Annotated in this window: 53 protein-coding genes and 2 riboswitches (1 of these 55 running past the window's edge); of the genes, 28 read left to right on the top strand and 25 right to left on the bottom strand. The window is 72.8% G+C overall.

The window, feature by feature from the left end; genetic code table 11:
• Together Ani05nite_RS26825 and Ani05nite_RS26820 are read left to right on the top strand one after the other, a co-directional pair.
• On the top strand, positions 1–453 hold the 3' portion of the coding sequence (locus tag Ani05nite_RS26825) for an acyl-CoA dehydrogenase family protein (RefSeq protein WP_203772776.1). The gene continues 717 nt to the left of window position 1, outside the view; the window shows 453 of its 1,170 coding nt (coding positions 718–1,170); its start codon lies beyond the left edge, outside the window; the stop codon is at positions 451–453.
• A gap of 61 nt (positions 454–514) precedes the next feature.
• Positions 515–1,291, top strand: a complete 777-nt coding sequence (locus Ani05nite_RS26820) for a DUF4230 domain-containing protein (RefSeq protein ID WP_203772774.1) — start codon at positions 515–517, stop codon at positions 1,289–1,291.
• 51 nt (positions 1,292–1,342) lie between these two features.
• On the opposite strand, the gene Ani05nite_RS26815 is transcribed toward Ani05nite_RS26820, so the two are convergent.
• A complete protein-coding gene (locus Ani05nite_RS26815; RefSeq protein WP_203772772.1) occupies positions 1,343–1,525 on the bottom strand; it encodes a PspC domain-containing protein in 183 nt (60 codons plus the stop codon).
• A gap of 220 nt (positions 1,526–1,745) precedes the next feature.
• Here Ani05nite_RS26815 and Ani05nite_RS26810 point away from each other — a divergent pair, with 220 nt between their 5' ends.
• The 7 genes from Ani05nite_RS26810 to Ani05nite_RS26780 all read left to right on the top strand — a co-directional run bounded on the left by Ani05nite_RS26810 (position 1,746) and on the right by Ani05nite_RS26780 (position 12,248).
• A complete protein-coding gene (locus tag Ani05nite_RS26810) occupies positions 1,746–3,761 on the top strand; it encodes a DUF5941 domain-containing protein (RefSeq protein ID WP_203772770.1) in 2,016 nt (671 codons plus the stop codon).
• On the top strand, positions 3,758–5,932 hold the full coding sequence (locus Ani05nite_RS26805; RefSeq protein WP_203772768.1) for a bifunctional glycosyltransferase/CDP-glycerol:glycerophosphate glycerophosphotransferase: 2,175 nt from the start codon (positions 3,758–3,760) through the stop codon (positions 5,930–5,932). Before Ani05nite_RS26810 ends, Ani05nite_RS26805 begins: the two co-directional genes overlap by 4 nt.
• Positions 5,933–6,143: 211 nt before the next feature.
• A complete protein-coding gene (locus tag Ani05nite_RS26800; RefSeq protein WP_203772766.1) occupies positions 6,144–7,442 on the top strand; it encodes an ABC transporter ATP-binding protein in 1,299 nt (432 codons plus the stop codon).
• A 95-nt stretch (positions 7,443–7,537) separates the two neighbouring features.
• Positions 7,538–8,443, top strand: coding sequence for a hypothetical protein (locus tag Ani05nite_RS26795; protein ID WP_203772764.1), 906 nt, complete (start codon positions 7,538–7,540; stop codon positions 8,441–8,443).
• 57 nt (positions 8,444–8,500) lie between these two features.
• A complete protein-coding gene (locus Ani05nite_RS26790) occupies positions 8,501–9,019 on the top strand; it encodes an ATP-binding protein (protein WP_203772762.1) in 519 nt (172 codons plus the stop codon).
• 78 nt (positions 9,020–9,097) lie between these two features.
• Positions 9,098–9,835, top strand: coding sequence for a beta-phosphoglucomutase family hydrolase (locus tag Ani05nite_RS26785; protein WP_203772760.1), 738 nt, complete (start codon positions 9,098–9,100; stop codon positions 9,833–9,835).
• A gap of 46 nt (positions 9,836–9,881) precedes the next feature.
• The gene (locus Ani05nite_RS26780) at positions 9,882–12,248 is read left to right on the top strand and encodes a glycoside hydrolase family 65 protein (RefSeq protein WP_203772758.1); all 2,367 of its coding nucleotides are present in this window, start codon (positions 9,882–9,884) and stop codon (positions 12,246–12,248) included.
• Between the two features lie 71 nt (positions 12,249–12,319).
• On the opposite strand, the gene Ani05nite_RS26775 is transcribed toward Ani05nite_RS26780, so the two are convergent.
• Complete coding sequence (locus Ani05nite_RS26775) at positions 12,320–13,342, bottom strand: coiled-coil domain-containing protein (RefSeq protein ID WP_203772756.1); 1,023 nt, start codon at positions 13,340–13,342, stop codon at positions 12,320–12,322.
• 5 nt (positions 13,343–13,347) lie between these two features.
• A riboswitch (cyclic di-AMP (ydaO/yuaA leader) is annotated at positions 13,348–13,483 on the bottom strand.
• Positions 13,484–13,760: 277 nt separating this feature from the next.
• Positions 13,761–13,909: riboswitch (cyclic di-AMP (ydaO/yuaA leader) on the top strand.
• 3 nt (positions 13,910–13,912) lie between these two features.
• Here Ani05nite_RS26775 and Ani05nite_RS26770 point away from each other — a divergent pair.
• Positions 13,913–14,989: a coiled-coil domain-containing protein gene (locus Ani05nite_RS26770; protein WP_203772754.1), complete on the top strand. Its 1,077-nt coding sequence runs from the start codon at positions 13,913–13,915 to the stop codon at positions 14,987–14,989.
• Between the two features lie 21 nt (positions 14,990–15,010).
• Here Ani05nite_RS26770 and Ani05nite_RS26765 read toward each other — a convergent pair whose 3' ends face one another.
• Positions 15,011–15,787 carry an ABC transporter ATP-binding protein gene (locus Ani05nite_RS26765; RefSeq protein WP_203773173.1) on the bottom strand — a complete coding sequence of 259 codons (777 nt, stop codon included), beginning with the start codon at positions 15,785–15,787 and terminating at the stop codon, positions 15,011–15,013.
• A gap of 4 nt (positions 15,788–15,791) precedes the next feature.
• Complete coding sequence (locus Ani05nite_RS26760; protein ID WP_203772751.1) at positions 15,792–16,688, bottom strand: ABC transporter permease; 897 nt, start codon at positions 16,686–16,688, stop codon at positions 15,792–15,794.
• Positions 16,689–16,860: 172 nt separating this feature from the next.
• Between Ani05nite_RS26760 and Ani05nite_RS26755 the strand changes: the two genes are divergently transcribed.
• From Ani05nite_RS26755 to ygiD, 6 genes are all read left to right on the top strand, one after another.
• Positions 16,861–17,469, top strand: a complete 609-nt coding sequence (locus Ani05nite_RS26755) for a TetR/AcrR family transcriptional regulator (protein ID WP_203772749.1) — start codon at positions 16,861–16,863, stop codon at positions 17,467–17,469.
• A gap of 186 nt (positions 17,470–17,655) precedes the next feature.
• On the top strand, positions 17,656–18,003 hold the full coding sequence (locus Ani05nite_RS26750; protein ID WP_203772747.1) for an Atu4866 domain-containing protein: 348 nt from the start codon (positions 17,656–17,658) through the stop codon (positions 18,001–18,003).
• 31 nt (positions 18,004–18,034) lie between these two features.
• On the top strand, positions 18,035–18,658 hold the full coding sequence (gene pnuC / locus Ani05nite_RS26745) for a nicotinamide riboside transporter PnuC (protein WP_203772745.1): 624 nt from the start codon (positions 18,035–18,037) through the stop codon (positions 18,656–18,658).
• Entirely contained in the window at positions 18,655–19,746 is a 1,092-nt protein-coding gene (locus Ani05nite_RS26740; protein WP_203772743.1) for an AAA family ATPase, read from the top strand. The genes pnuC and Ani05nite_RS26740 overlap by 4 nt, the downstream gene beginning before the upstream one ends.
• A gap of 20 nt (positions 19,747–19,766) precedes the next feature.
• A complete protein-coding gene (locus tag Ani05nite_RS26735; RefSeq protein ID WP_203772741.1) occupies positions 19,767–20,333 on the top strand; it encodes a hypothetical protein in 567 nt (188 codons plus the stop codon).
• 18 nt (positions 20,334–20,351) lie between these two features.
• Positions 20,352–21,206 carry a 4,5-DOPA-extradiol-dioxygenase gene (gene ygiD, locus Ani05nite_RS26730; RefSeq protein ID WP_239130659.1) on the top strand — a complete coding sequence of 285 codons (855 nt, stop codon included), beginning with the start codon at positions 20,352–20,354 and terminating at the stop codon, positions 21,204–21,206.
• A gap of 49 nt (positions 21,207–21,255) precedes the next feature.
• Here the strand turns inward: ygiD and Ani05nite_RS26725 are convergent, their stop codons facing one another.
• Positions 21,256–22,815, bottom strand: a complete 1,560-nt coding sequence (locus Ani05nite_RS26725; protein ID WP_239130657.1) for a GGDEF domain-containing protein — start codon at positions 22,813–22,815, stop codon at positions 21,256–21,258.
• 139 nt (positions 22,816–22,954) lie between these two features.
• On the opposite strand from Ani05nite_RS26725, the gene Ani05nite_RS26720 reads away from it, so the two are divergent.
• Positions 22,955–23,881, top strand: a complete 927-nt coding sequence (locus Ani05nite_RS26720; protein WP_203772739.1) for a DUF1996 domain-containing protein — start codon at positions 22,955–22,957, stop codon at positions 23,879–23,881.
• Here the strand turns inward: Ani05nite_RS26720 and Ani05nite_RS26715 are convergent.
• Positions 23,875–24,672 (bottom strand): hypothetical protein, encoded by a 798-nt coding sequence (locus tag Ani05nite_RS26715; RefSeq protein ID WP_203772736.1) that lies wholly within the window; start codon positions 24,670–24,672, stop codon positions 23,875–23,877. The two genes, Ani05nite_RS26720 and Ani05nite_RS26715, sit on opposite strands and share 7 nt — an antisense overlap.
• A 249-nt stretch (positions 24,673–24,921) precedes the next feature.
• Here Ani05nite_RS26715 and Ani05nite_RS26710 point away from each other — a divergent pair, with 249 nt between their 5' ends.
• Both Ani05nite_RS26710 and Ani05nite_RS26705 read left to right on the top strand, forming a co-directional pair.
• On the top strand, positions 24,922–25,425 hold the full coding sequence (locus Ani05nite_RS26710; protein ID WP_239130683.1) for a sigma-70 family RNA polymerase sigma factor: 504 nt from the start codon (positions 24,922–24,924) through the stop codon (positions 25,423–25,425).
• Positions 25,422–26,126, top strand: a complete 705-nt coding sequence (locus tag Ani05nite_RS26705; RefSeq protein ID WP_239130656.1) for an anti-sigma factor family protein — start codon at positions 25,422–25,424, stop codon at positions 26,124–26,126. Before Ani05nite_RS26710 ends, Ani05nite_RS26705 begins: the two co-directional genes overlap by 4 nt.
• Positions 26,127–26,171: 45 nt before the next feature.
• On the opposite strand, the gene Ani05nite_RS26700 is transcribed toward Ani05nite_RS26705, so the two are convergent.
• On the bottom strand, positions 26,172–26,573 hold the full coding sequence (locus tag Ani05nite_RS26700) for a PPOX class F420-dependent oxidoreductase (protein ID WP_203772732.1): 402 nt from the start codon (positions 26,571–26,573) through the stop codon (positions 26,172–26,174).
• A gap of 48 nt (positions 26,574–26,621) precedes the next feature.
• Here Ani05nite_RS26700 and Ani05nite_RS26695 point away from each other — a divergent pair, with 48 nt between their 5' ends.
• A complete protein-coding gene (locus Ani05nite_RS26695; protein WP_203772730.1) occupies positions 26,622–27,275 on the top strand; it encodes a TetR/AcrR family transcriptional regulator in 654 nt (217 codons plus the stop codon).
• Here Ani05nite_RS26695 and Ani05nite_RS26690 read toward each other — a convergent pair.
• From Ani05nite_RS26690 to Ani05nite_RS26680, 3 genes are all read right to left on the bottom strand, one after another.
• The gene (locus Ani05nite_RS26690) at positions 27,238–27,663 is read right to left on the bottom strand and encodes a rhodanese-like domain-containing protein (protein ID WP_239130655.1); all 426 of its coding nucleotides are present in this window, start codon (positions 27,661–27,663) and stop codon (positions 27,238–27,240) included. The genes Ani05nite_RS26695 and Ani05nite_RS26690 overlap by 38 nt on opposite strands.
• Positions 27,660–28,133 (bottom strand): cysteine dioxygenase, encoded by a 474-nt coding sequence (locus Ani05nite_RS26685; protein WP_203772728.1) that lies wholly within the window; start codon positions 28,131–28,133, stop codon positions 27,660–27,662. Before Ani05nite_RS26685 ends, Ani05nite_RS26690 begins: the two co-directional genes overlap by 4 nt.
• A 285-nt stretch (positions 28,134–28,418) precedes the next feature.
• Entirely contained in the window at positions 28,419–29,960 is a 1,542-nt protein-coding gene (locus Ani05nite_RS26680; RefSeq protein ID WP_203772726.1) for a serine/threonine-protein kinase, read from the bottom strand.
• 70 nt (positions 29,961–30,030) lie between these two features.
• Here Ani05nite_RS26680 and Ani05nite_RS26675 point away from each other — a divergent pair, with 70 nt between their 5' ends.
• Positions 30,031–31,281 carry a glycosyltransferase family 4 protein gene (locus Ani05nite_RS26675; RefSeq protein WP_239130654.1) on the top strand — a complete coding sequence of 417 codons (1,251 nt, stop codon included), beginning with the start codon at positions 30,031–30,033 and terminating at the stop codon, positions 31,279–31,281.
• Here Ani05nite_RS26675 and Ani05nite_RS26670 read toward each other — a convergent pair.
• A complete protein-coding gene (locus Ani05nite_RS26670) occupies positions 31,207–32,097 on the bottom strand; it encodes a magnesium transporter CorA family protein (protein ID WP_239130653.1) in 891 nt (296 codons plus the stop codon). The genes Ani05nite_RS26675 and Ani05nite_RS26670 overlap by 75 nt on opposite strands.
• Before the next feature lie 382 nt (positions 32,098–32,479).
• On the opposite strand from Ani05nite_RS26670, the gene Ani05nite_RS26665 reads away from it, so the two are divergent.
• From Ani05nite_RS26665 to Ani05nite_RS26655, 3 genes are all read left to right on the top strand, one after another.
• Positions 32,480–33,691, top strand: a complete 1,212-nt coding sequence (locus tag Ani05nite_RS26665; protein ID WP_203772724.1) for a neprosin family prolyl endopeptidase — start codon at positions 32,480–32,482, stop codon at positions 33,689–33,691.
• Between the two features lie 128 nt (positions 33,692–33,819).
• Entirely contained in the window at positions 33,820–34,341 is a 522-nt protein-coding gene (locus Ani05nite_RS26660) for a sigma-70 family RNA polymerase sigma factor (RefSeq protein WP_203772722.1), read from the top strand.
• Complete coding sequence (locus Ani05nite_RS26655) at positions 34,338–35,039, top strand: zf-HC2 domain-containing protein (RefSeq protein WP_203772720.1); 702 nt, start codon at positions 34,338–34,340, stop codon at positions 35,037–35,039. The genes Ani05nite_RS26660 and Ani05nite_RS26655 overlap by 4 nt, the downstream gene beginning before the upstream one ends.
• Here the strand turns inward: Ani05nite_RS26655 and Ani05nite_RS26650 are convergent.
• From Ani05nite_RS26650 to Ani05nite_RS26615, 8 genes are all read right to left on the bottom strand, one after another.
• Complete coding sequence (locus Ani05nite_RS26650) at positions 35,036–35,434, bottom strand: thiol-disulfide oxidoreductase DCC family protein (protein ID WP_203772718.1); 399 nt, start codon at positions 35,432–35,434, stop codon at positions 35,036–35,038. The genes Ani05nite_RS26655 and Ani05nite_RS26650 overlap by 4 nt on opposite strands.
• Before the next feature lie 12 nt (positions 35,435–35,446).
• Positions 35,447–36,466 (bottom strand): ABC transporter permease, encoded by a 1,020-nt coding sequence (locus tag Ani05nite_RS26645; RefSeq protein WP_203772716.1) that lies wholly within the window; start codon positions 36,464–36,466, stop codon positions 35,447–35,449.
• Complete coding sequence (locus Ani05nite_RS26640) at positions 36,463–37,416, bottom strand: ABC transporter permease (protein WP_203772714.1); 954 nt, start codon at positions 37,414–37,416, stop codon at positions 36,463–36,465. Before Ani05nite_RS26640 ends, Ani05nite_RS26645 begins: the two co-directional genes overlap by 4 nt.
• The gene (locus Ani05nite_RS26635; RefSeq protein ID WP_203772712.1) at positions 37,406–38,941 is read right to left on the bottom strand and encodes a sugar ABC transporter ATP-binding protein; all 1,536 of its coding nucleotides are present in this window, start codon (positions 38,939–38,941) and stop codon (positions 37,406–37,408) included. The genes Ani05nite_RS26640 and Ani05nite_RS26635 overlap by 11 nt, the downstream gene beginning before the upstream one ends.
• Positions 38,942–38,965: 24 nt before the next feature.
• Complete coding sequence (locus Ani05nite_RS26630) at positions 38,966–41,719, bottom strand: AbfB domain-containing protein (RefSeq protein WP_203772710.1); 2,754 nt, start codon at positions 41,717–41,719, stop codon at positions 38,966–38,968.
• A 27-nt stretch (positions 41,720–41,746) separates the two neighbouring features.
• On the bottom strand, positions 41,747–42,844 hold the full coding sequence (locus Ani05nite_RS26625) for an ABC transporter substrate-binding protein (protein WP_203772708.1): 1,098 nt from the start codon (positions 42,842–42,844) through the stop codon (positions 41,747–41,749).
• Between the two features lie 226 nt (positions 42,845–43,070).
• Positions 43,071–46,550, bottom strand: a complete 3,480-nt coding sequence (locus Ani05nite_RS26620; RefSeq protein WP_203772706.1) for an ATP-binding protein — start codon at positions 46,548–46,550, stop codon at positions 43,071–43,073.
• A 60-nt stretch (positions 46,551–46,610) separates the two neighbouring features.
• Positions 46,611–48,953: an ATP-binding protein gene (locus Ani05nite_RS26615; RefSeq protein ID WP_203772704.1), complete on the bottom strand. Its 2,343-nt coding sequence runs from the start codon at positions 48,951–48,953 to the stop codon at positions 46,611–46,613.
• A 308-nt stretch (positions 48,954–49,261) separates the two neighbouring features.
• Here Ani05nite_RS26615 and Ani05nite_RS26610 point away from each other — a divergent pair, with 308 nt between their 5' ends.
• The 4 genes from Ani05nite_RS26610 to Ani05nite_RS26595 all read left to right on the top strand — a co-directional run bounded on the left by Ani05nite_RS26610 (position 49,262) and on the right by Ani05nite_RS26595 (position 51,361).
• Positions 49,262–49,618: a hypothetical protein gene (locus tag Ani05nite_RS26610; protein WP_203772702.1), complete on the top strand. Its 357-nt coding sequence runs from the start codon at positions 49,262–49,264 to the stop codon at positions 49,616–49,618.
• A 120-nt stretch (positions 49,619–49,738) separates the two neighbouring features.
• Positions 49,739–50,359, top strand: a complete 621-nt coding sequence (locus Ani05nite_RS26605; protein ID WP_203772700.1) for a helix-turn-helix transcriptional regulator — start codon at positions 49,739–49,741, stop codon at positions 50,357–50,359.
• 39 nt (positions 50,360–50,398) lie between these two features.
• Positions 50,399–50,668, top strand: coding sequence for a DUF6582 domain-containing protein (locus tag Ani05nite_RS26600; RefSeq protein WP_203772698.1), 270 nt, complete (start codon positions 50,399–50,401; stop codon positions 50,666–50,668).
• Between the two features lie 63 nt (positions 50,669–50,731).
• A complete protein-coding gene (locus Ani05nite_RS26595; RefSeq protein WP_203772696.1) occupies positions 50,732–51,361 on the top strand; it encodes a TetR/AcrR family transcriptional regulator in 630 nt (209 codons plus the stop codon).
• Here the strand turns inward: Ani05nite_RS26595 and Ani05nite_RS26590 are convergent.
• The 6 genes from Ani05nite_RS26590 to Ani05nite_RS26565 form a co-directional block, all read right to left on the bottom strand.
• Positions 51,345–52,388, bottom strand: a complete 1,044-nt coding sequence (locus Ani05nite_RS26590; RefSeq protein ID WP_239130652.1) for a S66 peptidase family protein — start codon at positions 52,386–52,388, stop codon at positions 51,345–51,347. The two genes, Ani05nite_RS26595 and Ani05nite_RS26590, sit on opposite strands and share 17 nt — an antisense overlap.
• Positions 52,389–52,766: 378 nt before the next feature.
• On the bottom strand, positions 52,767–54,305 hold the full coding sequence (locus Ani05nite_RS26585; RefSeq protein WP_203772692.1) for an MFS transporter: 1,539 nt from the start codon (positions 54,303–54,305) through the stop codon (positions 52,767–52,769).
• 66 nt (positions 54,306–54,371) lie between these two features.
• A complete protein-coding gene (locus Ani05nite_RS26580; RefSeq protein WP_203772690.1) occupies positions 54,372–54,854 on the bottom strand; it encodes a response regulator transcription factor in 483 nt (160 codons plus the stop codon).
• A gap of 311 nt (positions 54,855–55,165) precedes the next feature.
• Positions 55,166–55,525 (bottom strand): DUF4180 domain-containing protein, encoded by a 360-nt coding sequence (locus Ani05nite_RS26575; protein WP_203772688.1) that lies wholly within the window; start codon positions 55,523–55,525, stop codon positions 55,166–55,168.
• Positions 55,522–55,980 carry a helix-turn-helix domain-containing protein gene (locus Ani05nite_RS26570; protein ID WP_239130651.1) on the bottom strand — a complete coding sequence of 153 codons (459 nt, stop codon included), beginning with the start codon at positions 55,978–55,980 and terminating at the stop codon, positions 55,522–55,524. Before Ani05nite_RS26570 ends, Ani05nite_RS26575 begins: the two co-directional genes overlap by 4 nt.
• A partial coding sequence (locus tag Ani05nite_RS26565) for a hypothetical protein (protein WP_203772685.1) occupies positions 55,977–56,279 on the bottom strand: 303 nt, incomplete at its 5' end. The genes Ani05nite_RS26570 and Ani05nite_RS26565, both read right to left, overlap by 4 nt.

Genomic DNA, 56,279 nt, shown 5'->3' with positions numbered 1-56,279 from the left:
CTGTCCTGCCTGACCGAGGCGCGGTTCGGCATCGTCTGGGGCGCGCTGGGCGCGGCCCGCGACTGCCTGGAGACCGCGATCGCGTACGCGGTCAGCCGCGAGCAGTTCGGCCGCCCGATCGCCGGTTTCCAGCTGACCCAGGCGAAGCTGGCCGACATGACCCTGGAGCTGCAGAAGGGCTACCTGCTCGCGTTGCACCTCGGCCGCCGCCACGACGCGGTGGGCCTGCGCCCCGAGCAGGTCAGCGTGGGCAAGCTGAACAACGTCCGGGAGGCCATCAAGATCGCCCGGCAGTGCCGCACGATCCTCGGCGCCAACGGCATCAGCGGCGAGTATCCGGTCCTCCGGCACGCCAACAACCTCGAAAGTGTGCTCACGTACGAGGGAACCTCGGAGATCCACCAGCTGGTGATCGGCCAGAAATTGACGGATCTGAGCGCGTTTGCCGGCTGACCGGATGCGAGTGTCGTACCCCTTCCGTACCGTTGGCGGCAGAAGGAGGGGGTGAGCACCGATGGCAAGTTCGCGTGACGTCGACGAGCCGACCCGGGAGTATCCGCTCGGCGGCGATGGCGAGGAGCAGGTGGCGACCCGCCCCGCACCAGCAGTGGACGATCCGGCCCCGGCCGCGCCGGCCAAGCCGGGTCTCGGCGCGTTCGCCCGCGTCGTCATCTTCACCGGCGTGGTCTTCGCGCTGATCGTGGCCATGTGCCTCGGCCTGCGGGCGATCAACGTCCTGCCCAGCTTCGACAACCCGTTCTCCGACAAGACCACCGACCGCAGCCAGCCGGTGCTGCTGCAGTCGATGCGCGACCTGAGCCGCTACGTCGCGGCCGACGGCACCTTCCAGGTCATCGTCGACCTGCAGGAGAGCAAGGACAACATCCCCGACTTCCTGGTCAACAAGCGCACGCTGTTCGTGGGCTCGGGCACGGTCGAGGAGTACGTCGACTTCGGGACGCTCACCGAGGGCGCGATCAAGGTCAACAATGCCGACAAGTCGGTGCGGATCGAGCTGCCCGCCCCACAGCAGGGTCAGGCCGCGCTCGACATGCAGCGCAGTTACGTCGTCGCCGAGGAGCGCGGGCTGCTCAACCGCATCGGCGACGCGTTCAAGAGCAACCCCAACCAGCAGCAGCGGGTCTACCAGCTCGCCCAGCAGCGGATCACCGAGGCCGCGACGAACAGCGGGCTCGACCAGCGGGCCCGGGACAACACCGAGAAGATGCTCTCCGGCCTGCTCACCAGCCTGGGCTACACCTCGGTGACGGTCACCTTCGCCGCTCCCTGACGCAGGGCGGCGCCCCTTCCCGGATGGGGGAGGGGCGCCGCCGTGGTCAGGTCACTCGTTGGGCAGCAGCACCCAGAGGATGAGGTAGATCAGGAACTGCGGTCCGGGCAGCAGGCAGGAGACCACGAAGATCAGCCGCATCACTCCGGAGGAGACTCCGAACCGGCGTGCCAGGGCGGAACAAACGCCGGCGATCCATCGGTCGTCGCGGGGCCGGGCCAGTCGGCGGGTCACGTCACTCACTCCCCATCGGTGCTGGTGGCAGCCGAGCGCCGCCACCGCGTTCCACGGTATGCGCCGGTGCGGGCCCCGCCCTCGGTCCCGAGGTGGAGAACGTCCTTCACATTCCCGTAAGGGCTACCCGTACCCCTTGCCGGACCGCTGTTAACATCGGGGCGATTTCCGCCCCCCACGCACCGCGTGCCCGGCGGTCTGAGGTGGGAGGGATGTCGCGGTGACGCTCGCCGTGCTGTGCGGGAGCACCGGCAACGACCTCGATCCGGGTGCCGCCCGCCGGCTCGCCGACGAGCTGACCGCGGCGCTCGCCGCGGCCGGGGCCACCACCGTCACCCCGGTGGAGGGCCTCGAGGTGGCGGCCCAGCTGCGCGAGATCGCCCGGCTCGCGGCCGGGGCCGGGGAGCCACTGCTGCTCTGCGCGGACAACCTGGTCGCGCACCCGAGCCTGCTGCGGACGCTGGCCACCGAGCCGGCCGGCCGCAGCACCGCCCTGGTGGTCGCGCGGGACGGCGGCGACCTGCGCGAGGAGCGGGGCCGGCTGGTTCCCGCCACCGACGGGACGGCGCACTTCCTCGGCGCGCTCAGCATCGCCCCGGCCGACCTGCCGATCCTCGCGGCCGCCGCCGAGGAGGCGGCCACGCGTTCGGGGCGCGCGCCCGCCGCCGAAGCGACCGGTACGGCCACCGCGACCGCGCAGCGCGACGTCATCGACGTGTTGCTGGGCGCGCTGCTCGAGGCCGGTCTCGTGCCCATCGCCACCCGGGTCCGGCTGCTGCACGCCGAGCGGGTGCGCTCCGGCGCCCAGCTCACGGCCGCCCGGGCCGCGGTCGCCGCCGTGGACGAGGACGCCGCGCTGCTGCGGCTGGCGGTCAAGGAGAAGGACGACTTCTTCACGACGTACGCGGTGAGCACCTGGTCCCCGCTGGTCACCAAGCTGTGCGCCCGGCTGGGTCTGACCCCGAGTGGGGTCACCGCGATGTCCGTGCTCTTCGCCGTGGCCGCCGCGCTGGCCTTCTGGGCGGGTTCGCGGCCCGCGCTGGTCGCCGGCGCGGTCCTGCTCTACCTCGGCTTCGTGCTGGACTGCGTGGACGGCCAGCTGGCCCGCTACACCCGGCGGTTCGGCGCCTTCGGCGGCTGGCTCGACACGATGGCCGACCGGGCCAAGGAGTACGCCGTCTACGCCGGCCTCGCCGCCGGCGCCGAGCGCTCCGGCCTGCCGTACGCGTGGCCGCTGGCGATCACCGCCATCGTGCTGCAGACGGTCCGCCACATGACCGACACCTGGTACGGCGCCCTGCATGACGAGGCCGCGGCCCGCCAGTCCGTCGGCACCGCGGGCAACACCGACGCGGGCGGCGGCGTGGGGGCGCGGCTGAGCCGGGCCTCGAACCGGGTCCAGGCGGACACCGGGTCGGCCGCGTACTGGCTCAAGCGGATCGTGGTCTTCCCGATCGGCGAGCGCTGGGCGCTGATCGCCGTCCTGGCCGCGCTGGGCAACGGGCGGGTGGCGCTGGCCGCCGTGGTCGGGTGGGGGCTGCTCGCCGCCGCGTACACCCTGGGGTTGCGCTCGTTGCGCTCGCTCTCGATGCGCGTCGGCGTGCTCGACACGGTCGACACGTCGCGCCACCGCGACGACGGCCCGCTGGTCCGCACGGTCCTGAGCGCCGCGAAGGTCCGGGCCCCGCTGCTCGGCGCCGTGGTCGCCGCCCTGGCCGCGCTGGCCCTGGTGGTCGGCCGGCTGGCCGGCTGGGTGCCGGGCGGCACCGAGGTGGGCGTGTGGCTCGGCGCCGGTGTCGAGATCAGGCAGCTCCGCGCGGGCGACGCGGCGCTCTGGCTGATCGCGGCCGCGCTGCTGGTGCTCGGCGCCGGACTCGCGGCCCGGGCGCGGCACGCCGGCCCGCTGGACTGGCTCGTCCCGGCCGGGCTGCGGGCGGCCGAGTACCTGATGGTGGTCGCGGTCGGCCTGATCTGCGCGGTGCCGCCACCGATCGTTTTCCTGCTGTTGTTCGTGCTGGCACTTGATCACTACGACCTGACCGCCCGGATGGAGAAGGGTGCGCCCGGGACCGGCGCGGCGCGGGCGTGGCTGGGCTGGGACGGCCGGGTCGTGCTGGTGGTGGCGAGTGCCCTCGCGGGGTTCGCGGTGGCCGGCGAGCTGCTGCTCGCCGTCGTCGTCGGCGGCTCGTTCCTCGCCGGGGCGGTCCGGGACTGGCGATCCGGAGGTGAGCGATGACCCTGCTGAGCGTGGTGCTGCCGGTGTACAAGGTGCAGGGTTACCTGCGCCAGTGCCTGGACTCGCTGCTCGACCAGCCGTTCACCGATCTCGAGGTGGTGGCCGTCGACGACTGCTCGCCCGACTACAGCGGCGCCATCCTGGCCGAGTACGCCGCGCGCGACGCGCGGGTCCGGGTGATCACCGCGCCGGAGAACGTCGGCCTGGGCCGGGCCCGCAACCTGGGCCTGGAGCACGCCACCGGGGAGTACGTCTGGTTCGTCGACAGCGACGACTGGCTCGCCCAGGGCGCGCTCACCGCGATCGCCGACCGGCTCGCCGCCACCGGCCCCGACGTGCTGATCTTCGGGTTCGACCGGGTGCACTGGGACGGCCGGGTGGTGACCGCCGGCGCCGCCAAGGTGCTCGCGGACGCCCCGGAGACGTTCACGGTGGCGGACTGGCCGCGGGTGCTCAGGGTGCTGCACGTCGCCTGGAACAAGGTGGTCCGCCGGGATCTGCTGGTCAAGCTTGACTTCCGCTTCGAGACCGGCTGGTACGAGGACGTCTCGTTCACGTACCCGGTGCTCGCCGCGGCCGAGCGGATCAGCGGGCTGCCGCGCACCTGCGTGCACTACCGGCAGCGGCGGACCGGGGCGATCACCCGGACCCTGGGCGACCGGCATTTCGAGATCTTCGACCACTGGGCGCACGCGTTCAGCATGGTCGACGCCTATTCGGCGCAGGCCGAGGCGCTGCGGCCGGCGCTGTTCAAGCGGATGCTCTGGCACTACCTGAGCGTCCTGCGCAACGCCGAGCGGGTGCCCCGGGGTTCGCGCCGGCGCTTCTTCGAGCGGATCGTGGAGCACTTCGGCCGGTACCGGCCCGCGGCGGGCTACGAGCCGCCGGCCGGCCTGGAGGGGGTGCCCTACCGGCTGGTGGAGCGGAACTCGTTCCTGGCGTTCCGGGTGGCGGAGCGGGGGGCCCGGCTGGTCAAGCGGGCGCGCCGGCTCAAGCGGCGGGTGGTGGGCAAGGCCCGCCGGGTCGCCGGCCGCCTGCGGGAGAGCCTCTACCAGCGCTACTACCGGCTCCAGCTGCGCCGGCCGGTCGACGACAAGCTGGCCCTGTACGCGGCGTACTGGTATCGCGGGGTGACCTGCAACCCGGCCGCTATCGCCGCCAAGGTGGCCGAGCTGGCCCCGGACGTGCGCAACGTGTGGGTGGTCGGCCGGTCGCGCACCGGCGCCGTGCCACCGGGCACCGACTACGTGGTCGCCGGGTCCCGGGAGTACTACCGCGCGCTGGCCCGGGCCCGCTGGATGATCAACAACGTCAACTGGCCGAACTGGGTGGTCAAGCGCCCCGGCAGCACGCACGTGATGACGCATCACGGCACGCCGCTGAAGATGATGGGCCTGGACCAGGCCGATCATCCGGCCGCCGCCAAGGACCAGGACTTCCGGGCGCAGATGCGCCGGGCGGACCGCTGGGACTTCAGCATCACGGCGAACGCGCACACCACGATCGCCTGGGAGCGGGCGTACCCGTGCCGCCACGAGACGCTCGAGGTCGGCTACCCGCGCAACGACCGGCTGGCGGTGGCCACCCCGGCGGACACCGCCGCGGCCCGCGAGCAGCTCGGCATCGGCCCGGACGAGCGGGTCGTCCTCTACACCCCGACCCACCGGGAGTGGCTGCGGCCCGGCGAGCAGGTGCTGGACGTGCAGGCGTTCGCCGACCGGCTGGGACCGGACACCGTCCTGCTGGTACGCGCGCACTACTTCCACGTGGCCGCGGGCCAGCGGACCGGGGCGCGGCGTGGGCGGGTCCTGGACGTGTCGGCGTACCCCGTCGTCGAGGACCTCTATCTCGCCGCCGACGCGATGATCACCGACTACTCGTCGGCGATGTTCGACTTCGCCGTGCTGGACCGGCCCGTGGTGATCTTCGCGCCCGACTGGGCGGCCTACCGGGAGCTGCGCGGGGCCTACTTCGACCTGATGGAGCTGCCGCCGGGCGCGGTGGCGACCACTTTCGCCGAGCTGGTCGACGTCTTCGGCAGCGGCGCCTGGTCCGGCGCCGAGGCGGCTGGCCGGCGGGCCCGGTTCCGGGAGCGGTTCTGCTACCTGGACGACGGCGGGGCGGCGGAACGGGTCGTGCGCCGGGTGTGGCCGGACCGCATCGGTAAGTAAATCTTCCGGTAAGCGGTGGCCGGTTTCTTCCTGCGCGGGCCCCCTTCCGGCCCGCGACCTGCACAGACGGTGCAATGAGCCGGCCCGCCGGCCCGCCCGAATGGGTGACCATCCGGTGACTGTCGGCAAATGGCACGTTCACCCGATGGCAGGCATCGATGGCTGTAGTCACGCTAAGCCATCGTCGCAGCTCAAACGCAGGAGGTTGACGGTGTCCACCGTCGCGCTCAAGGACGTCACCAAGGTCTGGCCGGACGGTACGGTCGCGGTCGACCGCGTCAGCCTGGACGTCGAGGACGGCGAGTTCCTGGTGTTGCTCGGGCCGTCCGGGTGCGGCAAGTCGACCGTGCTGCGCATGATCGCCGGCCTGGAGGACCCGACCGCGGGGGCCATCCTGCTCAACGGCGAACCGGTCATGGACCTCGCGCCGCGCGACCGGCGGATCGCCATGGTCTTCCAGGACTTCGCGCTGTACCCGCACATGACCGTCGGCGACAACATCGGCTTCCCGCTCAAGCTCTCCGGCCTCGAGCCCGGCCCGCGCGGCGAGCGGATCGGCGACGTGGCCAGCGCGCTCGGCATCGGCGACGTGCTCGCCCGCAAGCCCGGCCAGCTCTCCGGCGGCCAGCGCCAGCGGGTCGCGATGGGCCGGGCCATCGTGCGCCGGCCCGGGCTGTTCCTGATGGACGAGCCGCTGTCCAACCTGGACAGCGGGCTGCGCGCCGAGCTGCGCGCCGAGATCACCGGGCTCACCCGCGAGCTCGGCGTCACCACCATGTACGTCACCCACGACCAGGCCGAGGCGCTGACCATGGCCGACCGGGTGGCCATCATGCGCAAGGGCGTCCTGCAGGACATCGGCACCCCGACCGAGGTGTACGGCCGCCCGGCCACCCTCTACGTCGCGGCGTTCCTGGGCGCGCCCCGGATGAACCTGCTCGAGGCTTCGGTCTACGTGCACCTGGACCGCTACATCGCCCTCAACCTCGGCGAACAGGCCCTCTACCTGCCCTGGAACGACATCCGGGCGCGGGCCATCTCGCACTACCACGGCGAGCGGATCGTCGTCGGCATGCGGGCCGAGGCGCTCACCCCGGTGGCCCCGGACACCCCGGGCGACGTGCTCCAGGGGCGCATCCGCTACCTCGAGCACCACGGGCACGAGTCGCTGGCCTTCCTGGACATCGGCGCCACCGCCGTGGTCGTCGACGAGATGGGCAAGGCGGTCACCGACACCGACGCCGAGACCGGCGCGCTGCGGCGGATCGGCGGCGCGCTGCAGCGGCTCACCGGGCGGGCGGACAAGGCCGTGCTGGAGCGGGAGGAGGCGGAGAAGGCCTCGGTGCTCAGCGACCCGGGCCGGCACCACCGCCGGCCCGCCGAGCTGGCCGTGCGGCTGGCGCCGTACCCGGCCGTCTCGCCCGGACACCCGCTGGCCATCAACGTGCGGATGGACGCCCTGCACTTCTTCGACGAGCGCGGTGACCGCATCGACGTCGGTTGGCGCTGACGCACCCCTCGCATCTCTTGACGGCATGGCCTATCGTCCCGCCTACGTCGGTGCGATGGCGTATCGACGTCGTTGAGGTGAGGGAGGGGACGGACGTGGCCAACGCATCCGGACTTCTGGTGATCGAGCGCATCCTGCGCGACAGACAGGGCATCTGGCAGCAGGTGGTGGAGGACCGATCCCTCACCCGGCTGACCAGTCAGATGCTGCTCAGCTCGGTGGTGGCCCTGGCCTGCTACGGCGCGGTGCTGGGCTCGTTCCACAGCGTGCTCATGGCGCTGACCTCGGCGGTGAAGCTGCCGCTGCTGTTCCTGGTGACGCTGGCCATCTGCCTGCCCACCCTGTACCTGTTCAACCTGGTCTTCGGCGCGCGGCTGTCGGTGCGGCAGTCCCTGGCCCTGGTCATGGTGGCGCTGACGGTCACCGCGATGCTGGCCGTGGCGTTCGCCCCGATCGCGCTCTTCTTCCTGATCACCGCGCCCGACTACGGGTTCTTCAAGCTGCTGAACGTGGCCATCCTGGCCCTCTCGGCGCTGGTCGGGCTGCGCTTCCTGACCGGCGGGATGCGGGTGCTCAACGAGAACGGCCTGCTGGCGCCGGAGAAGCCCGCGGTGGAGGCGGCGCCGGACGAGGTCCCGGCCGGCGCCCCGGCCGTGCCGGCCACCGTCGGCACCACCCCGGCCAACGGCGGCAGCGGCGGCACGACGACGCTGACCGCCCCCGCGCCCGTACAGGCGCCCGTGGTGCCGCCCGGCTACATGCTGACCCCGATCGCGCACCCGCACGAGCGGCCGGTCCGGCCGGTCAAGCCGGCCCAGCCGACACCGCCCAGCATGACGCTGCTCTACGTCTGGATCCTGCTCTTCGGCTTCGTGGGCACCCAGCTGGCGTGGACGCTGCGGCCGTTCTTCGGCAGCCCCGGCATGAAGTTCAGCCTGTACCGGGACATCGACGGCAACTTCTACGCCGAGATCCTGCGGACCCTGTCGCACCTGTTCTGACGATTGCCGGTTCCGTTGGCTGCCACGGAGGCGGTACGCAGCGTAGGCTGCTCGACGGTGGAAGAAACTGTCGACCAGGACGTGCTGCGTCCGGCTCCGGGCCCGGAGTCGCCGGACGCCACCCCCGTGCACTCGGAAACCGGTAGGCCGGCCCTGCTGGATCGCCGGTTCGGCCGCGACGAGATCACCGTGGTCCGCCACGAGGTCACGGCGCGGCTGGACCCGGTTCTGCTCGCCGACCGCCTGCCCGGCTTCGTGCTGGCGATCAACGAAGTGATCACCAACGCGGTGCTGCACGCCGGTGGACAGGGCCGCATCGTGCTGTGGAGCACCGGGTCGGCGGTCCACTGCACGGTCACCGACTCGGGCCCCGGCATCCCGGAGCAGTACCGCCGGCCGCCGACCGTGCCGGAGGCCTTCGAGGTGGGCGGCCGGGGCATCTGGCTGGCGCACCAACTGTGCGACGAGGTGACGATGGCGACCGGCCCGATTGGGACGACTATCGGACTGAGCGTGCGCCTGCCCGGCCGCAATACCGCGTCTGGCCTGGTCAACGAGGGCGCTTCGGCGGGCTGAACAAGGAATGAAACGCCGTGGAAATGTGATCGAGGGCATTGAGGCGTGTCGGCCATCCGGGGCGACTACATTGGGCCAGTGCTCGGACTACCTCCTCATGTGACGGCGTGCCTCTTCGACCTCGACGGGGTGCTCACGCAGACCGCCCTGGTGCATAACGCCGCGTGGAAACAGACCTTCGACGCGTTCCTCCAGGCGTGGTCCCAGCACCACGGACAGCCCTTCGTGCCGTTCGACTCCGGCGCCGACTACCACCAGTACGTCGACGGCCGGCAGCGGGCGGACGGGGTCCGCACCTTCCTCGCCTCGCGGGGCATCACCCTGCCCGAAGGCGAGCCCGACGACGGTCCCGACGCGGAGACCGTCAACGGCATCGGCAACCGCAAGAACCTCCTGGTCCTGCAGAAGATCAAGGAGGGCGCCGTGCAGGTCTACCCCGGCTCGGTCACCTACCTGCACGCGGTCAAGGACGCCGGGCTGCGCCGGGCCGTCGTGTCGGCCAGCGCCAACTGCGCGGACGTGCTGCGGGCGGCCGGCATCGCGGACCTCCTGGAGGTGCGCGTGGACGGTGTCGTCGCCCGGGCCCAGGACCTGCCCGGCAAACCCGCGCCGGACACCTTCCTCTATGGTGCGAAGCTGCTCGGCGTGGCCCCGGAGCAGTGCGCGGTGTTCGAGGACGCGCTGGCCGGCGTGGCGGCCGGCAAGGCCGGCGGTTTCGGCATCGTGATCGGCGTGGACCGGGTCGGCCAGGCCGACGCGATGCGCGCGCACGGCGCCGACATCGTCGTGCAGGACCTCGCCGAGCTGCTCCAGTAATCCCCCTTCAAGACTTTCTCCCTTATCAGTTGCGAGAGGCACCACCGTGATCCGTGAACGGGCCTACCCCGTCGATCCCTGGCACATCAGGGAGACCCGGCTGGACCTGGATGTACTGGCCCAGTCCGAGTCGGTCTTCGCCCTGGCCAACGGCCACATCGGCATCCGGGGCAACCTGGACGAGGGCGAGCCGCACGGCCTGCCCGGCACCTACCTCAACTCGTTCTACGAGTTGCGGCCGCTGCCGTACGCCGAGGCCGGCTACGGGTTCCCCGAGTCGGGCCAGACGATGGTCAACGTCACCAACGCCAAGCTCATGCGCCTGCTCGTCGACGACGAGCCGTTCGACGTGCGGTACGGCGACCTGCGCTCCCACGAGCGCAGCCTGGACCTGCGGGCCGGCACCCTGGAGCGGACCGTGGAGTGGGTCTCCCCCTCCGGTCAGGCGATCCGGGTGCGCACCGTCCGGATGGTGTCGTTCACCCACCGGGCCGTCGTGGCCTTCCTCTACGAGGTCGAGCCGCTGGACGCCTCCGCCCGGCTGATCCTGCAGTCCGAGCTGGTGGCCAACGAGCAGCTCCCGCCGACCAGCAAGGACCCGCGGGTGGCGGCGGTGCTCGATCACCCGCTGCAGGCCGAGGAGATGCTGGAGCAGCGCACCGGCGGCCTGCTGGTGCACCGCACCAAGGCCAGCGACCTGCGGATGGCCGCGGCGATGGAGCACCTGGTGGAGACGCCGGGCAAGCACGCCGTGACCACCGAGGGCCACCCGGACTGGCTGCGCACCACGGTGGCCTGCAAGCTCGAGCCGGGGCAGAAGCTGCGGGTCGTGAAGATCGCCGCGTACGGCTGGTCCAGCAACCGCTCGCTGCCCGCGGTGCGCGACCAGGTCGGCGCCGCGCTCGCCAGCGCCCGGCTGGACGGCTGGGAAGGCCTGGTCGAGGCGCAGCGGGAGTATCTGGACGCGTTCTGGGACCACTCCGACGTCAAGGTCGAGGGCGACCCGGAGGTGCAGCAGGCCGTCCGCTTCGGCCTCTTCCACACCCTGCAGGCCGGCGCCCGCGCCGAGCAGCGGCCGATCGGCTCCAAGGGCCTCACCGGCCCGGGTTACGACGGTCACACCTTCTGGGACGCCGAGACGTTCGTGCTGCCGGCCCTGACGTACACGCAGCCGGCGGCGGCGGCGGACGTGCTGCGCTGGCGGCACTCGACGCTGGACCTGGCCCGGGAGCGGGCGCAGACCCTCGGCCTGCAGGGCGCGGCGTTCCCGTGGCGCACCATCCGCGGGCAGGAGTGCTCGGCGTACTGGCCGGCGGGCACGGCCGGGTTCCACATCGGCGCCGACATCGCCGACGCGGTGCGGCGCTACGTCTCGGCCACCGGCGACTACGACTTCGAGCGCGAGTACGGCCTGGAGCTGCTGGTCGAGACCGCCCGGCTGTGGCGCTCGCTCGGGCACCACGACCGGCACGGCCGCTTCCACATCGACGGCGTCACCGGCCCGGACGAGTACACGGCCGTGGTGGACGACAACGTCTACACCAACCTGATGGCGCAGCAGAACATGTTCGCCGCGGCGGACGCGGCCAAGCGGCACCCCGAGCTGGCCCGCAAGCTGGGCGTGGACGACGAGGAGTCGGCGTCGTGGCGGGACGCGGCGGCCTCGGTGCACATCCCGTACGACCGGGAGCTGGCCGTGCACCAGCAGTCGGAGGGCTTCACCCGGCTGCAGGAGTGGGACTTCCAGAACACTCCGCCGGAGGCGTACCCGCTGCTGCTGAACTACCCGTACTTCGACCTGTACCGCAAGCAGGTGGTCAAGCAGGCCGACCTGGTCATGGCGATGTACGTGCGCGGTGACGCCTTCACCCCCGAGGAGAAGGCGCGCAACTTCGCGTACTACGACGCCCGGACCGTGCGGGACTCGTCGCTGTCGGCCTGCATCCAGGCCGTCATGGCGGCGGAGGTGGGCTTCGTCGAGCTGGCCCACGACTACCTGGGCGAGGCCGCCCTGATGGACCTGCACGACCTGCACCAGAACGCCCGCGACGGCGTGCACGTGGCGTCGCTGGCCGGCTCGTGGATCGCCCTGGTGGCGGGCCTGGGCGGCATGCGGGACTTCAACGGACAGCTGTCGTTCGCGCCCCGGCTGCCGAGCCGGATCAACGCGCTCGAGTTCTCGCTGCTGTGGCGGGGCCTGCGGCTGCGGGTGGAGGTGACGGCGGAGGAGGTCACCTACTCGCTGCGCAACGGTGGCGGCTCCGCGCGCCTGGATCTGCTGCACCACGGCAAGGAGGTCACCATCACCCAGGTGAAGCCGGTCGTCCTGCCGATCCCGCCGGCGCCGCCGGCCGGTCCGGCGCCGGAGCAGCCGGCCGGTCGCGCCCCGGTCCGCCGGGCCACCGGCGTCTGAGGGCCGCCCGATCCGACGAAAGAGCCCCCGTCCTCGGTGAGGACGGGGGCTCTTCGCGTTGCCGTGGGGCGCTACAGCATGGAGACGTGGACGTGGTCCGTGTGGTCGCTGGGACCGTGGTACGTCTTCCAGCCGGTGGCGGGGAACCAGATCATCTTGTTCCAGATGACGTAGAGGATGCCGAGCCGGTCGGCGTTGCGCACCAGGAAGGCCATCAGGTTGTTGCCGTACTCCCGGGTGTCCTGGTTGTGCCAGGGGGAGAAGCCGCTCTTCTGCAGGGACCAGTCGCAGGCGCGGCCCTTGGGGTGTTCGAACGGGCCGCCGTTGCGGTGACAACCGACGAATCGGTTGAACTTCGCCTTCTTCACTTCCTTGTACATGTGGTACGTCCGCGCGGTGATGCAGCCGCCCGTGGTCGGGTCGTCGACGTTGCACGACTCCGGGCTGAACTCGCCGTCGGAGTTGCGCGGGGCCGGCGCGGCCACCGGCGACTTGGCGAACACGAAGCCGCCCGTCACGGTGGTGCCGCCGACCTGGGCCAGCGCCTTCTCGGCCGACTCCTTCTGCTTCTCCATCAGCGCGAGGTTCTGCTTCTGCGCCTTGACCTCCTGGTCGAGGCGCGCCTTGGCGCTGGCCACCTCGTCGATGGCCTGGTCGAGCTCGCGCAGCTTGCCGTCGTTGAGGGCGTTGATCTCCTCGAGCGAGACCGCCTTCTTGAGGAAGCCGTCGGGGGTGCGGGTGTTGAGCAGGAAGCCCATCGTCGAGATGCCGCCGGTGCGGTACTGCTGCGCCGCCACCGCGCCCACCTCGGGCAGCAGCCGGTCGCGCTTGGCCTCGGCGTTCTTGACCCGCAGCGCGTACCCCAGCTGGGTCTTGGTCGACTTGGCGACCGCCGCCTTGGCCGTCAGGTAGCGCCGGCCGGTGGAGTCGAGCACGTCGTTCAACAGCGGGTTGTCGTCGCCGTCGTCGGCGGTCGACGACTTCTTGGAGTCGTCGGGGTCGGCGTTCGCCGGGGATGCGGGGGAGAGCAACATCGTCACCGCGGCGAGCGGGGCCAGGGCGAGGATCAGCCACCGGCGGGGTCTTGCCGTCATTCACATTCCTTCCACGTGACCACCGGCCGGGTTAGCTGACGGGTTCGGGACGGAAGCAATCCCTACCACTGACTCGTGGATTCACCCCGGTACTTCTGTGGTTCCCCGGCTCATCTTGCGACGATTAGATGGTGGGCTGCCGGCGCCTTGGGGGCAGCGCCTTCTGGCAGTGACCGGCGGCCAGCTTACCTGACAAGCGCCCCGGTGGCAGGTCTGCCGGGAGCGGGAAAAGCGTTACCAGGCAACGACTTTCCGTTACTTATCGATGAGATGCCGCAGGTCGGAGGCCGTAACGGCGCATCAATGTGAGTCGTTGCATTCTTTCCGTAGTCAATCACTGTTAGTGGTCGATCCGCTGCTGACGGTACGACGACTGTCGATTTCCGGTATTGCTGGGTAGTCTTCGTCACGGTCTCAGCGCAGACCGCCGCCTAATCGCCGCGAGGCGAGCCGGGGAACCACTTGAGTAGTGGGGTGAATCGGATCCGCGCACCCGCGCGGATCGGTAGGGATCACTTCCGTCCCGAACCCGTCAGCTAACCCGGTCGGCGGCCGACGGAAGGAACGTTCGTGAGGCTCAACCCTGTCCGCCGGCGATTAGCGACCGCGCTCGCGGTTCTGGTCGCCACCTCGGGGCTGGCGCTCGCCGCCCCGCAGCCCGCCTCCGCCGCGCCCCGGCCCCTCGCCGCGCCGGGCGACTCGGGCGACGACGGTGAGGGCGGTTCCCAGACCCTGATCAAGCAGCTCGAGGCGGCGTCCAAGGGCTTCGTCGAGGCCAAGGAGGCGCTCGACCGCTCCAAGAAGCGCCAGCAGGAGCTGACCGCCAAGCTCAAGCAGATCGACACCGAGCTGGGCCCCAGGCAGGCGGCGCTGGACGACATCGTCGGCAAGTCGTACCGGACCGGCCGGCTCGGGGCGATGACGGCGCTGATCACCGCCGACTCCACCAGGAGCATGCTGGACCGGGCGCAGACGCTGGAGACGATCGCCGTCAAGCAGGACCGCGCGCTGCGCGACCTGAAGGACAGCAAGGCGAAGCAGGAGCAGGCGAAGGCCGCGATCGACGCCGCCATCAGCGACCAGCAGCGCCAGCTCACCGTCATGGCCAAGCGCAAGAGCCAGGCCGAGAACGCCCTCAAGGTCGCCAACGCCGCGAACGGGTCGAGCGGCTCGTCCTCCGACGACGGCGGATCCACCGGCGGCGGTGGCAGCAGCTCCCTGGCCGCCCCCGCGCCGCGCAACTCGGACGGCTCCCTGCCGAGCGAGTCGTGCAGTGTCAACGACCCGACCACGTCCGGCTGCATCACCCCGCGCACCCTGCACGCGATGCAGGAGGCGAAGAAGGACGGTTTCAACCACTTCATCGCCTGCTTCCGCCACCAGAACAGCGGTGAGCACCCCAAGGGCCGGGCCTGCGACTGGGCCGCCGACAAGGGCGGCTTCGGTGGCGACGCGACCGGCGCCAGCAAGGACTACGGCAACCGGCTGGCGAACTACTTCATCGCCAACGCCAGCCGGCTGGGCGTGCTCTACGTCATCTGGTACAGGCGGATCTGGCTGCCCAGCAGCGGCTGGAAGTCGTACTCCGGGGCCGGCGGCGATCCGTCGAGCGACCACACCAACCACGTGCACCTGTCGATGCGCTGATCCACCGGGGGAGTGCGGGGCCTACCGCTTGACGTAGGCCTCGTACTCCTTCAGCACGTCGTCGGTCGCGCCGTCGGCGCGGATGAGTCCGGACTCCAGCCAGATGGCCCGCTCGCAGGTGTCGCGGATCGACTGCTCGCTGTGGCTCACCAGGAACACCGTGCCGGCCTGGGCCCGCAGGTCACGGACCCGCTGCTCGCTGCGCCGGCGGAACTTGGCGTCGCCGGTAGCCAGCGCCTCGTCGATGAGCAGCACGTCGTGCTGCTTGGCGGCCGCGATGGCGAAGCGCAGCCGCGCGCCCATGCCGGAGGAGTACGTGCGCATCGGCAGCGAGCTGAAGTCGCCGCGCTCGTTGATGCCGGAGAAGTCGATGATGTCCTTGGTCTTGGCCTTGACCTCGGCCGGCGTCATGCCCATGGCCAGGCAGCCGAGCACCACGTTGCGCTCGCCCGGCAGGTCGTTCATGAGGGCCGCGCTGACGCCGAGCAGCGAGGGCTGCCCGGCCGCGTAGATGGCGCCGCGCTCGACCGGCAGCAGCCCCGCGATCGCCCGCAGCAGGGTCGACTTGCCCGAGCCGTTGGTGCCGATCAGCCCGACCGCCTCGCCCTTGTACGCGATGAAGCTCACGCCCTTGATGGCGTGCACCTCGCGCATGGTCGCGGGCTTGGTGCCGGTGACGAGCCGCTTGAAGCTGGCGAGCGGGCTGCCGGTGCCCGGGGTCGCGGACTGCTGGATCCGGTAGACCACGTGGGCGTCGTCGACGATGACCGTCGGTTCGCGCCGGTCGCCGCCGGTCATGTTGTCAGCCACGGCCGTAGCCCTTCTCTCCGCGCCAGAAGTAGACATATCCCCCGAGGCCCACCACTGCTGTCCAGGCGATCGCCTCCAGCCACATCACCGTGGGGCTCGCCGCGAGCGGCACGTCCTCCATCAGCGCGTGCCGCATGAGGTCGATGAACACCAGCATCGGGTTGGCCTCGACCACGTGCAGCTTCCAGCCGCTGAGGTGGTCGGTGAAGCGGGTGACCGGGTAGAGCACCGCCGAGAAGTAGAGCCACATCCGCATGATGAACGGGATGAGGTTCCGCACGTCGGGGATCTTGCTGCCCAGCCGGGCGCCGGCCAGCGCCAGCCCGGCGTTGAACACCGACTGCACCAGGAAGATCGGCAGGATGAGCAGCCACTCCAGCGTGATCGGCTCGCCAAAGCCGAGCACGATGACGATCAGCACGGCCAGCGAGGCCAGCGTGTTGCGGATCTCCACCACCGTGATGGCCAGCGGCAGGCTGGCCCGGGGGAAGTGCAGTGCCCGGATCAGCCCCAGGTTGCCGCTGATCGCCTGGATGCCCGCCGACACCGTGGACTGGGTGAAGCCGAAGATGAAGACGCCGGTGCACAGGTACGCGACGAAGTTGTCGACCCCGCTCTTGGTGTTCAGGATGACACCGAAGATCACGTAGTACACGGCCGCGTTGATCAGCGGCGTGAGCACCTGCCAGAAGACGCCGAGCCGGGTCTTGCCCAGCGACGACGACACCTTGGCGTTGGCGTACGACGCGATGAAGTACCGGTACGCCCACAGCTGCCGGGTGTATTCCGGCAGGGAAGGCAGCTTGCCGGCGGCACTCAGGCCGTGTCTGCGGGCCAGCTCCTTGAGCGTCATGCCGGTGTCCGAACCGGCGACCGCTGTCTGGGGCATGGGGTGGCGCTCCGATCTGGTCGGTCCGCCGGGCGTCGGGGACCTGGACGACTTGCGCGGGAACACACTAATCAGTCTGCCGCGATGGAACGGCGTCGTATCGACGTTAGACCCGAAAGTAGCCGAACGAGCGCCGGAACGCAACCGTTGCGTCCTGGCGTATAGTGCACCTGTGGTTACAGCGAAACGTGCACCCGCCGGAGCGGCGGTGCTCCGCGGGGACATCACCGCGGCCATCCGCAACGCGGTCATGAACGAGCTGGCCGAGGTCGGCTACGGGCGCCTGTCCATCGAGGCGGTGGCGCGCCGGGCCGGCGTCGGCAAGACCGCGATCTACCGCCGGTGGAGCAACAAGCTGGAGATGGTCCTCGAGATCGTCTCCGCTGTGGCGGAGCGTAGCGTGCCGATGCCCGACACCGGAAGCTTCGCCGGCGATCTGCAGCTGCTGATGTTCATCGTCAGCAAGGCCCTGCAGCACCGGATCGCGTCGCAGATCATCCCCGACCTGATGGCCGAGGCGGCGCGCAACCCCAAGATCGCCGAGACGCTGCAGCGCGCCCTGCGCACCCACCAGCTCGCCGTCGGCGAGAAGATCGTGGGCCAGGCGGTCACCCGCGGCGAGCTGCCCGCCGGCACCAACGCCGACCTCGCCGTCGACCTGATGCTCGGGCCGCTGTACTGGCGGCTGGCGGTCTCGCGCACCCCGATCGACGACGACTACCTGGAGAACCTGAGCCACGCCGTCATCGGCGCGCTCCGGCAGGGCGGCCCGGCCACCTGAGCGCCGGACCCGAGGGCGCCGCCCCGGCCGAGCGCGGGCCGGCCGACCTGGACGCGGCGCCCGCGGGCTGGTCCGGCTGGCTGTGGGCCAACCGGGTGGACGTGATCACGCCCTGAAGTGCTCAGCCCGGGCGGGGGGCGTGCCGAAGGTAGGGGCCCACCCCGCGCCGTCCCCCCGGAGCACCTCATGCGAAACCCCCGCGTAGACACCACCATCTTCGGTGCGACGTCGCTGCTCACCCTCGCGCTCGGCGGGGTCACCCCCGACTGCTTCGCCGCGCCCGTACCGGTCGCGGAGGGGGAGGCGGAGGCGGTCGTGGGGATCTGGCACAACGCCGACCGCACGGTACGGCTGCAGCTCGGCGCCGACTGGTCGTACCAGGGCCGCGTCGAGGGCCGGGACCGCCCCGCGCAGGGCACCTACCGCCCGGCCGGCTCGGGGCTGGTGCTGCGGGACCGCACCGGCCTGCGTACGCCGGTGACGGTCGCCGGCGACGTGCTGGAGATGGCCGGGCACCAGCTCTTCCGGGTGTGACCCGGCCGGCGCCGGATGCCATGCTGGCCCGATGATCGACTGGCTCTCCGGCGTCGCGTTCACGGCCTTCGGGGCCGGCACCACCCGCGCCGAGGTGCTCGGCTTCGCGACCGGCCTGGTGAACGTGGCCCTGCTGGTCCGCCGGCACATCCTCAACTGGCCGCTGGGCATCCTCAACGTGCTGCTGCTGATGCTGGTGTTCTTCTCCGCCGGCCTGTACGCCGACGCCGGCCTGCAGATCGTCTACGTGGTGCTCGGCGCGTACGGCTGGTGGGCCTGGCTGTACGGCGGCGCCAGCCGCACCCCGCTCACCGTGCGCGGCACCACCCGGGCCGAGTGGCTGGGCCTCGCGGTCGCCGGGGTGCTGCTCACCGCCGGGCTGTGGCTGTTCCTGGACCGCCTCACCGGCTCCACCGTGCCGCTGGCCGACGCGCTCACCACGGCGCTGTCGCTGCTGGCCACCTACGGCCAGACCCGCAAGCTGGTCGAGAACTGGTGGCTCTGGATCGCCGCCGACCTGATCTACATCCCGCTGTACGCCTACAAGGACCTCTGGCTGACCGCGGTGCTCTACCTCGCGTTCCTGCTGCTGTGCGTGCTGGGCCTGCGCGCCTGGCGGAGCGCGGCGCGCAGCCGCCCGGCGGTGCCCGCATGAGGTGGGGCCACGGCCTCGTGGTGGGCAAGTTCTACCCGCCGCACGCCGGGCACCACCAGCTGATCGACGCGGCGGCGGCCGCCTGCGAGCGGGTCACGGTCGTGGTGGCCCCCAGCTCGCGGGAGTCGGTGCCGCTGGAACTGCGCCTGCGATGGCTGCGCGAGGCCCACCCGGCGCACGTCCGCTTCGTCGGCGTGTACGACGACCATCCGGTCGACTACGCCGACCCCGCCGCCTGGGAGGCGCACACCGCCGTGTTCCGCGAGGCGGCCGGCACCGACCGGGTCGACGCGGTCTTCTCCTCGGAGGCGTACGGCGCGGAGCTGGCCCGGCGCTTCGGCGCGCAGGCCGTCACCGTCGACCAGGAACGGATCCGGACGCCGGTGTCCGGCACGGCCGTGCGGGCCGATCCGGTCGCCCACTGGCACCTGCTCGGTCCCGGGGTGCGCGGCTGGCTGACCCGCCGGGTGATCGTCGTCGGGGCCGAGTCCACCGGGACGACCACCATGGCCCGGGCGCTGGCCCGGCACTACCGCACCCGCGGTGGGGTGTGGGCGCGTACCCGGTGGGTGCCGGAGTTCGGCCGCGAGCTGACCGCCCGCAAGCTGGCCGCGCTGCGGCTGACCCGCCCCGGCGCGGTCGTCGAGGACGTGACCTGGGACCGCGACGACTTCGTGACGGTCGCCGCCGAGCAGAACGCCGCGGAGGACCGCGCCGCCCGCGACGGGTCACCGATCCTGTTCGGCGACACGGACGCCCTGGCCACGACGATCTGGGAGGAGCGGTACCTGTCCGGGGGCGCCGGCGCCTGGACGCCGTCGCCGGGGGTCACGGACCGCGTCCGCGCCCCGGACCTGTACCTGCTCACCCACCACGAGGGCGTGCCGTTCGTGGACGACGGGCTGCGCGACGGGGAGGCGATCCGGGCGTGGATGACCGGCCGTTTCACCGGTGAGCTGGCCGCTCGCGACGTACCGTCGAAGGTCCTGACCGGGTGCTACGCGGCCCGGCTGCGCGCCGCGGTGGCCGCCTGCGACGACCTGCTCGCGCGCGGGTGGTCTTTTGCTCCGCCGCTAAGCCATTCCTGATCCGCGCCGAAACGAGGGGCATGCGGTTCCGCCGGCTCATGCTCCCGCTGCTCGCCCTGCCGATCGCCCTCGGCGGCTGCGGCGCGCTCGGGCTCGGCCCGCCGGCGGGCGCCCCGGGCTCCGCGGCGGCCACGCCGGAACCGGGCGGCGACTGGATCGTGGTGGCCCCCGGCAGCGCCACGCCCAGCCCGGCCCCGTCGCGCCTCGGCTCGCGCGCGCCGGTCCTGCCGCCGGTGTCGTTCCTGCCGGTCCGGCCCGGCTGCGCCAAGAGCTGGATCGTGAACCCGCCGCTGATCCCGATCGAGGTCGTGCCGGGCGCCCGCCGGCTCACCGTGACCTGGCCCCGCCAGCAGGACTCCGACTACCGGATCACCGCGGTGCGGCAGCCGCTGATCGCCGGCGCCCAGCCGGACTACACCTGGCAGAACGTGGCCGCCGGCACCGGCTGCACGGTCACGGCCACCATCACCGGGCTCGACCCGGGCGTGCCGTACGTGGTGTGGCTGGACGCGCCGAACACCGGGCACGAGCTCGACGGCGCGCGGCATCCGTACAGCGGGCGTTCCGGGGTCGTCTACCCGCGCTGAAGGTTTAAGGTGCAACCTATGACCACCATGCCGGCCGCGTTCGTCGGCCACGGCAACCCCATGAACGCGCTGGAGACCAACCGCTACACCCGGGCCTGGCGGTCCTTCGGCGCTGCCGTGCCGAAGCCCCGCGCGATCCTGGTGGTGTCGGCGCACTGGTACATCAACGCGACCGCCGTCACGGCGATGCCCCGCCCGCGCACGATCCACGACTTCTTCGGCTTCCCGCCGCAGCTGTTCGCCGTCGACTACCCGGCGCCCGGCCTGCCCGAGCTGGCCGAGGAGGTCGCCGACATCGTCAAGCCGACCTGGGTCGGCGCCGACATCGACTCCTGGGGCATCGACCACGGCACCTGGTCGGTGCTGGTGCACGCCTTCCCGGACGCCGACATCCCGGTCACCCAGCTGTCCATCAACGCGGACAAGGGCTTCGACTACCACCTGGAGCTGGGCGCGCGGTTGGCCCCACTGCGCGAGTCGGGCGTGCTGATCCTGGGCAGCGGCAACGTGGTGCACAACCTCGCCGGGGTGGACCGGACGATGCCGGACACGGGCTTCGACTGGGCCCGGCGCTTCGACGCCGACGCCCGCGAGACGATGCTGGACGACCCGCTCAACGCGGCGCGGCTGGACGCCCACCGCGACTTCCGGCGGGCGGCGCCGACCCCGGACCACTTCCTGCCGCTGCTCTACCTGGCCGGCCTGGCCGGGGCCGGCGGCCAGGGCACGGACGTGCTGATCGACGGGTGCGCCTACGGCAGCCTGTCGATGACGGCGTACACGCTGGGCCTGCCGGCGGCGACGCCGTCGGCGGACACCGGCGCCGCGGCGGCGATCCCGGCCGGCCTGCCGGCCGACGGAGTGAACATCTGACCGCATGTCCTCGTCCGCCATGCGGCAAGGGACATCTGGTGGTGGGTGGTCAGGCGGCAGTGGTGTTGCGACCGCTCCACTTGGCGGCGTACAGGCGGTCGTCGGCCGCGCGGAACAGGGCGTCGCCGCTCATGCCGGGGGACCACGTGGCCACGCCGACGCTCACCGTCAGGCGGGCCTCCGGGAGGATCCGCGCCGCGGCCACCGCCGTGCGGATGCGTTCGGCCACCTCGCGGCCCGTCGTGCCGTCGCCCTGCAGGAAGACCACGAACTCGTCGCCCGCGTACCGGACCGCCTCGTCGCCGGTGCGGCAGTGGGCCCGCAGGATCGTCGCCACCTCGCGCAGGGCGCGGTCGCCCGCGCTGTGCGAGTACGCGTCGTTCACCGCCTTGAAGTGGTCCAGGTCGATGAGCAGCACGGTCAGCGGCCGCCGGCCCGCCGCGCGGTCCACGTCGGCGATCAGCAGGTCGAACTTGCGCCGGTTGCCGAGCCCGGTCAGCGGGTCCAGCAGGATCTCCCGTTCCGCCCGGGCCCGGGCCGCCTCCGCCTCCTCGCGCTGGCCGGCCTGGCGCAGCATCGCCAGCCGTTGCAGCCGCAGCCGCCACAGCTCGCGCATCTGTCCCTCGACCGTCTCGAACAGGTCCCGGCTGGACTGGCAGTCGTCGAGCTCCAGGGCGGTCAGGGCCAGCTCGAAGCGGATGATCGGCCGCTCGTCGGGGCGGGAGCCGTGCTCGCTGAGCTCGCGTGCGGCGATGAACTCGCGGCGGGCCTCGTGCGGGAAGCCCTGGGCGCGCAGGCTGATCCCCAGGGCCAGGTGCGCCATCCGGGCGTACTGGTAGATGCCGCCGGTGCGCAGCGGCATGATCGCCTCGCGGGCCAGCTTCTCGGCCACCGGAGTCTCGCCGAGTTTGGCCAGGGCCAGGGCGTGTACGGCGGTGGTGTGCACGTCCGGCTGGGCGTCCAGGCGCACCCGGGTGATCTCGGCGCTGCGGCGCAGCCGGCTGCGGGCCTCCTCGGCGCGGCCCACGTGGGCCAGCCGCAGTCCCCAGTAGAGCAGGGTCACCGCGTGCACCAGGTCGAACGACGTCGAGCGGTTCGGCGAGTCGGAGGCGCACAGCTGGTCGTAGGCCATGGCCGCGGTCTCGTACATCTCGGCGGCGGTGGCGGCCTCGGCGAACGAGCACATCGCCGAGCGGTGCCGGTCGCTGCCTGCGGGGCCGGCGTTCAGCAGGGCGCCGGCGCGGGCCAGGTGCTGCATGCAGTCGACGTAGTGGCCGCGCAGCAGGTGCAGCTGGGCCAGGTCGCAGCGGGCCTTGGCCTCGCTGACCAGGGAGCCGGCGGTACGCAGCAACTCCTCGGCCAGGGCCGTGCCCTCGACCAGCCGGCCCATGGCGAGCAGGGCGTACATCTTGCCCTGGACCAGGAACCGGGCCGTCCGGTCGTCGCGGACCGTGCGGGCGATGGTCAGGTAGGCGTCGGCCGCCGCGACCGCTTCGTGGGCCTGGCCCCCGTTCGCCATCCGGTGCACCTGCAGGGCGAACAGGTGCAGCGGCCCGTACGCGGTGACCGGCACCGGCAGCCGCCGGTCGCCCGAGATCGAGTCCGCCATCAGCCCAGTATCAGGCTTTACCGGCATGAGTAAATCCACCGGACCGATAGGCCTGCGGCCGGGCACCGATTGATCCGTCTCACTGCACTGTCCGGTTCGCGCCACTCGGGGTTGCGGTGGGTCTGCGTATGGTGACTGTATGGCGTACGCCGCGACCGGTCTGCGCAGGGCTGTCCTCTGGGCCCTGGCGATCGAGCTGCTGCTCGCCGGGGGCGCCATCGCCGCGGGCATGCTCCGCCGGCCGGCGCTGGGCCCCGACTACGTGCCCATCGACCGGGTCGCGGCCCGGCCGGTGGAGCCGGGCGCCGGTTCGTACACGTGGGACTGCGGGCGCAACGAGAACGGCCACCGCAACACCAGCAACATCGTCGTGACGCCGGGCCGGGCCGGGCCGGCCCACCACGTGCACGACTTCCTGGGCAACCTGTCGGTGCGGGTCGGCAGCACCGTGCGCAGCCTCGCCGGTGGCGGCACCACCTGCGCCAACGGCGACGAGTCGACCTACTACTGGCCGGTGCTGCGGACCGTGGGCCGACAGGACGGCCCGCACGGCGGGGCGGTGCGGGTGCCGGCCGCGGTCAGCTTCACCTTCCTGGGCAACTCCCGGGGGCCGGTGGTGGCGATGCCGCGGCTGCTGCGCGGGGCGGTGGGTGACGCGTACGCGGTGACCAACGGCGGGGCCCGGGCCGCCCCGGTCTGGAGCTGTTCGGGCAGTCCCGAGCGGCGCACCCTGCGGTACGTCGTCTGCCCCCGCGGCGAACAGGTGCTCCGGGTCTTCGACTTCCCGAGCTGCTGGGACGGCCGGCGGGTGGACAGTGCCGACCATCGTCAGCAGCTGGTCTTCACCCGGCCCGGCGGCGGCTGTCCGATCTCGACGTTCGCCGTGCCGCGACTGCGGATCGTCGTCGCCTACGACCTCGCGCCGGGCACCCGGTACCGGATCGACTCGTTCGACGCGCAGCGGCACAGCCCGCTCACCGATCACGCCTTCTTCGTCAATCTGATGCCGGATGCCCTGATGGCCGAGGCGGTCCGGTGCCTGAACGCCGGTCGCGACTGTCAGTAGCCGGGGTCGGCCGGGGCGTCGTTCCCCGCGTCCCCGGAGCCGCCGGACCGGCCGGAGCCGCCGGAGCCGCCGGCGCCGTCCGTGTCCCCGGTCCCGCCGGCCGACTCGGGCAGCGCCCCGGTCCTGCCGCCCTTCGGGTTCACCGCGAACCAGGTGCCCTTGACGCCCTGGCCGCGGATGTCGCCGGGCGTGGTGTCCTTGGCGAAGTAGTACACCGGCCAGCCGTTGATGGTGACCTGGCAGTGACCGTCGGCGCGCTCGACGTACCCGATGATCTTCGGGTCGATGCCCTTCGGGAAGATCTTGCCGGGCGACTTGATCAGCAGCGGCGGCCAGGCCTTGGCGCACGCGCCGTTGCAGGTGGCCTTCGGCGGATCGGCCGAGTCCTCGTCGAAGCGGTACAGCGTGCGGCCGGCGCCGTCGGTGACGTAGGTGCCGATCACCGGGTTCTCCGCGGTGTTGAGCTCGACCGTCCGGCTGCCTGTCCGGATGCTGCGGGGCGGGGTGAGATCCCGGTCGGACGCGCCGCTGAAGATCTTGACCCACTTCTGCGTCTTGGCGACGGTCGGCTCGGGGACGGGTTCGGCCGGCGGGTCCGGGGTCTCCTCGGCGGCCAGCCCGGGGTCGGCCTGCTCCGGCGGTTCCGGCGGCCCGGTCGGCGCGGCGGGCGTCTCACCCTCCGCCGCGACCAGGCTCACGGGGGTGGGGCCGGTGCCGGGCCGCGCGCAGGCGGTCAGGCTGAGCGCGCTGGTCAGGGCGAGGGCGGTGATGGCGATGCGGCGGCGCTTCATGGTTCCCCCTGTGAGTGAGCCGGTACGCCCTCCACACGACACCGGGCCGGATCCGGTTCAGCGGAAATCTGCTCTGAACCGTTCCGCCCCGCCGGTACGTGTGGGGGGAGTCAGACCGATGAAACGGGGGTCGAGGGTGGCCGGACAGGCGCTCCGTCCGGCCAGCCTCGGCGTGGTCACCGCCTGCACCGGGGAGAAGAGATGCCGGGGTTGAGGCTCCAACGTCGCCGGGAGGTGGCCGATGAAGCACTGGTCAGATCCCTGTTCTCGGAACACGGGGCGGCGATGCTCGCCTATGCGACACAGCTGACCCGGGACCGGGCGGCTGCCGAGGACGTGGTCCAGGAGGCGCTGGTGCGCGCCTGGCGACATCCGGACAGCCTGGTCAACGGCAAGGGCTCGGTGCGCGGCTGGCTGCTCACCGTGGTCCGCAACATCGTCACCGACCAGATCCGGGCCCGCAACGCCCGCGCCCCCGAGGTGCGGGAGTCGCCGGTCGAGGTCGCGGCCGAGGGCGACCACGCCGAACAGGTGGTCAACTCGGTGGTGGTGGTCGACGCGCTGAGCCGGCTCTCCGCCGAGCACCGCGAGGTGCTGGAGCAGGTATATCTGCTCGGCAGCACGGTCGCGGAGGCCGCCAGGACGTTGGGCATCCCGCCCGGGACGGTCAAGTCGCGCTCCTTCTATGCCCTGCGGGCACTACGCGAGCTCCGGTCGCTGAGCGCCGCCGGAACGGAACGGTCTGCCTCATGAAGACGAATCACGTGGACCTCGCCGGCTATCTGACGAAGTCGCTGGACGCGGAGCAGGTGCGCCGGGTCGAGGAGCACCTCGCCGGCTGCGCCGAGTGCCGTACCGAGGTGGACTCACTGCGGGAGTGGACGATGGCACTCGAGGCCGTGCCCGAGGCGATGCTGCTGGACGGGCCGCCCGAGGGCGGTGACCTGCTGCTGCAGCGGACCCTGCGGCAGATCCGGGACGAGTCGGCCGGCCACCGGCGGCGGCGTACCGCGCTGATGAGCGCGGCCGCGGCGGTGGTCGTGGCCGCCGCGATCGGCTCGGGGGTGGTGGTCGGCCGGGGTACGGCCGATCCGGGCCAGCCGGTCGCGTTGCCCACCCCGTCGCAGGTCGAGCAGACGACCATCCCGGGCACGCGGACCGCCACCGCCGTCGACGCCCGTACCGGCGCGCGGATCACCGTGGCGGTGGCCCCGGCGCCGGGCTGGGTGCGGATCAAGGCGGCGGTCGCCGGCATCCCGCAGGGCGAGCGGTGCCGGCTGGAGGTGGTCGCCAAGGACGGCACGGTGGTGCTGGCGGGCAGCTGGGTCGTCTCCGAGAAGGGTGCGGCCGAGGGCACCACCCTGGACGGCAGCGCGCTGGTGGCGCCGGCCGAGGTCGCGTCGGTCCGGGTGGTCACCGAGACGGGCAAGCACTACACCAGCGCCGCGGTCTGACGCGGGACGAGCCGGGGCGGCCCCGCGGGGCCGCCCCGTCCGGCGTCAGCCCCAGGGCGCGTGCACGACCTTCTCCACCGCGATGGTCATGATCAGCCGCACCTGGTCCCGCCCGCCGAACCACGGGTACGGCCCGCCGAGGTACTTCAGGGCCAGCTCCTCGATGTTCTCGGCGCCGCCCTTGGGCGTGATGTCGACGACCCGGCCCCGCACGGAGTAGTAGCTCGACACGTCGCCGGGGTCGGCGACGGTCACCGCCACCCGGGGGTCGCGCTCGATGTTGCGGACCTTCTGGAAGCCCTCCACGGTGTTGATCACGATGTGCTCGCCGTCCGTGCCGACCCACGTCTGGGTGAGCTGGGGTGAGCCGTCCGGCATGGTGGTGGCGATGAAGCACGGGCTGGGCTGGCCGAGCAGGTCCAGCAGGCCGGCGGGCAGTGAGGTCATGGTCAGGACAGTACTGTACGGTTCCGTTCACAAGCTGGGAGGGAAACGGTGGCGAGTCCGCTGCGCGGGCGGGCCCGGGAGGACGCCATCCTGGCCGCCGCCGTGGCCCTGGTCGCCGAGGCCGGCTACGAGCGGGTCAGCGTGGACGCGATCGCGGCCCGCGCCCGGGCGTCCAAGGCGACCATCTACCGCAAGTGGCCCGGCAAGGCGCCGCTGATCGCGGAGGCGCTGCGCCGCCAGGCCGAGGAGGCGACCCCGGAGGTCGCGGACACCGGCTCGCTGCGCGGTGACCTGCGGTACGCCGTCACGGCGATCGTCCGGGCGCTCACCGGGCACGCCGGCGGGCTGTCCCTGGTCGGGCTGATCGAGGCGGTCCGTGGTGACGCGACCCTGCGCGAGCTGGTCCGCGACCAGATCGACCGGCGCGGCGCGGCGGACGGCGTCCTCATCGCCCGGCGGGCGGCGGCGCGCGGTGAGGACGCCGACCCCGCGCAGGTCTCGCGGGCGCTCGGGGTCGCGGTGGCCCAGCTCTTCCTGGCCACGCTGCTCCGCGGGGGCCCGCCGGGCGTCGAGCAGCAGGAGTCCCTCGTGGACGACGTTCTGCTGCCGCTGGTGATGCGCGGCGGCGGCGCGGGCCCCGCTCCCGCCGCCACCGCGGCGCGGGTCAGATCGTCGGCAGCCCGGCCGCCTGCCAGGCCTTGAAGCCGCCGTCCAGATCCGTCGCGCGCAGCAGGCCCAGATCCTGCAGCGCCGCCGCGGCCAGGCTGCTCGTGTAGCCCTCCTGGCAGGTGACGATCACTTCCAGGTCGTAGCGGGTGAACGACAGCCGGGCATCGCTGCGGGGGTCGAGCCGCCACTCGAGCACGTTGCGCTCGATGACGATCGCGCCGGGGATCTCGCCGTGCTCGGCCCGCTGGGCGGCCGGCCGGATGTCCACCAGCACGGCGCCGCGGCCGACGGCCCGGTAGGTCTCGTGCGGACCCAGGCGGATCAGCCGGGCGCGGGCGCCGGCCAGCAGCTCGTCGATGCCGCGGGCCCCCTCGGGCGGGGTCGCGAAGGTGGGCGCGCTGCGCAGCAGGGGGACGCTCACCACTGGGCCCCCGCCCGCTCGACGGTCACGACGTCCAGGCCGGCGGCGCCGATCCGGTAGCGGGTCATGGTGGTCAGCGCCGGGCCGTACGCGTGGATGCTGATCGCGGGCCGGCCGGAGCGGTTGGTGATCCGGTGGATGTGCCGGGCGCCGAACCGGCGGCCGGCGCCCTCGCCCAGTTCCCGGGCGGTGATCCGGGGTGGGCCGTCCGGGCCGGTGGTGACCGTGTCCTCGGTGAGCGTGCCGGAGAAGACGTGGAACGCGCCGGCCGAACCGCCGTGGTCGTGCAGGTCCGTGCCCTGCCCGGGGAGCCAGGTCAGCAGCCACACCTCGTGGTCCGGTTCCTGGGCCAGCCGGTGGTACCACCGGTCGCCCACGGTGAAGCGGGGCGCGACGGGCCAGGCGTCCGGGTCGGCGGCGTACCGGGTGGCGGTGGCGAGATGGTCGAGGCTGAGGTCGACGACGGTCACGGCAACTCCTCGCTTGGCATATATTGCCTATCAGTCCTATAGGTTTACCGTCACAGTACGGCCCGGAGCGGGCGACGCGCGGAAAGAATCGGGAACGGCCCGGGGGCCGGGATGTCGTACCGGGGGGCGCGAAAGGCGCAGATCAGCGGGGACAGCGCGCGCTGGCGCAGCGCGCCAGGTCGATCACCCGGCGGGCCGTGAGGGGGATGCCCTGCCGCTGCATGCGCCCATCGTGGTCGGGCCGGCGGGCCAGATCAAACCGGTACCACCATGCGGGAACGAAGATCAGGAGAGGCTGGCCAGGACCAGCCGCAGGTACGGCTCGGTGCCCGCCCAGTCCTGGTCGGGCGCCGTCCACTCCACCAGGTACGCGCGAGCCTGCTCCCCGGCCAGCAGCACCCGCCGCTCGTGCCGGCGTACCGGCTCGGCGCCGGGCTGCCAGGTGAACTCCCACGCGGCGCCGTCCTGCTGCGGCAGCGCGCTCAGGGCCACCCGCCGGTAACCGGGCAGGGTCCCGGTGGCCAGCGCGTCCTGCTCCGCGCCCCGCCAGTGGGCGACGGCGGGGCCGGTGAGCCGGGCCGAGGCGTCCACCCGGAACGACCGGCTGCCGCCCGGGTCGCGGAAGCACGCGGCGGTGCCGTCCTGCGACCGGGTCCAGCCCCGCGGCACCGCCACGTCGAACCCCGTCGGATCGGTGTGCCACAGCCAGCCGGCCGGTACGGCGTACCCGCGGGTCTCGGTGCTGCCGGTCACGACCGGATCGCCCGCGGCGCAGCGGGCGACCGGCCCGGCGCTCGCGCCGGCAGTCGCCTCGGCGGCCGGGGCGCCGCCCGGCCGGCGGTCGAGCAGCAGCGCCGTGCCGGTCGTGCCGGCCAGCAGCACGGCCGCGGCCACCAGGGCGGACCTGGTGCTGCGGGCGAGGGCCCGGGGTGCGGCCCGGTCGCGGTCCATCCGGTCCAGGAGCAGGGACATGCCCCGCGCGGACGTCCCGGCCGGCGCCGGGAGCCGCTGCCGCGGCAGCCGCATCGGGAAGACGCCGACCGCCCGGTCCCGCACCCGGCGCAGGCGGTCCTGCGCGTCCGCCGCCGTCGGCCGGCCGGCCGGGTCCTTGCTCAGCAGCTCGTCGATGATCGGGGTCAGCGGCCCGGGGAACCGGGCCGGACCCGGCGGCTCGGTCAGCAGCGCGGTCACCGAGGCGGCGGGGGTCGGCCGCGCGAACGGCGGACGCCCCTCCACCGCGGCGTAGAGCGTGGCCCCCAGCGACCACAGGTCGGCGGCCGCGCCGGCGTCATCCCCGCGTACCCGCTCGGGGGCGGCGAACGCGGCCGGGCGCTCCGCCTCCCCGGCCAGGCCGAAGCCGGTGAGCACCACCCGGCCGTCGGCGGCGAGCAGCACGTGGTGCGGTTCCACGTCGCGGTGCAGGACGCCGGACTCGTGCGCGGCCCGCAGCGCGGCCAGCACGTCCAAGCCGATCCGGGCCGCCTCGCGGTGCGGGAGCGGGCCGTCCGCGCGCAGCACGGCGTCCAGCGAGCGCGACTCGACGTACTCCATGACGAGCCAGGACCGGTCGGGGCGCCACACCACGTCGTAGATGCCGACCACCCCTGGGTGCGCGAGCCGGGCCGCAGCCCGCGCCTCGCGCATGGTGGCGAGCTGGGCGTCGAGCATCCGGGAGGCGTTGAGGCCGGCCGGCGTGCCGAGCTCCTTGACGGCCACCCGGCGGCGCAGCAGCTCGTCGTCGGCCAGCCAGACGCGGCCCCGGCCGCCGGCGCCGAGGATCTCCAGCAGCCGGTACCGGCCACCGATCAGCTCTCGTGCAGCATCCATGGCGGTGATTCGGCGCCGTGCGCCCCGCGGACGGGTCGGTCGTTTTGCGGCCGTTGTTTACGTTGCCGACGTGAGAATCCGGTATCTGCTGAACAACGCGTACGGCGGCGGCGGGACCGTCCGCACCGTCGTCAACCAGGCCAACGCGCTGTGCGGCGAGCACGAGGTGGAGATCGCCAGCGTCTACCGCACCGGTGACGACCCGGTCTTCGCCATCGACCCCCGGGTCCGGCTGGTCCCGCTGACCGAGCTGCGCGAGTCCGGCGACCGGCGCAGCGACCGGCCGGGGCAGAAGAGCCGGCTGGCCAACAAGACCCGGCGCTTCGGCAACCCGCTGCCGCACCGGCACGACTCGCGGTACCGCCGCTGGGATCCGCTGGTCGACCTGACCATCGTCCGGTACCTCCGGTCCGCCCCGGACGGCGTGCTGATCACCACCCGGCCGGCGCTCAACCTGCTGTCGGCCTGGTTCGCTCCGCGCCGGCTCATCCGGATCGCCCAGGACCACATGAACCTGCAGAGCTACCCGCCGCGGCTGCGGGCGGCCATCGTGCGCTCCTACCCGCGGCTCGACGCCGTCGTCGTGCTGACCGAGCACGACCGCGACACCTACCGGGCCGCGCTGGGCGGACGGCCGGCGCGCCTGCGGCGGATCCCGAACGGCATCCCGCCGTGGCCGCTGCCGCCGGCCGCGCTGGAGAACAAGGTGCTGGTCGCCGCCGGTCGGCTGGTCCGGCAGAAGGGCTTCGACCTGCTGATCCCGGCGTACGCGACGGTGGCCGCCCGGCACCCGGACTGGCGGCTGCGGATCTTCGGCTACGGCCGGCAGCGCGAGAAGCTGGCGGCCCAGATCGCCGAGCTGGGCCTGAGCGACCGGGTACGGCTGGAGGGACCCTCGCGGCGGCTGGCGGAGGAGCTCGCGGCGGCCTCGGGGTACGTGCTCAGCTCGCGGTTCGAGGGCCTGCCGTTGGTGCTGCTGGAGGCGGCCGCGGCGGGCGTGCCGGCCGTCGCCTTCGACTGCCCGACCGGCCCGCGGGAGATCATCGAGCACGGCCGCACCGGGCTGCTGGTGCCCCCGGAGGACGTGCCAGCCCTGGCCGAGGGCATGATCCGGCTGATCGAGAACCCGGCCGAGCGGCGGGCCATGGGCGCCGCCGCCCGCGCCGACAGCAGCCGCTACTCGATGGCCACCGTGTGCCGGGAGTGGGAGGAGCTGTTCGCCGAGCTGGTCGCGGCCCGCGGCGGGTCACCACCAACCGCGGCGCTTGGCCCAGGTGAGCAACAAAGTGGACATGATCGCCATGACGGTCAGCACCAGTAGCAACTGGGGCAGATGCGTGTGATCGTTGACGATGATGTTCATGCCGTAAATGGAGGAGAGTGCGGTGATCGGTAACGTGACGACGGCGATCACCGCGAGCCGTTCCGCGGCGATGGTCATTTTCGTCTCGGCCCGGGCCCGATAGAACTCGATCACGCCTTGCAGGTATTCGCGTTCCCCGTCGGCCAATGCGCGAATTCGGGTCAATTGATCGACGATGTCGGTGATCAGCGGAAGATCGGCGGCGGTGACCCGCTTCTCCACGGCGGCGATGCGGCCGAACACCTCGGCGCCCAGGCCGCCCATCGTGCGTACGGCCAACAGCCCGTGCCGGGCCTGGAACAGCTCCTCGAGGAACTCCTCCGGGTTGCCCATGTGCCCGCCGGTCACCCGCTGCTCCAGCTGCCACACCTCGCGGGTGAGCTCCTCGATGAAGGACTCGAGGGTGTGCGCCAGGGCCGTGGAGATCGCGTACGAGAGCTCGTACGGCGTGCCCGGCCGCAGCCGTCCCGACTCCAGCCGGCGCCGGACCGCCTCGGTCTCGCGCAGCGCGACGGCCGGATCCACGGCCGGGTTGAGCGGGCCGTGCACGGTGACCACGTACCGGTCCCCGACGATCTGGTCGAGCTCGATGTAGTGCACGTGGCCGGACGGTCCGCGCTGCGGGCCGTGCAGGATCAGCAGGTGCTGGTGCGGGTAGATGCGCACCCGGGGGACCCGGTTGCGCCGCGTGCAGTCGCGGACGGCGAGCGGATGGCAGCCGAGGACGTCGGTCAGCAGCTCGGTCGCGGCCGGCCCGCAGGTCGTTATGTCCACCCACAACAGAGTGTCCGGTCGGTCCAGAAGCGCGGCAACTTCGGACACAGGGTACATTTCGACGCCGTCTTCCCGGACCGCCAGAACGCTGATGCCCGCCATGGTGCCCACGCTAGACCCGAAAGAGCCTCATAGCGGTTAGCCTCTTTCAGAACAGAGCGCGAAAAAATGCCCCTGAGCAACCGCGTGAACACGCACCGTGGACGTCAATGGCTGATGTTTCACCGGATCGGCGGGTGCGCTCAGCCGTTCAGGCGGAAAGGCCTCCGGACCGGCGCGGGGGGTATTCAGATCGTTATATGGTCAGCTCCGCCGCCGAGAGCCGGTCCCGGAGGTTTTTCGCCCACCACCTCCGAGCCCCCCGATGAACGAGGACGGACACGTGTCGAACGCACGCCGCGGTTTACTCGCCGCCGGCCTAGCCGTAGCCGTAGTCGGCTCGACGGGTACGGCCTGGACCCTGAACGCCAGCGCGGACGAGACGACCGTGGCCGAGGCTCCCGCGATCGTCGTCGCGCCGGAGTCTGCCCCGGCGTCCGCCGTGACCACCGAGGCCACCGAGGCCACCCCCGTGCCGCCGCGGCTGCTGCCGTGGGGCACCCGGCCGGAGCGGCTCACGCGAGCCAGGGCCGGCGCCAGCAGCGCGGCCGTCGCGGCGGCCGGGGCCGACGCGGCGCCGGCGGACACCAGCGGTTCGATGACGCCGACGCCGGAGTACGCCCCCAAGGGCGGCCGCGCCAACGGCCGATTCCTGAAGTCGATGCGCACCACCATCGTCCCGCCCGCCCCGCCCACCGTGGGTACGGCCGCGGCCGCCGTGGACCGCGTGGTCAACTTCCACTACGCGGTCGGCGCCCAGATCGGCGAGACCGACGGCACCTGGGCCAACCTGACCGTCGAGAAGCCCCGGCTGGGCGAGGGCGACTATCACACGCTGGCCGAGATCGCGGTGCAGTCGCCCGACACCCAGCAGACCGTCGAGGTCGGCTGGACCGTGGACCGCTCGGTCAACGGGGACGACGACCCGCACCTGTTCGTCTTCTACTGGCGCGACGGCAAGCGCACCTGCTACAACGCCTGCGGCTTCACCCAGTACAGCAAGACCGTGAAGCCCGGCGACACCCTGCCGGTGGGCACCTCGAAGCGCTTCGGCATCCAGCACGCCGGCAACGCCTGGTGGATCGCGTACGACTCGGAGTGGATCGGCTACTTCCCCGACAGCAACTGGGAGGGCCGGTACACCAAGGGCGGCGTGATCCAGTGGTTCGGCGAGGTGGCGTCGCCCAGCCTGACCCCCTGCACCCAGATGGGCAACGGCAAGCCGGCCGCCACCGGCACCGCGGCGCGGATCGGCAGCATCAGCATGACCAACGGCCCGCTGGTCTCGTTCGACGTCGACCCGCGGCCGAAGTACAAGGTGGACCTCCAGAACCCGCTGCCGCCCGTGTTCCCGGACAAGCCCGACGACCCCACGTGGAGCCCGTGGACCGGGCTCAAGGTCGGCGACCTCGGCACGACCTTCCGCTACGGCGGCCCGGTGTACCCGCTGAAGGACCCGAAGGACCCGAACTCCGAGCCCATCGTGAAGTGCTGACCGCACCGTAGCGTCGAGGCGCCCGGTCCTCCCCAGGTGGGAGGGCCGGGCGCTTTCGTCGGGGCCGATCGAACCGGCCACCCCGGCGCGGGGTACAACCGGATGGCGGGCCGACGAGGGAGCAGCGGATGAGGCGACGGGTCAACCCCGACGAACAGCTGATGACCGCGCTCTACACCGAGCACTACGCCGTGCTGCTGAGCTTCGTCTCGCGGTACGTGCGCGACCGCCACAAGGCGGAGGACCTCGTCCAGGAGACGCTGTTACGGGCGTGGCGGCACATCGACCACCTCGACCCCGATCCCGGCCGCACCCGCTCCTACCTGCTCACCATCGCCCGCAACGTGGTCACCAACGCGTGGCGGGCCGAGCAGCGCCGCCCGCGCCTGGTCGCCGACGAGGGCGCGGTCGAGGCGGTGCCGGCGGCCGACAACGTCGACCAGCTCGTCGAGGGCTGGTTGGTCGCGGAGGCGCTGGAACGGTTGTCCGCCGACCACCGGGCCGTGGTCCAGGCCATGTACTACGAGGGCCAGACCGTGGCGGACGCGGCCCGGCAGCTGTCGGTGCCGGAGGGCACGGTGAAGTCCCGGGCCTACTACGCGGTGCGGGCGTTGCGGCAGGCGTTCGAGGAGATGGGGGTGCTGCGATGAGTGTCGATCACGAGGAGCTGCGCCGCCTGCTCGGCGGCTACCTGCTGGGCGGCCTCGACGACGCCGACACCGACCGGCTGGACGCGCACCTGCTCGACTGCGACGGGTGCCGGGCGGAACTGGACCGGCTCGCGCCCGTACCGGAACTGCTGCGGTCGCTGGAGAACGCGCTGCCCGTCGCGGTCGCCGCCGGCAGCCGTCCCAGCCCGGCCCGGATCGAGAGCCTGCTCGCCCGGATGCGGGCGGAACGGTCCCGGGAACGCCGGCGCGGCACCGGCCGGCGGCTGGCCGTCGCGGCCGCGGCCGTGCTGGTCGTGGCGGCCGGTATCGGGGTGATCGCGACCCGGGAGCAGGACCCGCCCGCCGGCCCGCCGCCCGTCGCCGCGTCGAGCCCGGCCGCGGTCACCGCCGTCTTCGAGGCCGAGGACGGCAGCGGGCTCGCCGGGCAGGCGGTGCTGACCGGCCGGACCTGGGGCGTCTCGGTCGACCTGACCGTCTCGAAGCTGGCCGGCCGGGGCCCGTTCACCTGCCGGGTCAGCAAGGCCGACGGCACGGTGGAGCAGGCCGCGATCTGGGGGCCGACCCCGAGCGGCAACGCCAAGGTCACCGGGGCCAGCTCGATCCAGCTCGGCAACGTGAGCGCGGTCGCGGTGGCCGACGGGGACGGGCACGTGCTGGGCACGGCCCACCTGAACTAGCCGGCGGAGCCGTAGAGCTGGTCGCGCTGGGCCTGGGGCAGCGAGCACGCGGCGGTGCCGCCGGGCAGCAGGTGGCGGTGTCCGGCGATCCACCGGTACGCCGGCCACGCCAGCAGTCCGACCGGCTTGAGCTGCAGGGCCCGCCCCGGCACCTCCCACAGCCGGCCGGCGTCCCGCAGCAGCAACGCGATCGCGTCCGGACCCGAGGCGACCGTGCCGTCGGCGCCGACCCACTGCACCGCCTCCTCGACCTGCTCCAGGGTCAGGCCCAGCCGGTCCAGGTCGGCGAACTGCCACGGCACCACCGTCGCGTGCGAGGGGATGCGGCGCTCGATGAATTGCGCGCACGAGGTGCAGAACGAGCAGTCGCCGTCGTACACGAAGGTGGGCTTCATGATCCCATTGTCTCAGGTCACCCGGCGCAGCCTGGCCAGGTAGGTCTGCGCGACCACCACCACGGCCAGGAACGCGCCGCTGATGAGCTGCTGGTAGCTGCTGGGCACGTTGCCGACCTGGTTGATCATGTTCTGGATCACCCCGAGCAGCAGCACGCCCGCGATGGTGCCGGTGATGGTGCCCGCGCCGCCGGTCAGCAGCGTGCCGCCGATGACCACCGCGGCGATCGCGTCCAGCTCCAGGCCGATGCCCAGCACCGTGACGCCGGAGCCCAGCTTGGCCGCGTTGATCGCCCCGGCCAGCCCGGCCAGCAGGCCGGACAGGACGTACACCCGGACCTTGGTGCGGCGTACAGCGATGCCCATCAGCGCGGCCGCGTCCTCGCTGCCGCCGACCGCGTGGACGGCGTGGCCGAAGCGGGTCCGGGCCAGCAGGATCATGCCGACCGCGAAGACGGCCACGACCAGCCAGACCGGGTAGCCGATGCCGAGGAACGAGCCGGTGCCGAAGCGGCGGAAGGCGTCGCTCCGCACCAGGTACGTGGTGGAGCCCTCGTCGCTGATGGCCCGCATCAGACCGCGCGCGCCGAGCAGGGCGGCGAGCGTGACGATGAACGGCGCCATCCCGGTGTAGGCGATCAGGATGCCGTTCAGCACGCCGACCAGCCCGCAGACGATCAGCGGGGCCAGGAACGCCGGCAGCAGGCCCCACTGCGACGCGTACGCGGAGACGACCCCGCCCAGCACGTACAGCGAGCCGACCGACAGGTCGATGCCCCCGGTGATGATCACGAAGGTCATGCCGAGCGCGATCAGCGCGAGCGGGGCGGCCGCCACCAGGACGGTGGCGGCGTTGTCGAAGCTGCGGAAGTTCGGGAACGAGGCCGCGGCGACCAGGACGACCGCGATGAGCACGGCCGGCGCGCCCTGACGCTGGACCAGGCCGACGACGCGGTCGGTGCGTTCCGCCCGGCGGACGTCGGCGGCGACGGCGGCTGCGGGGGCCTCGGGGTCCGACACGATGGGAGTCACCGGGACTTCCTCTCTCGGGCGGCGTACACGGCGATGAGGATGATGGCCGCCTGCACCATCTCGGTGCTGGACGACGGCAGGTTGTGTTTGATCATCGTGGCCACCACGAGCTGCATGAGCAGCGCGCCGGCCACGGTGCCGAGGACCCGGACCCGGCCGCCGGTCAGCGGGGTGCCGCCGACGACCACGGCGGTGATCGCGGAGAGCTCGATCAGCAGGCCGACCGCGGAGGCGTCACTGGACTGGATGCGGGCCACGGCGAGCAGGCCGGCGATCGAGGCGAGCACCGAGCAGAGCACGTACACGGTGATCAGCACCCGCTTGACCGGCACGCCGGCCAGCTCGGTGGCCGGCCGGTTGCCGCCGATGGCCAGCAGCCGGCGGCCGAACACGGTGCGCCGCACCACGAACGCGACCACCAGCACCAGCAGCGCGGCGATCCAGACCAGCATCGGCAGGCCCAGGAAGTCCCCGGAGCCGAGGAAGATCAGGTCGTCGTTGCGGATGTCCTTGAGCCGGCCGCCGGAGATGACCAGGGCCAGCCCCCGGCCGCCGACGAACAGGGCGAGGGTGGCCACGATCGGTTGCAGCCCGACCCGGGCGACCAGCGTGCCGTTGACCAGGCCGACCAGCACGCCCGCGAGCAGCGAGACGAGGATCGCCGCGAGCACGCCGTAGCCGAGGTAGAGCGGGATGAGGGCGGCGGCCAGCGCCATCACCGAGCCGACCGACAGGTCGATGCCCTCGGTGCCGATGACCAGCGCCATGCCGAGCGCCACGATCACCACCGGGGCGACCTGGATCAGCTGGATGCGCAGGTTGCTCCAGGCCAGGAAGTTCGGGGTGAACGCCACGTTGTAGAGCACCAGCAGGACGATCGCCGCGTAGACGCCGTACGCCGGCAGCCAGTTCTTGAGCCGGGGCCGGATGGCGACGGTCTCAGTGGTCATCGGGGGTCTCCCCTTCCGCCGCCGCGGCGATCGTCTGCAACAGGGCCTCGGTGGTGACGTCGTCGCCGCGCAGCTCGCCGACGACCGCGCCGTCGCGCAGCACCACCACCCGGTCGGCCCCCTCGATCAGCTCCTCCGCGTCGGAGGAGACCAGCACCACGCCGAGGCCCTCGCCGGCCAGCTCGTCGACCAGCGACTGCACCTCGGCCTTGGCGCCGACGTCGATGCCGCGGGTGGGCTCGTCCAGCAGCAGGATCCGGGGCCGGGTGGCGAGCAGCCGGGCCAGCAGGACCTTCTGCTGGTTGCCGCCGGACAGGTCGCCGACCCGCTGGTCCGGGCCGGACGCCTTGATCTGCAACCGGTCCATGTAGGTGCGGACGATCTCGTCGATCCGGCGGTCGGAGACCAGGCCGAAGCGCGACAGCCGGGGCAGCACCGCGAGGGCGATGTTCTCCCGTACGGACAGCCCGGCCACGATGCCCTCGGCCTTGCGGTCCTCCGGCTGCGTCGCGATGCCGGCCCGCACCGCCCGTACCGTGGTCGGCCGTTTCAGCTCCCGGCCGCCGACCGCCACGCGGCCGCTGTCGACCGGGTACGCCCCGCCGATCGCCTTGATCGTCTCGCTGCGGCCGGCGCCCAGCAGCCCGCCCAGCCCGACCACCTCGCCGGGCCGCACGGCGAAGCTGATGTCGTGCAGTCTGCGCCGGCTGCTCAGGCCGGTGACCTCCAGCACCGGGGCCGCGTCGGCCGCGGTGGCGTGCTCGCCGGCGAAGCCGGTGAACCCCTCGCGGCGGACGGCGGACATGTCCCGGCCCAGCATGAGCGAGACCAGCCGGATGCGTTCCAGCGCGGCGAGCTCGCCGGTGTGCACCACCCGGCCGTCGCGCAGGATCGTGACGGTGTCGCAGATCCGGTAGAGCTCGTCGAGCCGGTGACTGACGTAGACGATCCCGATGCCCTGGGCGTGCAGGTCGCGGATCACCCCGAACAGGGTCTCCACCTCGCGCGGCTCCAGCGACGAGGTGGGTTCGTCCATGATCACGACCTTGGCGTCGATCATCACGGCCCGGGCCAGAGCGACCATCTGCTGCGCGCCCAGGGCGAGCGTGCCGAGCTGGCGGCGCACGTCGGTGGTGACGCCGTACCGGCGCAGGATCTCGCCGGCCTCGCGGTGCATCCGGGCCTCGTCCAGCAGCCCGAGCCGGGTGCGCGGCTCGCGGCCGAGGAAGAGGTTGTGCGCCACGCTCATCAGCGGGATGAGGTTGACCTCCTGGTAGATGGTGGAGATCCCGGCCCGCTGGGCGTCCATCGGTGTCGCGAACCGGGCCGGCTCGTCGCGGTAGCGCAGCTCGCCCCCGTCCGGTTGGTGGACGCCGGTCAGCACCTTGATCAAGGTGGACTTGCCGGCGCCGTTCTCTCCGACCAGGGCGTGCACCTCGCCCGGCCGGAGAGTGAAGGAGACCCCGTCCAGGGCGCGGACGCCCGGGAACTCCTTGCTGACATCGAGGACTTCCAGCAGTGCCATGGACCCATCCACTCGCTCTCGGCGCTACCCCAGCGGGGCGGCGTTGTTCCAGGTGACGTCGGCGGCGTAGCCGGCCGGGTTGTCCCAGGCGTTGCCGCCGCCGTCGGTGGCGATGTAGACGGCCTCCGCGTAGTGCCGCCAGTGATAGCCGGGGTAGTTGATCGACTCCAGCGACACGTTCCCGCCGCCGCCGTTCCGGCCCGGCTGGGCGCAGAAGGTGGCGTCCTGCGCGAACGTGGCCGTGCCGTCGTTGGTGGCCGTCTGCAGCCGGTAGTTGGCGTGCCGCAGGTAGCGGCCCGGGAAGTTCACCGACTCGAACGTGTAGCAGGTGCTGTCGGCCAGCCCGGCGCGCACGGTGAAGGTGGCGTCCTGCCGGTCGACGAGCGCACTGCTCGTGCTGATCACGTCGGTACGAGCCAGCGAGTCCCGGTGCCGCAGGTAGCGGTTGTCGTAGCCGGCGGTGGTCACCCGGAACGACCGCTTCTGCCCGACGGCCAGGTCCGCGCCGCTGCGCCACAGCGGGTTGCCCACGGTCCAGGTCGCGTCGTTGGTGAACGAGCCGCCGGTGTTCTGGTCCATCCAGACCTCGGCGTTGCGGTGCCGCAGGTAGTAGCCGGCCATGTTCGCCGCCTCCAGCGAGGTGCCGCCGCCGGACAGGCCGGGCCGGGCACAGAAAGTGGCGTCCGCGGTGAAGGTGTCGCCGGTGTTCGCCTCCCGGTAGACCCGGTACGCCCGGTGCCGCAGGTACTGCCCCGGGAAGTTGCGCGACTCGAACGAATAGCAGGCGCTGTCGGACAACCCCGGGCGGACCCAGAACGTGGCGTCCTGCTTGTCGCCGGCCGGACTGGACGCGTTGATCACCGAGGTGACCGCGGCGCCGTTCGCGTGCCGCAGGTACCGGTCGGTGTAGCCCGGAGTCGTCACCCGCAGCGAGGCCAGCCGGCCGACCGGCAGCGTGGTGCCGGCCGCCGCGCCGAGCACCCGCAGGTTGACCGCCCGCACGCTGGCGAAGTTCATCTTCTGCACCTGCCGGTCGTAGGTGTAGAAGCCGTTCAGCTCCTCCTCGACGTCCGTCGGTTCGGTGTAGACGGAGCCGGACAGGCCGTTGGCCGCGATGAGGTCGGCCAGCTTGCCGGTGATCTGCACGTAGCGGTTGGTCAGCGCGGTGGCGTCGGGCAGCCACTCGTAGGCGAACTTGCCCGCGGTCGGCCACTCGTGGTTCGGCACGCGCAGGCCGAGGCCGCCGTACTCGCCGTTGACCGCGATGCGGGTGGCGCTGGGCGCGCGGGTGATGCCGGGGCCGACGTACATGTGGTCGTCGATCACGTCGCCGTTGCCCGGGTCCGGGTCGGAGTCGCAGCAGTTGGAGCCCGAGTTGTGGTTCACCAGCCGGGTCGCGTCCCAGCTCTTGACCAGATCGGCGATGCGGCCGGCGTCGTACTCGCCCCAGCCCTCGTTGAACGGCACCCACTGGACGATCGACGTGATGCCCTTGTGCTCGTCGACCATCTCCTTGAGTTCCTTCTCGTACCGGGTGCGCCCGGCCGCCGAGGGCTCCCGGCCGCTGGCCAGCGCCGGCATGTCCTGCCAGACCATCAGGCCGAGCCGGTCCGCGTGGTAGAACCAGCGGTCGCTCTCCACCTTGATGTGCTTGCGGACCATGGTGAATCCGAGCGCCTTCTGTTGTTCCAGGTCGAAGCGCAGGGCGGCGTCGGTGGGCGCGGTGTAGATGCCGTCCGGCCAGAAGCCCTGGTCCAGGGTGCCGAGCTGGAAGACGAACTTGCCGTTGAGGGTCGGGCGCAGGGTGCCGCCGAGCATGGCCTTGCCCAGCGAGCGCATGCCGAAGTAGCCGCCCACCGCGTCACCGGAGGCGAGGGTGACCCTCAGGTCGTACAGGAAGGGGTCGTCCGGGCTCCACAGACGGGCGTTGGGGACCGGGACGCGCAGGGACGCACCGACCGTACCGGTGGCTGTGCCGACCACCGTGCCGCCGGTGAGCACCTGGGCGGTGACCGCCTGGCCGTTCGCGTTGGCCGCCTGCACCACCAGGTCGAGCGCGCCGGCGGCGACGTTCGGGGTGGTGTCCAGCCGGGTGATCCGGGCCGGGTTGGTCGGCTCGAGCCAGACGGTCTGCCAGATGCCCGACGACGGCGTGTACCAGATGCCGCCGCGGTTGGTGCGCTGCTTGCCGACCGGGATGTCCTGGCCGTCGGTGGGATCCCAGACCCCGACGATGACCTCGTTGGCGCCGGCCCGCAGGGCGCCCGTGACGTCGTAGGAGAACTTGTCGTAGCCGCCCTCGTGGGTGCCGAGCAGGGTGCCGTTCACCCAGACCTTGGACTGCCAGTCCACGGCGCCGAAGTTGAGGTTCACGTTCCGGCCGGACCAGCCGGCCGGAACGGTGAACGTTCTGCGGTAGTACATGTAGTTCTCATGGCGCATGATGCCCGAGAGAGCGCTCTCGATCGGGTACGGAACGAGTACCTCTTCGCCCAGCGTCGTGTTCACCGGCGGCGTGTTGATGTTCGACGCCCCGGCGAACTGCCAGATGCCGTTCAGGCTCTGCCAGTCGGGCCGGGTCAGCTGCGGGCGGGGGTATTCCGGCAGCGGGTTGGTGGTCGAGACCTGGTTGGTCCACGGGGTCGTCAGCGGGGGAGTTTTGGGGACGAAGGCCGCGGCCGGGGCGGTGGTGGCGATCAGCGCACCGGCGGAGGCGGCGAGGGCGGCGGTGGTCGTGGCGATGAGGCGCCGCCACGTCCGGGAGCGGGGAACGGTCATGAGAGCACTCCTGGGGGAGAGGGTGACTCAGTAGGCGCTGGCGAGGTCCGTCTTGGCGTTGCTCTCGTCGTACTCGCGGTCGGAGATGATGATGTCCGCGGGGATCGGCTCGCCGTTGAAGAACTTGGTGGCGGTCTGGAAGGCCAGCGGGCCGAAGCGCGGGTTCGACTCGATGACGGCGGAGAACCAGCCGTCGGCGATGCCCTGGACCGCGCCCTTGGTGCCGTCGATGGAGACGATCTTGACGTCGCCGGCCTTCTTGCCCGCGCCCTTGAGCGCGACCTCGGCGCCGAGGCCCATCTCGTCGTTCTCCGCGTAGATGCCGTTGATGTCCGACTTGGACTGCAGCAGCTGCTCGGTGACCTTCTGGCCCTCCTCGCGGGAGAACTGGCCGGTCTGCTCGAACACCAGCTTGATGTCCGGGGCCACCTTGGCGATCTGGTCCTTGAAGCCCTTGGTGCGCAGCGTGGTGACGTTGTTACCGGGCGCGCCGAGCAGGATCGCCACCTGGCCCTTGTTGCCCAGCGCGGCGGCCAGCTTGTCGGCCGCCCGCTTGCCCTGCTCCTCGAAGTTCGAGCCGATGAACGTCAGGTAGTCCCGGCAGGGCGTGGCGTTGATCTTGCGATCGATGGTGATGATCGGGACCTTCTTGGCCGCGGCCTTGGCGAAGACCGAGTCCCAGCCGTCGGAGTTCAGCGGGGCGATCACCAGCAGCCGCACGCCCGAGTCGATCATCTGCTCGACGTCGCTGATCTGCTTGTTGAACTGCGAATTGGCGTTGGTGGTGAGCAGGTTGCCGGTGGGGATGCCGAGCTTGGCCGCCTCGTCCTTGATGGACTGGGTCTCGGCGATCCGGAACGGGTTCGCCTCCTTCTCCGACTGCGAGAAGCCGATCTTGGCGGTCTTGAGGTCGACCTTGCTGCCGCCGAACTGCTCCAGCGTGCAGGTCGCCGCGCCGGGCGCGGCGGACTGGACGACCTGGGCACCGGCGGAGGCGGGCGCGCCGCCCGCGGCCGGGGTGTCGCTGTCCTCGGACTTGGCGCAAGCGCCCGCGCCGGCGAGCACGATCAGCGCCGTGCCGAGGGAGAGGGCGGCCGGTCTCCAGTGTCCGGACAACCTGGTCATGGGGGCTCCTCAAAAGCGGTATAGAAGCTTTACTATCTGGAAACACATTCACGCACTATCGAACTTTTCCTGTCAAGGTCACCGTCACAAACAACCAGAACCGAACGCGCAACTCTCCTGAGAAACGCGTTGATCGCGGTGAAAGAGCAGCTCAGGAGCTTGGCACTACGGTGCGTAGCCTGTGTCGACAGATTTGTTACCGCTCACATTTGGACATCGACGGTCCTCAGCGGACGGTGGCTCGCGGAATCGTGCCGCGGGCCGGCTCGACGCCGTACTCGCTCAGCCGCAGCCGGGTCCGGCGCAGGTCCCACCGCGCACCCAGCACCGTGTAGAACTCAGCCGCCTCGCCACCGGTCGCCGCCGCCTCGTGCGGACGGCGGTTCGCGGCCAGCAGCACCGCCGCGTCCTCCAGGGCCGCGGCCAGCTCGGGCACCCGCCCCACCGCCCGGTAGTGCGCGGCCGCGGCCAGCGCCGGCTCCGGGTCCTCGGTCAGCAACGCCCGGCACCGGGCCGCCGCCGCGAACGCCCGGGCCGGGCGCACCTCCTGGGCCGCCTCGGCGGCACAGATGGCCGCCGCCCGCTCGGCCACGTCCCGCCGGTCGGTGCGCAGGGCCAGCCGCAGCGCGTCGGGCAGCCACTGATGGCGCAGCATCATCGGGGCGTACGCCGGGGTCAGCAGCGGCGCCAGCTCCCGCAGGGCGGCCCCCGGCCGGTCCTGCTGCTCGGCCGCCAGGGCGCGCGCGACCAGCAGGAAGTCGCAGCTCTCCCGCTCGGCGTCGGTCACCGGCAGCGCGTTCGCGGCGTCCAGGTGCGCCGCGGCCAGACCCCCGTCCTCGCGGTGGCCGGCGATCAGCGCCGCGACGCCGTGCAGCAGCATCCCCACCGCGCCCGGCTCGCGCATCCCCAGGAACGTGACCCCGGGCCCGTCGTCATCCACCGCGCTGACCTCGGCGGTCGCGTCGTCCCAGCGGCCCAGCCAGTAGTACTGCACCGCGGAGGCGACCTGGAGACCGGCCGGCAACCGGTGCCGGATCGCGAACAGGGTCGCCTCGCGCAGGGTCCGCTCGGCCTCGTCCAGCCGGTCCAGGTTCTGCAGCGTGAACATGCGGTTGTCGAGCAGGTCGAAGTACATGCCGGCGAAGGTGGGATGGTCCCGCATGATCTCCAGGGCCCGGTCCACGTACTCCAGGGCCCGCTCGTGGTCGCGGCGGATCGAGTTGGTCAGCCACGTCGTCTGCAGGGCGAACGCCGCCTCGTAGGGCCGGCGCGCCGCCACCGCCTCGTCGTGCACCTGCCGGGCGGTCCGGTCCGCGCGGTCCAGGTCGTCCAGGGAACCGCGGCGGAAGTTGGCCAGCAGCACCCGGTGCCGGGTCCGCCAGATCTCGGGGGTCGCCGGGTCCTCGATCGCGCCGGTCAGCGCCTCGATGGCCGGGCCGGGCTCGCCCCGGCGGAACCGCATCGCCGCCAGCAGCTGCCGCATCTCGGCCCGGTCGGCCGGATCGGTGGCGACCGACAGCGCCTCGCGCGCCTCGTCGATGGGATAGCGCCCGTCGCGGAACTCGACCTTCACCAGGGCGATCAACAGCGTCTCCCGCTGCCGCGCGCTCGGCAGGCCGGTGCCGAGCACCAGCCGGATCAGCTCCCGGGCGGTTCCCGGGATCCGCTTGACCACCTCGGCGTGATGGTCGGTGAGCCAGCCGGTCACCCAGGCGTCGGGCACCGGTGGCACGGCGGCCAGTTGCTCGGCCACCCGGGTCACCGGGCTGCCGCCGGTGGCGAGGATCTCGGCGGTACGGCGGTGCAGCGTCGCCCGGACCGCGCGGGGGATGCTCTCGTACAGCGCCTCGCGCAGGAACGGGTGCCGGAAGGCCAGCTCGGTGCCCGCGTCCACCACGACGTTGGCCGCCAGCGCCTCCTCCAGGTTGGCCATCAGCCGGAACGCCGGCCGGCCGGTCACCGCGACGACGTCGTCGACGGCGAACTCGGTGCCCAGCAGCGCGGCCAGCCGCAGCACCTCCCGGGTGTCCCCGGTGAGGAAGTCCAGCGTGGTCCGGACCACCGCGAGCAGCGACTCCGGCGCCCGCACCGGCACCGACTCGTCGATGTCGGCCCGGCCGCCCGCGACGGTCACGACACCCCGGCGGACCAGCGCCGCGGCCATCTCCCGGGCACAGAGCGGATTGCCGCCGGAATGGCCGACCACCGTCCGCAGGTGCGGGCCGACCGGGGCGCCGACCACGGCCGCGACCAGCTGCTCGGTGGCCGGCCCGGACAGCGCCCCCAGGCTCAGCACGTGGCCCCCGCCCGTGCGCACCCCGCGGCGCAACCGGGCCAAGGCGCGCCCGTTCGGCTCCGGGCGCGCCGCCGCGACCAGCAGCAACGGCATCTGCCGGGTGGCCGTGACCAGCCGGTCCCAGAGCAGCACGGTGGCCTCGTCGGCCCACTGCAGGTCGTCCACGACCAGCACGACGGGGGTGGCCGCGCAGGCCGACCGCAGGTAGGCCAGCACCCGTTCGGCCGCCAGCGCCGGCCCCGCGTCGTCGTCGCCGTCCCCGGAGGCGGCGTGCAGCTCCGCGGCAAGCGCGGCCCGGCGCGGATCGTCCGAGGTGGCCGTGAGGCCGAGCGCGCGCAGGAGCACCTGCAACGGCGTGTGCCGGTCCAGCTCGCCGGCCACGCCCCAGCACAGGGCGCAGCCGGCCTCGGCCGCGTCGCTCAGGGCGCGGGTCAGCACCTCGGTCTTGCCGATGCCGGGCTCCCCGTCGATCCACACCGCCGCCCCGGCGCCGTCCGCGGTCGCCCGGACCAGCCCGCGCAGCAAACCGACCTCGTCGGCCCGCCCGAACAGCGGCCGGCCGGACAGCCCGTCCCGGACCGCCCGGGCCACCGGGATGGGCACGACCGCGGCGGGCGGCGCCGGGGGCTCGGCCGGCGCCATCGAACCGTCCAGCACCCGGCGCTGCAACTCGCGCAACGCCGGCCCCGGCTCGACCCCCAGCTCGGCCCCGAGGACCCGGCGCGCCGCCTGGAACGCCTCCAGGGCGTCGGCGCTGCGCCCGGCCCGGTACAGCGCCTGGATCAGCAACTCGTGCAGCGTCTCGTGCAGGGGATGGTCGCGGACCAGCCCGGCCAGCTCCGCCACGAGGCCGTCGTCGCCGAGCTCCATCGCGATGCGGGCCCGGCGCTCGACGGCGGCCAGCCGCAGCTCGGTCAGGCGGGTCCGCTCCAGCTCGATCCGGTCGCCGGTGATCTCCGCGTACGCGGCGCCGTGCCACAACCGCAACGCCTCGTCGAGCAGGCCCGCCGCGGCGGCCGGGTCGCCCGCGGCCCGCACCTCGTCGGCGCGGGCGCAGAGCCGGGCGAACCGCTCGCTGTCCAGCCGACCGGGATCGATCCGCAGCGAGTACCCGGCCGGGCCGGAGGTGAGCACGCCGGCCGCCGGCGGGTGGCCCGGAGCCGCGGCGAGCACCCGCCGCAGCCCGGAGACGTACGTGTAGACACTGCCGGGGGCGGTCGCCGGCGCGGCGGCGCCCCACACCGCCTCGATGATCTCGTCCCGGCTGACCAGCCGGTTGGCCTCCGCGACCAGCACGGCGAACAGGGCGCGCTGGCGGGCGGGACCGAGGGCGAGCTCCCGGTCGCCGTACCAGGCCCGCAGCGGACCCAGGACCGACACCCGGAGCTGCTCGGGCGGGGAGTCCGTCATCTGTCCTCCGATAGCCGCGGCGGCGGGGCCTGCCTCCGGCGGAGGAGACCGGGGTACGGGTCAGCGGATAACAGAAACTCTGTCACCCAGCAGGGCCGCCCGGCTGAGCCCGGGCGCGGTCGGCTCGCCGGGCAGGTGCGGCCGGAGCCGGGTGATCATCATCCGGAACCGGAACAACCACGGCTCCGGCAACCGGCGGGCGCTGAGCACCGCCCGCACCACGTCGGCCGCCGCGACGTGCTCGCCGCGCCGTTCGAGGCCGCACGCCATGATCCAGCGCATCTCCGCCTCGACCGCCACGTCCGTGGTCCGGGCCGCGACCCAACCGGCCTCGGCGACCGCGTCCCGGCGCTGGCGGTCGAGCAGCCGGGCCAGCCGCGCGGTCAGGTCGAGCCGGGACTGCTCGTCGAGGGCGGGCTCCGTGCGTACCCGGCTGAGCAGGCTCACCGCGACCTGCGGGACCCGCGCCGAGAGCTGATCGAGGTGCCCGGCGAGCCAGCGGCTCGCCGCGGGGTCCAGCGGCACCGGCCCGGCCAGCAGCTGCCCGGCCACCCGGTCCGGCGCCCCGCCGGCCTCGGCGAGCCGGCCGGCGAACGACCGGTGCAGCATGATCCGCAGTGCCGCCGGGGTGCTCTCGTGCAGCACCCGCCGCACCACCGGGTGCCGGAAGACCAGCACCTCCGGGTCGTCGGTGAGCACGGCCGCGGCTCGGGCCGGCCGCAGGACGTGCCGCACTCGTGCCGCCGGCTGATCGGTCACGGTGGCGATCTCGGCGACGGTGCAGCGGTCGCCGAGGAACGCGGCGGCCCGCAGCAGGTGCCGGGTCTCCTCGTCGAACGGGGCGAGGTGCGCGTCCACGGCGGCGACCAGCTCGGCCGGCGGCGCACCCCGCTCGCCGTCGTCGTGCCGGGTCGCCGCCAGGTGCCGCAGGTAGTACGGGTTGCCGCCGCCCTCGGCGAGCAGCCGCTCCCGGGCGCGCGGGTCGAACGGCTCCGGCGCCACCGCCCGCACCAGCGCCGACGCCTCCCCGGCGGTGAGCGGCGCCAGCGAGACGATCTCGTCGGCGGGCACGTCGGCCAGGGCCGGGTCGCCGGGCCGGGCGGAGGCGAGCAGCAGCAGCGGCAGCTCGCGGGTCAGCGCGTGCAGCGCGGCCCAGACCCGCAGCGTGCCGGGATCGGCGCGATGCAGGTCGTCGGCCACCAGGACCAGCGGGGCCTCGGCGGCGGCCCGCCGGATGAGGTCCACCGCCCGCCGTACGGTGCGCGGCGCCGGGCCGTCGAGCGCGTCGGCGGCCACCGTGAAGAGCCGCCGCACCAGCTCCCGGGTCGCGTCGCCGGACATCGCCGACTCGGCGCATTCCAGCAGCACCCCCAGTGGCATCCGGTGGGCCAGCTCGTCCCCGACGCCCCGGCCCACCCGGATCCCGGCCGGCCGGGAGCCGCCCAGCGCCCCGGCCAGCAGCGCCGACTTGCCCATGCCGGGGGTGCTCTCGACGCGGATGCTGCGACCCCGGCCGGCGGCCACGTCGCGCAGGGCCGCGCGCAGCCCGCGCAGCTCGGCGTCGCGGCCGGTCAAGGTCGCCGGCGCGGCGGCGGCCGGGCCGGCGGGGCCGCGGGCCGGTCCGGGCGCCACCTCCGTGCCGGTGAGGATCCGCAGCCGGATGGCCCGCAGCGCGGCGCCGGGCACGGTGCCGGTCGCCTCCCGCAGCGCCTCGCCCAGGTCGTCGTGCACCCGCAGCGCCTCGGCCCGGCGCCCGCCGGCGCACAGCGCGGTCATCAGCATGCCGTGCAACGTCTCCTGCAACGGGTACGCCCGCACCAGCAGCCGCAGCGCCGCGACGGCCTCCTCGTGGCGGCCCAGTTCCAGCAGCAGGGCCGCCTGCCGTTCGGCGCTGGCCAGCCGCAACTCGCCGAGCCGCAGGCGCTGGGCGGCGGCGTACGGGCCGGGCACCCCGGACAGCGCGTCGCCCCGCCACAGCCGCGTCGCCGCCTCCAGCGCGGCCAGCTCGGCGAGCCGGTCACCGGCCGTCCGGTGCCGCCGGCTCTCCTCGCGCAACGCCTCGAACCGGAACGCGTCCACGTCCTGTTCCCGCACGTGCAGGCAGTACGTGCCGCCGCCGGAGGTCAGCACCCGGCCGGCGGCCCAGCGGTCCCGTCCCGGCTCCACCACCCGGCGCAGGGTGGAGACGTACGTGTAGACGTTGCCCGTCGCGCTCGCCGGGGGCTCGTCCCCCCACAGCGCGGTGACCAGCTGCTGCCGGGAGACCGCGTGACCGGCGTGCAGGGCCAGCACCGCGAGCACCGCGGCCCGGCGCGCCGATCCCAGCCGGAGCTCGCGGCCGCCCCGCCACGCCCGTACCGGTCCCAGCAGGCGAAGGTCCAGGCCCTCGTGCTCCGCCGTCATGGCTTTCCCAACCTCGTGATATTCGCGCCGCCCGATGACGCCATTCCTACCCGATGCCGGCAAGCGCCGAATACCGCTCCTTCTCTCTTTTCTTTGCGTCACGAAATCACTACGCGCTTTCCGGCCGATCGCGGCCGGCCCGCTGGGCAGAGTTACTGGTGGGTCGGGGCACTCCGGCCCGCGACAGGTTCCGTGCGACGCGTGGTCCTGATGGACTCGCTGGCGACCGGCGGCGTGGCCCGCCGGCCGGCCGCCCGGCGCGTCCTCGTCGGGAAGCGGCTGACCGGCAACCCGGGCGAGGAGGCCAGATGAGCGGGGACGGGCCTGCCCTGCCGTTCGCCGGGGAACTGTTCCTGCACCTCGCCGCGGAGGGCCGGCTGGTCGTCGACGCCGTGGACGCCGAGGCCGCCATCGTGGGCCTGGAGCGCACCCTGGCCCAGATCCGCGCGCGGCTGCGCATTCTCGGAATCTGGCAGCAAATACCCGCGCGCCGGGTCGGCGACCTCCCCGGCGATCTGGCCCGCGATGTCGTCGACGCCGTTTTCACCGAACAATTGGCGCCCGGTCAATTAGCCCGGGCCGCCGCCGAACTGCCGATGTACATCGCCGCCCTGCGGCGGGCCAGCGCCGCGCCGGAATCCGGCGGCCGCCGCGAAAACCGGTAATGAGCTGCGTCGATCCGCCGCAGTGGGCGGCGGGCCGCCGGCCGTGAAGGTCGCGTGAAGGTTTCCTGAAGGCCACCTCCGGAAGATGGGCCCGGCCGCATCGATCAACCGGAGGTAGCCGTGGACCAGGTTCGGGTCGCCCTGCAGGCGACGGACCCGCTCAGCCACGCGGGACTCGCCAGCTTTCTCCAGTCCCGGCCGGAGTTCACCCTCGTGCCCGCCGACCGGGCCGGGGCCGCGGTGCTGGTCCTCTCGGCCGACCGGCTGAGCACCGACGTGGTGGCCACGCTGCGCCGCTCGGCCACCGGGCCCGGGGTGCCGGTCGTGCTGGTCGCCCCCGAGATCAACGAGGCGGAACTGCTCACCGCGGTCGAATGCCGGGTGGTCGCCGTGCTGCCCCGCGCCGCGGTCACCGCCGAGCGGCTGGCCCACAGCGTGCTCGCGGCGGCGTCCGGCGGTGGCGTGATGCCCCCCAACCTGGTCGGCGAGCTGCTCAAGCACATCGAGCGCCTGCAGCGCGACGTGCTGACGCCGCACGGGCTCACCTCGTCCGGCCTCACCCCGCGCGAGCTCGACGTGCTCCGGCTGATGGCCGACGGCCTGGACACCAGCGAGATCGCCGGCCGGCTGTGCTACTCGGAGCGCACGGTCAAGAACGTCATCTACGGGCTGACGCACCGGCTGAACCTGCGCAACCGTTCCCACGCGGTCGCGTACGCGCTGCGTACCGGAATGATCTGACCGTTTTGCCGGCGGCGGCGCCGGGGTAGTAGCCCTCGCATGGCCAAGACCTGGAAGCCCGTGGACGAGCACGGCGCCCTGTCCGCCGCGGACCGCAAGGAACTCCCGGACAGCGCCTACGCCTTCCCGGGCAAGCGCAAGGAGCCCCTGACCGACGCCGACCACGTGCGCAACGCGATGGCCCGCTTCAACCAGACCAAGGGCGTCACCGACGCCGAGCGGGACCAGGCCTTCGAGAACATCAAGGCGGCGGCCGCGCACTACAAGATCGAGATGACCGAGCGGAGCTGGCGCGAGTTCGGCAGCTGACCGCGGCGCGCGGGCCGGTGAGTTAAAGGTTCTCACCTTGAACCACGGCTGTAACGTTGCCCCATGAGTGCGGGAGGGATCAGGGACCGGTTCCGGGCGCAGATGCGCCAGGAGGTCAAGGACGTTGCGCTGCGCCAGCTCGCCGAGGGCGGCCCCGGCGCGCTGTCCCTCAACGCGATCGCCAAGGAACTCGGCGTCTCCGGACCCGCCCTCTACCGCTACTTCTCCGGCCGGGACGCGCTGCTCACCGAGCTGATCCTGGACGCGTACGCCGACCTGACCGCGGCGATCTCCGCCGCCGCCCGCCGCCTGCCGGCGCTGGCGGCGGCCTACCGGACCTGGGCGACCGCGCACCCGCACCGCTACCGGCTGCTGTTCGGCGCGCCCCTGCCCGGCTTCGACGCCCACGACGAACGGCTGGCCGGCGCGGCGCAACGGGCGGTGGACGTCCTGCTCTCCGGCGTCGGCGCGGGCCCGGAACCGGCGCCGCCGCTGGCCGGGGAGCTGCGCCACTGGGCGCACGAACGCGGCGCCGACGGGACCGACCCGGCGGTCACCCTGCACGCGGTCGCCGCCTGGAGCCGGCTGCACGGCTTCGTCAGCCTGGAGATCGCCGGCAACTTCCGCTCGCTGGGGCTGGACCCCGACCACTTCTTCGCGGCCGAGGTCGACGCCCTCAGAAGTGCGCGATGATCCGCCGCGCCGGCCCGTCCACGGTGAGCCGCCCGCCGTACGGCAACACCCACTGTGGATTCGTGTGCCCGAAGTCCACCCCGAAAACGACCATCGCGCCGGGGTTGTAAGCCTCGACCGCCCGCAGCACGGCCGCCCGCTGCGCCTCCCGGTACCGGTCCCGCTCCTCCCGCGGCCGCGGATCGCTGAACACGGTCCCCTTGGCGGTGGCCACGACGATCGCCGGGAACTGCTCCAGCAGGCCGCGCTCGCCGAAGTTGCGCAGCATCCGGAACACGTCGGTATCCGGCGGCATCTCCTCGGACGTCTCCAGCAGCAGCACACACCCGGCGTAGTCCTCGGCCGGCCGCACCCAGCGGCCGGCCGCCAGCGTCCAGTGCAGAATCTCCAGGTTGCCGCCCCACGTCGGCGCGCTCACCACCCGATCGGCCCGGTGCCACACCCGCCCCGGGCTCGGATAAGGCTCCGGAGCCTCGGTCAGCGCCGCCGGCTCGGTCCACGGCACCTCCTCGTCGCTGAACTGCTCCACCGGGCGAACCTCCAGGTCACCGCCGGTGAACAGCGCCGCCCGCAGCGAATCCACGGTCGGCTGCTGCACCCCGCCGCCCCGGCCGAGCTGCACCATCGTGGACATTCCGTGATAGGCGGCGACGCCGTGCGTCCAGAGCCAGTTCAACAGGTTGGTGTTGTCGGAGTAGCCGAAGAAAGGCTTGGGATCGGCCCGGAACGGCGCCGGATCGAGATGCCGCAACACGGTGATCTGGTCGTCCCCGCCGATCGTCGCGAACACCGCGCGGATGGCCGGATCGGCGTAGGCGGCCATCAGATCCTCGGCCCGCGCCGCGGCGGAGGACTGCCGGCGGGTGCTCGGATACTCGACCGGCTCCAGGCCGAAGGTCTCGCGGAGGCGCCGCAGTCCCTGCTCGTGCACGGCGGGGAAGAGGGCGGGGGCGGCGTGCGCGGGCGAGACGACCGCGACCCGGTCACCGGGGGCGAGTTTCGGCGGGGAGAGGAAGGTGGGTGGCATGGTCTTCATTCAAGTACGGGGGGCAAGTGGTTTGCGCGCGACCTTGCGTTGTGCCGACTGGGCGTCGCGCTGACCTCGCCCCTGTCCACCACGCGCTTTGTGCCTCGGGCCGATGTTGCCGCCCGAGTGGCGCTGCCTCTCCACCGTGTTCGGCTGCTCGCGCCCGGCGCCATTGCGGCCGCGAAAGAATTTCCGGGTCATGCTCGCGATGCGGACCCCACCCTTGATCCCCCGTCGCTGAATCTTGATGCGCCATGGCCCGGAACCTGACCCAGCCTCAACAAGATCCGCGAGGAAGGTCAGAGCGTGGTGTGAGCGCCGCGCGACCGCCTTCCCGCCACCAGCCCAACCGAACCAAGACCCCGACGCCGGCTCCCCTTACTCCTCGCTGCGAGGGTGCAGCGGCGGCCCCGCCACGTCGCAGTACCGGCGGCTCGGAACACCCACAGGCTCAGGCCCAATCTCGTCGGCAGTCCTGGTTCCAGCGGAGCGAGCGTGCTCTTTCGTGGCTGAGGCGTGGCCCGGAAGGCGGCTAGGGATCAGCGCCCCGGCCACAGCCGCCCCGGCCAGCATCAGGGCCGCGCAGATCATCAGGGAGTTGCGGTACGTCGGGTGCAGATCCGCCGCGTCGGTCAAGTCGCCCGTGCCGATGCCGGCCGCCAAGGGCAGGACCGCCACGGCCAGCAGGCCGGCGGCTCGGGCCACCGCGTTGTTCACGCCGCTCGCGACTCCCGCGTAGCGGTCGTCGAGGGAGCCCAGGGCCGTCGCGGTCAGCGGGGCCACCAGCAGGCACAGGCCCAGGCCGAAGACGATCACCGGGGGCAGGACGTCCGTCCAGTACGACGCGCCCGCGCCGATCCGGCTCATCCACAGCAGGCCCAGCGCGCAGACCAGCGGCCCCGCGGTCATCGGCAGGCGGGGGCCGATGCGCTGGCCGAGGGCGCCGGCGCGGGCCGACAGCAGCAGCATCAGCACCGTCACCGGCAGCAGCGCCAGGCCGGCGGCCAGCGGGCTGAAGCCGGCCACCACCTGCAGGTTGAGCACCACCAGGAAGAAGACGCCGCCGTTGGCCGCGTACACCAGGAAGGTGACCAGGTTGGCCCCGCTGAAGGCCCGGGAGCCGAAGATGCCCAGCGGTAGCATGGGGTGCCGGGAGCGCCGTTCGGCCAGCACGAACGCGGCCAGGCCGGCGGCGCCGAGCAGGAGCGGGATCAGCACCTGGGGGCTGCCCGGGCCGTGGGTGGGCCAGGCGGTGAAGCCGTACGTCAGGCCGCCCAGTCCCGCGGCGCCGGTGAGCACGCCGGCGACGTCGAGTTCCCGGGGCGCGGCCGGGTTGCGGGACTCCGGCACGTGCCGGCCCGCGACCAGCATGACCAGCGCCGCGAGCGGCACGTTGATCAGGAAGATCAGCCGCCAGTTGCCCACCTCGACCAGCCAGCCGCCGAGGAACGGGCCGAGCGCCCCGCCGATGCCGCCCAGCCCCGACCAGGCGCCGATCGCGCGGGCCCGGTCCTCGCGGGCGAACGACGCCTCCAGGATGGCCAGCGCGCCGGGGGTCAACAGGGCGCCGCCGATGCCCTGCAGCACGCGGGCGGCGACGAGGATCTCCATGGACTGCGCCAGGCCGCACAGCAGCGACGCCAGGGCGAACCAGCCCACCCCGATCAGGTACACCCGTTTGCGTCCGAAGCGGTCGCCGAGCGAGCCGCCGAGCAGGATGAGCGACGCCAGGCTGAGGGCGTACCCGTTGACGGTCCATTGCAGGCCCGCCGCGCCGCCGCCGAGGTCCTCGCCGATCGCCGGCAGGGCGATGTTGACCACCGTGGCGTCGATGAACGCCAGGCTCGAACCCAGCACGGTGGCCAGCAGCACCCAGCGCCCGGTGGCGCTGCGGTAGGTGATCGGGGCCGCCGTCACCGTGCGCCGGCCGTACGGGTGCGGGCAAGATTCATGTCCCGGACCCTACGCCGGAAGGCGGGCCGGTCAGGCGGTGCGGCGGACCGGGCGGGGGAGCGGCACCGGCACGCCCCGGGGCAGGGCCGCGCGGGCGGCCAGCAGCGCCGCGGTCGCGGCCGTGGCCGGCCTGGTGGTGGTGGCGCCGCGGCGGGCCAGCAGGAGCTCCACGCGGTCGAACAGCTCGGCGCGGTGGTACGGCTTGGTCAGGTAGTCGTCGGCGCCCGCGTCCAGCGCGGCCAGGATCCGGTAGTTGTTGACGTCGGCGCTGACCAGCATGATCGGCAGGTCGGCGGTGGCCGGGTCGGCGCGCAACCGGCGGCACAGGTCGATGCCGGAGACGCCCGGCATGCGCACGTCGATCAGCGCCGCGTCGACCCCGCCGGCCTCGATCGCGCGCTGCGCGGCCTCGGCGTCGGCAGCCTCCACGACCTCGTGGCCGAGCCGGGCCAGCGCGAGCGCCATCAGCTCACGGTGGTCGGCGTCATCGTCGGCGATGAGCACGGTGGGCACGGCAGCACCTCCAGCCATGGAACGGGATCTGCAGATCTGATCGGCACACCCGCCGCAGTCGCTGAGGCGTTACCCGGTTTTGCCCACATGAGCTCCGGGCGGTGTCCCGCGCGGCTCACCGGCCCCTCCGGCATCAGCGGAGCCTTCCACGTCGTGGTGCCGCGCCAGCAGCAGCACCGGGCAGAGCACGTCGGCCAGCTCGTCCGGCGTCGGATCCTGGGTGCGGGCCTGGCCGCAGAGCATCGGGTACGCCTGAGTCAGCTCGCCGCTTCACTAGAAACGTACTGTCCACCCGCGACGAACCGGCACCGTCACGTCAGGTGGGCGTCGAACTCGTCGAGGTCGGTGACGAACCAGATCTGCCGCCCCCGGTTCGACTCCTCCACCAGGGCCCGCAGCGCCGAACTGCCGGCCAGGTGCCCGGTGATGTCGCCGACGATCGCGAGCCGGACCCGGTAGTTCACGAACTTCTGCATGATCGCGCCGGCCAGCCCGGTGCCGAGCGTGAAGAACCGCGGGTCGAGCCGGGCGACCGGCAAAGCGACCACGTCGCTGCGGGAAAAGGCCGCACCGATGAGGTCCAGGGCGTCCTGCTCGGTGGTCACCGGCGGGCCGTCCGGGGCGCAGATCAGCACCGGTACGCCGTGACGCTGCTCCAGCCGGTCGGTCATCGGCCGGCCGCCGTGCCGAACAGCCCGTTCTCCGGGCCGAGGAGCCCGTCGAGCAGCTGGAGAATGTCGGCGGTGGCGGCCGGACCGCCCAGGATCACGATTTTCATCCGGGATCGTCCCTCGTCGTAGATGGTCTGCAGGCGCAGCGGCCCGGGGGAGCCCCGGGGCGCCTGGGCGCCGGCGGTGAGCAGGGTGCTGAGCCGGTCGGCCGCACCGGGCGCAAGACCGTCGATCTGCACGATGCTGGACACCTCGGCATGCCCGGCCCCGCCCGCCCCAGCCGCCGCCGGGGCGGGCGCACCGATGAGCGCCTCGAGATCCCCGCGGGCGATCCGGTACTGCTTGCCGATCTTGACGGCCTTGAGCCGGCCCTGCCGGACGTAGGCGCGGACAGTGCGCACGTGCAGCCCCAGCAGCTCCGCCACCTGTTCCACCGAGTACATATCGTTACTCATCGCACCTCATCCGCCGCCTGATAGGGAAGGATACGGCATGCCAGCGCGGTTGGCGTGGCGGTGGTGTTCGAGTCCGCGGTGATCAGTGCGGCCGGTGTGGGCAGGTGGGTGGTGGGGTCGGCGGCGATCAGCGCGGCCGGTGTGGCCATCGTGTTTGGCTCGGCCGCGAACCGGTCGAGGCTCGCGTTCACCGGCTCGCGGATCGCTTCGATCGCTGAGGACCCGCGGCGCGGCGGCCCGGCGGCCTGGGCGGCGCGGCGGCCCGGCGGCCTGGGCGGCGCGGCGGCCTGGCGGCCTGG

This window comes from Actinoplanes nipponensis, from assembly GCF_016862275.1.
Taxonomy (GTDB): Bacteria; Actinomycetota; Actinomycetes; order Mycobacteriales; family Micromonosporaceae; genus Actinoplanes; species Actinoplanes nipponensis.
This window is presented reverse-complemented; position numbering and strand designations above follow the sequence as displayed.

Coding starts and splice junctions, on each gene's coding strand:
- ygiD (WP_239130659.1), top strand. CDS start 20,352: ATGACCACCATGCCGGCCGCGTTCGTCGGCCACGGCAACCCCATGAAC.
- Ani05nite_RS26590 (WP_239130652.1), bottom strand. CDS start 52,388: ATGCCACCCACCTTCCTCTCCCCGCCGAAACTCGCCCCCGGTGACCGG.
- Ani05nite_RS26610 (WP_203772702.1), top strand. CDS start 49,262: ATGAGCGGGGACGGGCCTGCCCTGCCGTTCGCCGGGGAACTGTTCCTG.
- Ani05nite_RS26720 (WP_203772739.1), top strand. CDS start 22,955: ATGGCGTACGCCGCGACCGGTCTGCGCAGGGCTGTCCTCTGGGCCCTG.
- Ani05nite_RS26750 (WP_203772747.1), top strand. CDS start 17,656: ATGCGAAACCCCCGCGTAGACACCACCATCTTCGGTGCGACGTCGCTG.
- Ani05nite_RS26655 (WP_203772720.1), top strand. CDS start 34,338: ATGAGTGTCGATCACGAGGAGCTGCGCCGCCTGCTCGGCGGCTACCTG.
- Ani05nite_RS26575 (WP_203772688.1), bottom strand. CDS start 55,525: ATGACCGACCGGCTGGAGCAGCGTCACGGCGTACCGGTGCTGATCTGC.
- Ani05nite_RS26640 (WP_203772714.1), bottom strand. CDS start 37,416: ATGACCACTGAGACCGTCGCCATCCGGCCCCGGCTCAAGAACTGGCTG.
- Ani05nite_RS26570 (WP_239130651.1), bottom strand. CDS start 55,980: ATGAGTAACGATATGTACTCGGTGGAACAGGTGGCGGAGCTGCTGGGG.
- Ani05nite_RS26600 (WP_203772698.1), top strand. CDS start 50,399: ATGGCCAAGACCTGGAAGCCCGTGGACGAGCACGGCGCCCTGTCCGCC.
- Ani05nite_RS26715 (WP_203772736.1), bottom strand. CDS start 24,672: ATGAAGCGCCGCCGCATCGCCATCACCGCCCTCGCCCTGACCAGCGCG.
- pnuC (WP_203772745.1), top strand. CDS start 18,035: ATGATCGACTGGCTCTCCGGCGTCGCGTTCACGGCCTTCGGGGCCGGC.
- Ani05nite_RS26680 (WP_203772726.1), bottom strand. CDS start 29,960: ATGGATGCTGCACGAGAGCTGATCGGTGGCCGGTACCGGCTGCTGGAG.
- Ani05nite_RS26820 (WP_203772774.1), top strand. CDS start 515: ATGGCAAGTTCGCGTGACGTCGACGAGCCGACCCGGGAGTATCCGCTC.
- Ani05nite_RS26805 (WP_203772768.1), top strand. CDS start 3,758: ATGACCCTGCTGAGCGTGGTGCTGCCGGTGTACAAGGTGCAGGGTTAC.
- Ani05nite_RS26650 (WP_203772718.1), bottom strand. CDS start 35,434: ATGAAGCCCACCTTCGTGTACGACGGCGACTGCTCGTTCTGCACCTCG.
- Ani05nite_RS26630 (WP_203772710.1), bottom strand. CDS start 41,719: ATGACCGTTCCCCGCTCCCGGACGTGGCGGCGCCTCATCGCCACGACC.
- Ani05nite_RS26700 (WP_203772732.1), bottom strand. CDS start 26,573: ATGACCTCACTGCCCGCCGGCCTGCTGGACCTGCTCGGCCAGCCCAGC.
- Ani05nite_RS26625 (WP_203772708.1), bottom strand. CDS start 42,844: ATGACCAGGTTGTCCGGACACTGGAGACCGGCCGCCCTCTCCCTCGGC.
- Ani05nite_RS26760 (WP_203772751.1), bottom strand. CDS start 16,688: ATGCCCCAGACAGCGGTCGCCGGTTCGGACACCGGCATGACGCTCAAG.
- Ani05nite_RS26740 (WP_203772743.1), top strand. CDS start 18,655: ATGAGGTGGGGCCACGGCCTCGTGGTGGGCAAGTTCTACCCGCCGCAC.
- Ani05nite_RS26765 (WP_203773173.1), bottom strand. CDS start 15,787: ATGACCGGCGGCGACCGGCGCGAACCGACGGTCATCGTCGACGACGCC.
- Ani05nite_RS26725 (WP_239130657.1), bottom strand. CDS start 22,815: ATGGCGGACTCGATCTCGGGCGACCGGCGGCTGCCGGTGCCGGTCACC.
- Ani05nite_RS26615 (WP_203772704.1), bottom strand. CDS start 48,953: ATGACGGCGGAGCACGAGGGCCTGGACCTTCGCCTGCTGGGACCGGTA.
- Ani05nite_RS26705 (WP_239130656.1), top strand. CDS start 25,422: ATGAAGACGAATCACGTGGACCTCGCCGGCTATCTGACGAAGTCGCTG.
- Ani05nite_RS26660 (WP_203772722.1), top strand. CDS start 33,820: ATGAGGCGACGGGTCAACCCCGACGAACAGCTGATGACCGCGCTCTAC.
- Ani05nite_RS26735 (WP_203772741.1), top strand. CDS start 19,767: ATGCGGTTCCGCCGGCTCATGCTCCCGCTGCTCGCCCTGCCGATCGCC.
- Ani05nite_RS26775 (WP_203772756.1), bottom strand. CDS start 13,342: ATGACGGCAAGACCCCGCCGGTGGCTGATCCTCGCCCTGGCCCCGCTC.
- Ani05nite_RS26595 (WP_203772696.1), top strand. CDS start 50,732: ATGAGTGCGGGAGGGATCAGGGACCGGTTCCGGGCGCAGATGCGCCAG.
- Ani05nite_RS26635 (WP_203772712.1), bottom strand. CDS start 38,941: ATGGCACTGCTGGAAGTCCTCGATGTCAGCAAGGAGTTCCCGGGCGTC.
- Ani05nite_RS26620 (WP_203772706.1), bottom strand. CDS start 46,550: ATGACGGACTCCCCGCCCGAGCAGCTCCGGGTGTCGGTCCTGGGTCCG.